The 56,683-nt window shown below is 69.1% G+C and carries 47 protein-coding genes and 6 pseudogenes (1 of these 53 cut by a window edge); 23 read left to right on the plus strand and 30 right to left on the minus strand.

The genetic code is table 11. The features are described 5' to 3' along the window. Positions 1-438: 438 nt before the first annotated feature. Complete coding sequence (locus tag AC3WLN_RS05955; RefSeq protein ID WP_492480209.1) at positions 439-1,887, minus strand: diguanylate cyclase domain-containing protein; 1,449 nt, start codon at positions 1,885-1,887, stop codon at positions 439-441. A 100-nt stretch (positions 1,888-1,987) separates the two neighbouring features. Between AC3WLN_RS05955 and AC3WLN_RS05960 the strand changes: the two are divergent. Then, positions 1,988-2,350 (plus strand): annotated as a pseudogene (locus tag AC3WLN_RS05960) (IS3 family transposase); the annotation flags it as partial. Positions 2,351-2,531: 181 nt separating this feature from the next. Here the strand turns inward: AC3WLN_RS05960 and AC3WLN_RS05965 are convergent. From AC3WLN_RS05965 to soxC, 6 genes are all read right to left on the minus strand, one after another. Then, entirely contained in the window at positions 2,532-4,622 is a 2,091-nt protein-coding gene (locus AC3WLN_RS05965; RefSeq protein WP_492480142.1) for a family 2A encapsulin nanocompartment cargo protein cysteine desulfurase, read from the minus strand. Beyond that, positions 4,609-6,000, minus strand: coding sequence for a family 2B encapsulin nanocompartment shell protein (locus AC3WLN_RS05970; RefSeq protein ID WP_492480143.1), 1,392 nt, complete (start codon positions 5,998-6,000; stop codon positions 4,609-4,611). The genes AC3WLN_RS05965 and AC3WLN_RS05970 overlap by 14 nt, the downstream gene beginning before the upstream one ends. 454 nt (positions 6,001-6,454) lie before the next feature. Beyond that, a complete protein-coding gene (gene cysE / locus AC3WLN_RS05975) occupies positions 6,455-7,318 on the minus strand; it encodes a serine O-acetyltransferase (RefSeq protein ID WP_492480144.1) in 864 nt (287 codons plus the stop codon). 54 nt (positions 7,319-7,372) lie between these two features. Then, a complete protein-coding gene (locus AC3WLN_RS05980; protein WP_056180629.1) occupies positions 7,373-7,564 on the minus strand; it encodes a hypothetical protein in 192 nt (63 codons plus the stop codon). Between the two features lie 245 nt (positions 7,565-7,809). Next, on the minus strand, positions 7,810-8,385 hold the full coding sequence (locus AC3WLN_RS05985) for a c-type cytochrome (protein WP_492480145.1): 576 nt from the start codon (positions 8,383-8,385) through the stop codon (positions 7,810-7,812). Then, positions 8,375-9,625 carry a sulfite dehydrogenase gene (gene soxC / locus AC3WLN_RS05990; protein ID WP_492480146.1) on the minus strand — a complete coding sequence of 417 codons (1,251 nt, stop codon included), beginning with the start codon at positions 9,623-9,625 and terminating at the stop codon, positions 8,375-8,377. The genes AC3WLN_RS05985 and soxC overlap by 11 nt, the downstream gene beginning before the upstream one ends. Positions 9,626-10,239: 614 nt before the next feature. On the opposite strand from soxC, the gene AC3WLN_RS05995 reads away from it, so the two are divergent. The 5 genes from AC3WLN_RS05995 to AC3WLN_RS06015 all read left to right on the plus strand — a co-directional run bounded on the left by AC3WLN_RS05995 (position 10,240) and on the right by AC3WLN_RS06015 (position 14,035). Continuing rightward, positions 10,240-11,274 (plus strand): ABC transporter substrate-binding protein, encoded by a 1,035-nt coding sequence (locus AC3WLN_RS05995; protein ID WP_492480147.1) that lies wholly within the window; start codon positions 10,240-10,242, stop codon positions 11,272-11,274. A gap of 10 nt (positions 11,275-11,284) precedes the next feature. Beyond that, positions 11,285-12,199 (plus strand): ABC transporter ATP-binding protein, encoded by a 915-nt coding sequence (locus AC3WLN_RS06000; protein WP_492480148.1) that lies wholly within the window; start codon positions 11,285-11,287, stop codon positions 12,197-12,199. Further along, positions 12,196-13,113: an ABC transporter permease gene (locus AC3WLN_RS06005; RefSeq protein ID WP_492480149.1), complete on the plus strand. Its 918-nt coding sequence runs from the start codon at positions 12,196-12,198 to the stop codon at positions 13,111-13,113. The genes AC3WLN_RS06000 and AC3WLN_RS06005 overlap by 4 nt, the downstream gene beginning before the upstream one ends. Before the next feature lie 68 nt (positions 13,114-13,181). After that, positions 13,182-13,595: a YeeE/YedE family protein gene (locus AC3WLN_RS06010; protein ID WP_492480150.1), complete on the plus strand. Its 414-nt coding sequence runs from the start codon at positions 13,182-13,184 to the stop codon at positions 13,593-13,595. Then, the gene (locus AC3WLN_RS06015; RefSeq protein WP_492480151.1) at positions 13,592-14,035 is read left to right on the plus strand and encodes a DUF6691 family protein; all 444 of its coding nucleotides are present in this window, start codon (positions 13,592-13,594) and stop codon (positions 14,033-14,035) included. Before AC3WLN_RS06010 ends, AC3WLN_RS06015 begins: the two co-directional genes overlap by 4 nt. 3 nt (positions 14,036-14,038) lie before the next feature. On the opposite strand, the gene AC3WLN_RS06020 is transcribed toward AC3WLN_RS06015, so the two are convergent. Further along, positions 14,039-15,082, minus strand: coding sequence for an LLM class flavin-dependent oxidoreductase (locus AC3WLN_RS06020; protein WP_492480152.1), 1,044 nt, complete (start codon positions 15,080-15,082; stop codon positions 14,039-14,041). A gap of 4 nt (positions 15,083-15,086) precedes the next feature. Then, positions 15,087-16,076 (minus strand): aliphatic sulfonate ABC transporter substrate-binding protein, encoded by a 990-nt coding sequence (locus AC3WLN_RS06025; RefSeq protein WP_492480153.1) that lies wholly within the window; start codon positions 16,074-16,076, stop codon positions 15,087-15,089. Between the two features lie 566 nt (positions 16,077-16,642). Between AC3WLN_RS06025 and AC3WLN_RS06030 the strand changes: the two genes are divergently transcribed. From AC3WLN_RS06030 to AC3WLN_RS06040, 3 genes are read left to right on the plus strand one after another with little or no spacing between them, the layout of a single operon-like run. Further along, positions 16,643-17,740, plus strand: coding sequence for a methionine ABC transporter ATP-binding protein (locus tag AC3WLN_RS06030; protein WP_492480154.1), 1,098 nt, complete (start codon positions 16,643-16,645; stop codon positions 17,738-17,740). Then, on the plus strand, positions 17,730-18,395 hold the full coding sequence (locus tag AC3WLN_RS06035) for a methionine ABC transporter permease (protein ID WP_492480155.1): 666 nt from the start codon (positions 17,730-17,732) through the stop codon (positions 18,393-18,395). The genes AC3WLN_RS06030 and AC3WLN_RS06035 overlap by 11 nt, the downstream gene beginning before the upstream one ends. Positions 18,396-18,440: 45 nt before the next feature. Next, positions 18,441-19,235: a MetQ/NlpA family ABC transporter substrate-binding protein gene (locus AC3WLN_RS06040; protein ID WP_492480156.1), complete on the plus strand. Its 795-nt coding sequence runs from the start codon at positions 18,441-18,443 to the stop codon at positions 19,233-19,235. 10 nt (positions 19,236-19,245) lie between these two features. On the opposite strand, the gene AC3WLN_RS06045 is transcribed toward AC3WLN_RS06040, so the two are convergent. From AC3WLN_RS06045 to AC3WLN_RS06065, 5 genes are all read right to left on the minus strand, one after another. After that, positions 19,246-20,001, minus strand: coding sequence for an ABC transporter ATP-binding protein (locus AC3WLN_RS06045; RefSeq protein WP_492480157.1), 756 nt, complete (start codon positions 19,999-20,001; stop codon positions 19,246-19,248). Positions 20,002-20,023: 22 nt separating this feature from the next. Beyond that, the gene (locus AC3WLN_RS06050) at positions 20,024-20,821 is read right to left on the minus strand and encodes an ABC transporter permease (RefSeq protein WP_492480210.1); all 798 of its coding nucleotides are present in this window, start codon (positions 20,819-20,821) and stop codon (positions 20,024-20,026) included. A 71-nt stretch (positions 20,822-20,892) separates the two neighbouring features. Continuing rightward, positions 20,893-21,897: an aliphatic sulfonate ABC transporter substrate-binding protein gene (locus AC3WLN_RS06055; protein WP_492480158.1), complete on the minus strand. Its 1,005-nt coding sequence runs from the start codon at positions 21,895-21,897 to the stop codon at positions 20,893-20,895. A gap of 35 nt (positions 21,898-21,932) precedes the next feature. Continuing rightward, positions 21,933-23,297, minus strand: a complete 1,365-nt coding sequence (locus AC3WLN_RS06060; protein ID WP_492480159.1) for an LLM class flavin-dependent oxidoreductase — start codon at positions 23,295-23,297, stop codon at positions 21,933-21,935. Positions 23,298-23,309: 12 nt separating this feature from the next. Further along, positions 23,310-24,527 (minus strand): acyl-CoA dehydrogenase family protein, encoded by a 1,218-nt coding sequence (locus AC3WLN_RS06065; RefSeq protein WP_492480160.1) that lies wholly within the window; start codon positions 24,525-24,527, stop codon positions 23,310-23,312. Positions 24,528-24,792: 265 nt separating this feature from the next. Between AC3WLN_RS06065 and AC3WLN_RS06070 the strand changes: the two genes are divergently transcribed. Together AC3WLN_RS06070 and AC3WLN_RS06075 are read left to right on the plus strand one after the other, a co-directional pair. After that, complete coding sequence (locus tag AC3WLN_RS06070) at positions 24,793-26,190, plus strand: LLM class flavin-dependent oxidoreductase (protein WP_492480161.1); 1,398 nt, start codon at positions 24,793-24,795, stop codon at positions 26,188-26,190. 243 nt (positions 26,191-26,433) lie between these two features. After that, positions 26,434-27,462: pseudogene (locus AC3WLN_RS06075) on the plus strand (IS110 family RNA-guided transposase). Positions 27,463-28,005: 543 nt separating this feature from the next. Here the strand turns inward: AC3WLN_RS06075 and AC3WLN_RS06080 are convergent. The 5 genes from AC3WLN_RS06080 to AC3WLN_RS06100 form a co-directional block, all read right to left on the minus strand. Continuing rightward, complete coding sequence (locus AC3WLN_RS06080; protein ID WP_492480162.1) at positions 28,006-28,896, minus strand: cyclase family protein; 891 nt, start codon at positions 28,894-28,896, stop codon at positions 28,006-28,008. 114 nt (positions 28,897-29,010) lie between these two features. After that, the gene (locus AC3WLN_RS06085; RefSeq protein WP_492480163.1) at positions 29,011-29,628 is read right to left on the minus strand and encodes an SRPBCC family protein; all 618 of its coding nucleotides are present in this window, start codon (positions 29,626-29,628) and stop codon (positions 29,011-29,013) included. A 71-nt stretch (positions 29,629-29,699) separates the two neighbouring features. Continuing rightward, positions 29,700-30,542, minus strand: coding sequence for a nitrilase-related carbon-nitrogen hydrolase (locus tag AC3WLN_RS06090; RefSeq protein ID WP_492480164.1), 843 nt, complete (start codon positions 30,540-30,542; stop codon positions 29,700-29,702). Between the two features lie 3 nt (positions 30,543-30,545). Next, the gene (locus tag AC3WLN_RS06095) at positions 30,546-30,944 is read right to left on the minus strand and encodes a cupin domain-containing protein (protein ID WP_492480165.1); all 399 of its coding nucleotides are present in this window, start codon (positions 30,942-30,944) and stop codon (positions 30,546-30,548) included. A 3-nt stretch (positions 30,945-30,947) separates the two neighbouring features. Beyond that, positions 30,948-31,346 carry a cupin domain-containing protein gene (locus tag AC3WLN_RS06100; protein ID WP_492480166.1) on the minus strand — a complete coding sequence of 133 codons (399 nt, stop codon included), beginning with the start codon at positions 31,344-31,346 and terminating at the stop codon, positions 30,948-30,950. A gap of 107 nt (positions 31,347-31,453) precedes the next feature. Here AC3WLN_RS06100 and AC3WLN_RS06105 point away from each other — a divergent pair, with 107 nt between their 5' ends. Further along, on the plus strand, positions 31,454-32,086 hold the full coding sequence (locus tag AC3WLN_RS06105) for a cupin domain-containing protein (RefSeq protein ID WP_492480167.1): 633 nt from the start codon (positions 31,454-31,456) through the stop codon (positions 32,084-32,086). Positions 32,087-32,139: 53 nt separating this feature from the next. Here the strand turns inward: AC3WLN_RS06105 and AC3WLN_RS06110 are convergent, their stop codons facing one another. Genes AC3WLN_RS06110 through AC3WLN_RS06125 form a run of 4 tightly spaced genes read right to left on the minus strand, consistent with a single transcriptional unit; the run spans position 32,140 to position 38,055 of the window. Further along, complete coding sequence (locus tag AC3WLN_RS06110; RefSeq protein ID WP_492480168.1) at positions 32,140-34,410, minus strand: xanthine dehydrogenase family protein molybdopterin-binding subunit; 2,271 nt, start codon at positions 34,408-34,410, stop codon at positions 32,140-32,142. A gap of 2 nt (positions 34,411-34,412) precedes the next feature. Further along, entirely contained in the window at positions 34,413-34,895 is a 483-nt protein-coding gene (locus tag AC3WLN_RS06115) for a (2Fe-2S)-binding protein (protein WP_492480169.1), read from the minus strand. Then, the gene (locus AC3WLN_RS06120; RefSeq protein ID WP_492480170.1) at positions 34,892-37,204 is read right to left on the minus strand and encodes a xanthine dehydrogenase family protein molybdopterin-binding subunit; all 2,313 of its coding nucleotides are present in this window, start codon (positions 37,202-37,204) and stop codon (positions 34,892-34,894) included. The genes AC3WLN_RS06115 and AC3WLN_RS06120 overlap by 4 nt, the downstream gene beginning before the upstream one ends. Then, positions 37,201-38,055, minus strand: a complete 855-nt coding sequence (locus tag AC3WLN_RS06125; RefSeq protein ID WP_492480171.1) for an FAD binding domain-containing protein — start codon at positions 38,053-38,055, stop codon at positions 37,201-37,203. The genes AC3WLN_RS06120 and AC3WLN_RS06125 overlap by 4 nt, the downstream gene beginning before the upstream one ends. Positions 38,056-38,445: 390 nt before the next feature. Between AC3WLN_RS06125 and AC3WLN_RS06130 the strand changes: the two genes are divergently transcribed. From AC3WLN_RS06130 to AC3WLN_RS06160, 7 genes and pseudogenes are all read left to right on the plus strand, one after another. Beyond that, entirely contained in the window at positions 38,446-39,513 is a 1,068-nt protein-coding gene (locus tag AC3WLN_RS06130) for a BMP family ABC transporter substrate-binding protein (protein WP_492480172.1), read from the plus strand. Then, the gene (locus tag AC3WLN_RS06135) at positions 39,510-41,021 is read left to right on the plus strand and encodes an ABC transporter ATP-binding protein (RefSeq protein ID WP_492480173.1); all 1,512 of its coding nucleotides are present in this window, start codon (positions 39,510-39,512) and stop codon (positions 41,019-41,021) included. The genes AC3WLN_RS06130 and AC3WLN_RS06135 overlap by 4 nt, the downstream gene beginning before the upstream one ends. Continuing rightward, positions 41,021-42,088 carry an ABC transporter permease gene (locus tag AC3WLN_RS06140; protein ID WP_492480174.1) on the plus strand — a complete coding sequence of 356 codons (1,068 nt, stop codon included), beginning with the start codon at positions 41,021-41,023 and terminating at the stop codon, positions 42,086-42,088. Before AC3WLN_RS06135 ends, AC3WLN_RS06140 begins: the two co-directional genes overlap by 1 nt. Further along, entirely contained in the window at positions 42,085-42,978 is an 894-nt protein-coding gene (locus AC3WLN_RS06145; protein ID WP_492480175.1) for an ABC transporter permease, read from the plus strand. Before AC3WLN_RS06140 ends, AC3WLN_RS06145 begins: the two co-directional genes overlap by 4 nt. A 12-nt stretch (positions 42,979-42,990) precedes the next feature. Next, positions 42,991-43,659, plus strand: coding sequence for a cysteine hydrolase family protein (locus AC3WLN_RS06150; RefSeq protein ID WP_492480176.1), 669 nt, complete (start codon positions 42,991-42,993; stop codon positions 43,657-43,659). A gap of 250 nt (positions 43,660-43,909) precedes the next feature. Next, positions 43,910-44,131 (plus strand): hypothetical protein, encoded by a 222-nt coding sequence (locus AC3WLN_RS06155; RefSeq protein ID WP_492480177.1) that lies wholly within the window; start codon positions 43,910-43,912, stop codon positions 44,129-44,131. A gap of 48 nt (positions 44,132-44,179) precedes the next feature. After that, positions 44,180-44,515, plus strand: a pseudogene (locus AC3WLN_RS06160) (transposase); the annotation flags it as partial. Between the two features lie 249 nt (positions 44,516-44,764). Here the strand turns inward: AC3WLN_RS06160 and AC3WLN_RS06165 are convergent. Next, positions 44,765-45,799 (minus strand): annotated as a pseudogene (locus tag AC3WLN_RS06165) (IS110 family RNA-guided transposase). Positions 45,800-45,875: 76 nt separating this feature from the next. Between AC3WLN_RS06165 and AC3WLN_RS06170 the strand changes: the two are divergent. Continuing rightward, positions 45,876-46,347 (plus strand): annotated as a pseudogene (locus tag AC3WLN_RS06170) (IS5 family transposase); the annotation flags it as partial. Positions 46,348-46,449: 102 nt separating this feature from the next. On the opposite strand, the gene AC3WLN_RS06175 reads toward AC3WLN_RS06170, so the two are convergent. After that, a protein-coding gene (locus AC3WLN_RS06175) for an IS5 family transposase (protein ID WP_492480211.1) occupies positions 46,450-47,287 on the minus strand; the annotation gives its coding sequence in 2 pieces (ribosomal slippage) (positions 46,450-46,929 and positions 46,931-47,287; 837 coding nt in all). Between the two features lie 554 nt (positions 47,288-47,841). Between AC3WLN_RS06175 and AC3WLN_RS06180 the strand changes: the two genes are divergently transcribed. From AC3WLN_RS06180 to AC3WLN_RS06190, 3 genes and pseudogenes are all read left to right on the plus strand, one after another. Next, positions 47,842-48,540 (plus strand): GAF domain-containing protein, encoded by a 699-nt coding sequence (locus AC3WLN_RS06180; protein WP_492480178.1) that lies wholly within the window; start codon positions 47,842-47,844, stop codon positions 48,538-48,540. Positions 48,541-48,545: 5 nt separating this feature from the next. Continuing rightward, the gene (locus tag AC3WLN_RS06185; RefSeq protein WP_492480179.1) at positions 48,546-52,130 is read left to right on the plus strand and encodes a sensor domain-containing protein; all 3,585 of its coding nucleotides are present in this window, start codon (positions 48,546-48,548) and stop codon (positions 52,128-52,130) included. Positions 52,131-52,580: 450 nt separating this feature from the next. Then, a pseudogene (locus AC3WLN_RS06190) lies at positions 52,581-52,808 on the plus strand (LLM class flavin-dependent oxidoreductase); the annotation flags it as partial. Positions 52,809-53,105: 297 nt separating this feature from the next. Here the strand turns inward: AC3WLN_RS06190 and AC3WLN_RS06195 are convergent. The 5 genes in view from AC3WLN_RS06195 to AC3WLN_RS06215 are tightly spaced (at most 3 nt apart) and all read right to left on the minus strand, a layout consistent with a single transcriptional unit that may run on beyond the window. Next, positions 53,106-53,744, minus strand: a complete 639-nt coding sequence (locus AC3WLN_RS06195; protein ID WP_492480180.1) for a response regulator transcription factor — start codon at positions 53,742-53,744, stop codon at positions 53,106-53,108. Then, the gene (locus tag AC3WLN_RS06200; RefSeq protein WP_492480181.1) at positions 53,741-54,271 is read right to left on the minus strand and encodes a hypothetical protein; all 531 of its coding nucleotides are present in this window, start codon (positions 54,269-54,271) and stop codon (positions 53,741-53,743) included. The genes AC3WLN_RS06195 and AC3WLN_RS06200 overlap by 4 nt, the downstream gene beginning before the upstream one ends. Next, entirely contained in the window at positions 54,268-55,224 is a 957-nt protein-coding gene (locus AC3WLN_RS06205) for a YncE family protein (protein ID WP_492480182.1), read from the minus strand. Before AC3WLN_RS06205 ends, AC3WLN_RS06200 begins: the two co-directional genes overlap by 4 nt. Further along, the gene (locus AC3WLN_RS06210) at positions 55,221-55,754 is read right to left on the minus strand and encodes an SRPBCC family protein (protein WP_492480183.1); all 534 of its coding nucleotides are present in this window, start codon (positions 55,752-55,754) and stop codon (positions 55,221-55,223) included. Before AC3WLN_RS06210 ends, AC3WLN_RS06205 begins: the two co-directional genes overlap by 4 nt. A 3-nt stretch (positions 55,755-55,757) precedes the next feature. After that, positions 55,758-56,683: the 3' portion of a vWA domain-containing protein gene (locus AC3WLN_RS06215; protein ID WP_492480184.1), read on the minus strand. Its footprint extends 64 nt past the window's final position; 926 of the gene's 990 nt are visible here — the last part of the coding sequence; its start codon lies beyond the right edge, outside the window; its stop codon occupies positions 55,758-55,760.

Genomic DNA, 56,683 nt, shown 5'->3' on the forward strand with positions numbered 1-56,683 from the left:
AGCCCCGGCGCCCGCCCCACACCGACCCGCCCGGCCTCCGCCGCGGCGGGTCGCGTCGTGCCGCGGGCGCTTCCTGCAGCGATCAGTCGAAGCGAGGTCTCGGTGATGCGCGGAAGGGGAGGGGCAGGCCCCCGATGACCCGGAACTCCGGAGTGACCTGCCCGACGAGGCTGAGGCCGTCGAACAGGTCGACCTTGTCGCCGACCGCGTAGGCGAACCCGGTCTCAAGGGCGAAGGGCCGGGACGCGCTGTCGAAACCGGTGTTGGGCCGGCCCGGGCGCGCCGAGGGCGTCCGGGCACGCCCGTCAGACCGCGAGGGCCGCCCGCCGCACGGGTGGGGCGAGGGCCTCGTTCGGCAGCCTCACGCGACAGCGGACGGCCCCTGGTCGGACTGCGGTCAGTGCGCGATGCGGCCCGATCGCCGCCGCAAGGGTACGATCACCCCGCTTGCCGGTGGTCTTCCCAGGCCGGGTAGGTCTGCGCCGTTCCCTTCCGACAGCGCTTGGCGGCGTAAAGTGCCGCATCGGCTTGGCGCAGCACGACGTCCCGGTCGTGCGCGGCCGCGCGTGACCAGGCGATGCCGATCGTTCCGGTCACACGAATGATCTGACCCGGTCCGTCCGCAACGATCTCGAGGGTGTGCAGGAGGCACCGGACCTGTCGATCCAGTCCTGCGCGATCGAGATCGGCCGGCATGACGACCGCGAACTCGTCGCCCCCCAGCCGCGCCGGAAAACACCCGTCGTGGCAGGCAGCGCGCAACCGATCGGCGACCCGGCGCAGGACCGTGTCGCCCGCGGCATGGCCGAGGACGTCGTTGACGCCCTTGAAGCCGTCGAGGTCTATCAGGAGCACCGCCATGTCGCCGTCCGCCTCGCGCGCCTCCTGCAAGCGGAGATCGAGAACGCGGTGAAACTCGGCCCTGTTGGCCAGCTGGGTCAGGTCGTCAGTGCGCGCCTTGTGGCGCAGCCGCTGCTCGAGGTCGTGCCGTTCGCTGATGTCCTGGATCAAGCCAATGAGGGCGACGGGCTTGCCCCTGGCCAGCTCGATCTCGCAGGAGCACCGCACGCGCCGGGCGTTGCCCTTGGCGGTCACGAAGTCGGCGTCCATTTCGAAGGGCTCGCCCGTATCCAGGGTCCGCATCACCGCGGCGACGAACGTGGTGCGGTCGGGTTCGGGGAAGTGGTCCATGATCTCGCCGTTCGGTACGCCGCCGAGGGGACGCTCATGGATGGCGAAGACGCCGTCCGACCAGGCGGTGGACCGCTTCTCGATGTCGTACCGGTACGAACCCATGTTGGCCATGCGCTCGGCCTGCTTGAACTGACGGCGTTCGCGCTCGAGCCACTCGTTGGCCAGACGGTGCTCTTCGGCGGCCTCGGTGGCGCGCAGCGCGACGGCCCGGGCCGCGATCAGGGCCTCGGCGACGCAGGCCAATTCTTCGAGCACCCTCACGTCGGTCGGCGCCGGCTCGCGGGGCTCCTCGTCGAGGACGCAGAGCGTGCCGATCGCCACCCGATCCCCGTCGGGGCGCCGGACGCGGACCGGGACGCCGGCATAGTAGCGGATGTTCGGGGCACCCGTGACGAACGGACTCTCGGCGAAGCGCGGGTCGAGGCGGGCATCCGCGACGGCGAGCGGCGCCTCGGTCTCGACGACGACGGGGCAGAATGCCTGCGCCCGCGTCGTCTCGGGGGCCAGAGGCCCGCAGCGCGCCTTGAACCACTGGCGCTCCGGCGCGATCAGGGTGATCGAAGACATACTGGTGCCGAGCATGCGCCGTGCAAGCTCCGCCAGCGCGTCGAATTCGCGCTCGGGCGGCGTGTCGAGCAAGGCGATCTCGGCCAAGGCCTGTTGGCGAATTGTCTCGCGTTGACCGTCCGACATCCGCCGCTCCACCTCCCCACGGCCTCGCCAAGGCCGGAATACCGGGCGGGTGATACGATGGAGGGGCTTAACCGCGGATGACGATGCCCTGGTTCGATCGCTGCAGGCCCTGCCTGAACGCCGTCCCGTTCAGGGCAGCGGGCTCGTGCACCAGAGCGACAGGGCGAGCCAACATCTTGCTCTGCGTGACACGGAGCGACCGGCGGAGGCGGGCGTCGAGCCCTCGGTCGGCCGCGTCGGAGACCGCTGCGACAACGCCTTGGCCGCGACGATCGACGGTCTGTTCGAGGCCGAGCCGATCCATCGCCGTGGATCATGGCGATCCGTCGAGGCAGTCGAGTTCGCCACCCTCGAATGGGGGGATGGGTTCCATCACCGTCGGCTGCTCGAACCGATCGGCAGCGCACCTCCCGCGGAAGCACGCGACTGTCATCCGGCGAAGGACCAACCCTTGGCCGCTTGACCCAAACCAAATCGCCTCCGGGAAACCCGGAGCGGTTCATTCGCTTTGAGCCTGAGGGATCTGCGTTCTCACAAGGCCTCGACCCGACCCGGTCATACATGCGGCCGTCATGGCCGCCGGATTGCGGACCACAACGACCGGTCCCTTCGGAATGCGGACCAAGGCGAGACCGCCTTTCCTATCACCGTGGAAGACTGTGCAGCGCCTTCAGGAAGACGTCCACGTCCGCGCGGGTGTTGTAGAAGGCGAGCGAGGCCCGCACCGACTGGTCGACGCCGAAACGGCGCAGGGCCGGAAGGGCGCAATGGTGACCCGAGCGCACCGCGATGCCCCGTGCGTCGAGATGGTGGGCCACCGCCTCGTTCTCGTGCCCGTCGATGACGAAGGACATCACGCTCGCCTTCTGGCGGGCGGTACCAATCAGACGCAGACCCTTCACGTCGGCGAGGCCGGCCTGCGCGTAGTCCAGCAGGTCGTGCTCGTAGGCGGCGATGCCGGGCAGGCCGACCCCTTCCAGGTAGTCGAGGGCGGCGCCGAGGCCGACCGCGCCGGCGATATCGGGCGTGCCGGCCTCGAACTTCTCCGGCGCGCCCTTGTAGACGGTCTTCGCGAAGGTGACATCCTCGATCATGTGGCCGCCGCCCTGCCAGGGCGGCATCGACTCCAGGAGGTGTTTCTTGCCGTAGAGGGCGCCGATGCCCGTCGGCCCGAACACCTTGTGGCCGGAGAAGACGAGGAAGTCGGCATCGAGCGCCTGCACGTCGAGGGGGATGTGGGGCGAGGACTGCGCCGCATCCACCAACACCGGCACGCCGTAGGCGTGGGACAGAGCGATGATCTCACGGACCGGGTTGATGGTGCCGAGGGCGTTCGCGACGTGGGTCACCGAGACGATCTTGGTGCGGCCCGAGAGCAGGGCCGCGAACTGCTCGAAGATGATCTCGCCGCGGTCGTCCACCGGGATCACCCGCAGGGTCGCGCCCGTGGCCTGGGTCAGGAGCTGCCAGGGCACGATGTTGGCGTGGTGCTCGATCTGAGAGACGATGATCTCGTCGCCCGGACCGATGTTGGCGCGGCCATACGCGTTGGCCACGAGGTTGATCGCCTCCGTGGTGCCGCGCAGGAAGACGATGTCGTCCTTGGAGGGCGCGTTGAGGAAACGCCGGACCTTCTCGCGCCCGCCCTCGAACAGGTCGGTGGAGCGCGCCGCCAGGGTGTGGGCGGCCCGGTGGATGTTCGAGTTGTGGCGCGCGTAGAACTCGGACGTGGCGTCGATGACGCTCTGCGGCTTGTGGGTGGTGGCCGCGTTGTCGAGCCAGACCAGGGGGTGCCCGTTGACGCTCTGGTGGAGGGCCGGGAAGTCCTTGCGGACACGCTCGACGTCGAAGGGCGCCGCCACCGGGCTCGACCCGTGGGAGGTCACGCGCGGGGCCGGCCCGCTGTGCCGCGAGGGCTCGGCGCGCGGGGAGGCGTGCGGCTTCGAGGCGCGCCGGGACTGCACCGGGAAAGAATCGGACAGGAAATAATAGTCGCCCGACGCGAATGCCGGATTGCCGCCCGGCTGCGCCAGATAGACGGGCTCGCCCGCGAGGCGCCCCGTGCGCCGGAAGTTTTCCTGGGCGAGGTCTTCCTGGGCGATGCCGCCGCCCCGCTTCGACGGATCGGCCGGCACGAGGCTCGGAGCGATCGCGTGCGCGAAGGCGTTCGCGCGCGGATGGTCCTGAGCGATCGTCCGGTGCAGGTCGGGGCCGCCGGGCAGGAAGGCGGCCACTTCCGGTACGGTGGGCACGAAGAATTCCGGCAAGCCGTGCCGGGCCGATAACGGGTCGGCGAGGGGATGGACCGAGGGGATCGTCGCCGTGTCGAGGAAGCCGGCGCCCACCGGCGCGGGCGTGGCACCGAACGGGTTGGCGGCCGACGGCCCGGTCAGACCCGGCAGCCCGACGCTCGGGCCACCGACGTTGCGCGCCCCGAGGACCGCGGCGTCGGGCTGGAGGCCCGACGACAGGGCGCCCGAGGGCACCGAAGGCACGCCGATGGCAACACCCGGAAGCGATGGCTGCCCGGGGGCCTGGGGAAGGCTCTCCAGACCCTGGGGACCCTGCGGCGCGGCCGGCAGCGCGGGGGCCAGCGGCGCGGACGCCGCCTGGCCCTGGCCGTAGATCTCGCGGGCGAGGCGTCCGACGAGGTCGGCATGCGCCGTATCGCCGGCCGCGCCCGTGGGGAGGCCGAAGCCGGACGAGCCCAAGACGCCGGCCTCAGGCGTAGTCATGGTAGTTACCCAGCAGGACGTTATCGAGGCGTGCGATGGCGTCCTCCACCAGCACGGCGGCGGAGAAGTAGCGGGTCACGAGGTGCGAGGCGATGGAATGGTCGTTGGTGCCCATGTAGCGCACCGACAGGCCGGGCTCGATCTCGCCGGTGACGCCGGATTTCTGCAGGCCGACCACGCCCTGCTCGCCCTCGCCGACGCGCAGCAGCAGGATCGAGGTGGTCTGGGCTCCGGTGACCGGATCGGTGTCGATCGGCAGCTTGTCGCTCGGCACGAGCGGCACGCCGCGCCAGGTGATGAACGGTGCGCCGAACAGGTGGATCACCACCGGGGGCACGCCGCGGCGGGTGGCTTCCCGGCCAAAGGCCGCGATGGCGCGGGGATGCGCCACGAAGAACGCAGGCTTCTTCCACACCAGCGTCAGCAGTTCGTCGAGGTCGTCCGGCGTGGGCGGGCCGCCGCGGGTGGGGATACGCTGGCGTCCGCCGACCTCGTTCAGGAGCCCGAACTCGGAGTTGTTGAGCAGTTCCCACTCCTCCCGCTCCTTCACGGCATCGACCGTGAGGCGGATCTGCTCGCGCAGCTGGTCGATCTCGTTGGAGTAGAGGTCGGTGACGCGGGTGTGGGTGTTGAGGATCGTCTGGATCGTGGAGAGGTGGTACTCGCGCGGATCGATCTCGTAATCCACGAAGGTGGTCGGCAGGCGCGGCGCGCCGGTCTGCACCGCGAGCAGCTCGATGCCCTGCTCGCCGTGGCTGTTGGTGTGGCCCTTCAGGCGGTCGCGCTCCTCGACATATTGCGCGATGCGGTTCTTGACGGTGTCGTCGTCCAGGGCCGTCCGGTCGAGGGTCAGCAGCGTGACGGCCGAGAGCGCCTTGACGGCGGGAGCGGGCTGGCCGTCACCCGTGATCGTCTCGTCGCCGAAGAAGTCGCCGCGGGTGGCGAGGCCCGAGCGCAGGCGGTTCTGGTAGGGGCCGGACAGGGACAGCTCGACGGTGCCGTCGGCGACGATGGTCAGGCTGCGGTCGCCCGCGCCGCCTTCCGAGATCGTCTCGCCGGCTTTGTGCTTGCTCTCGGTGAACCGGTCGGCGAGGGCCGCGAGCTCGGCATCGCCCAGCCGGCTGAACGGCGGCACGGCGCGTAAGGAAGCGGGGCTGATCGTGCGCGCCTTGTCGGCGCTGGCGAACGCGATGCGGCCGGGCTTGGCCAGCACGACGGCGCGCCGGTTCACGCGGTAGACGCCGCCATCCACGTTGACGAAGGGCAGGAGCCGCAGGAGCCAGCGCGGGGTGTTGGCGAGATTCTGAACCGACGTGACGGTCGCCGTCGATAGATTGCGTGCTGCGGATGCGCCCACGCTTTGCCCCTGTCCGCTCATGGTTGGTCGTCTCCGTCTGGATTGTCGGGTGGTGTCGTGCGCATCCGGCCATGGATCGGCGCGAGCGCAGTCGAGCGACTACGATGCAAGAATAGCGCTGCGGCGACCACGGCTAAGTATTGTCATATCCGGCGCGATTATTTGTACAGCGCCGGACGTGATGCGGTACTAGCCGTGGCTGTGGACCATCGTCAATGGAATAATTTTCCAAAGTTCATGCCTTACTAGACGAACGTGCCCCAAAGCGGTTCGTATGCAAAATAAACTGCTTATAAGCCGGACAACTAGAGAATACCGTTCTCCAAAGAGGTCGATCCGGAGAAACGGTTGGGACAATCTGGTCCGAGATCCACCCGCCCAGCAGGGGCCACCCGTGCACGCGGCAGGTCGCGAGGTTCGCCCGAGGATCGGAAGCCGGCTTCGCCGTAGCCCTCTGGGCCGGGGTCCCGAACCCTCAGATCCCGTCGCCGAAGAACTGGTCCATGGTCTGGGCGGGGTCCTCGGCGGCAGTGATTCGCGATACGACGCGCGCCGGCACGCCCGCTACGGTGGTGTGGGCCGGCACGTCGTGCAGGACCACGGCCGCGGCGGCCACCTTCGCGCCCTCGCCGACCCGGATGTTGCCGAGCACCTTGGCACCGACGCTGAGGAGGACGCCGCGCTCGATCTTCGGGTGCCGGTCGCCGCTCTCCTTGCCGTTGCCCCCGAGCGTCACCGATTGCAGGATCGAGACGTCGTCGGCGATCACCGTGGTCTCGCCGATCACGACGCCGGTGGCGTGGTCGATGAAGACGCCGGACCCGATCTGAGCCGCCGGATGGATGTCGGCTCCGAACACCTCGGAGATCCGGCTCTGGATGTGCAGCGCCAGGGTAGCCCGGCCCTGGTGCCAGAGCCAGTGCGCCACCCGGTAGCCCTCCAGAGCGGCGAGCCCCTTGTAGAACAGGAAGGGGTCGAGGTAGCGCCGGCATGTCGGGTCGCGCTCGCGGATGGCCACGAGGTCGCGCACGGCGTGCTCGCCCGCATGCGGGTCGGCCTCGAAAGCCGAGAGGCAGAGGTCGCGGGTTGAGAGCCGCGCGAGGTCGCCGTCGCCGAGGCGATGGGCGAGGCGGTAGGCGAAGGCGTGGATCAGGCTCGGCTGGTCGAGCACCGTCGCCTGGATGATGCCGGCATAGAGCGGTTCCTCGATGAGGGCCGCCTCCGCCTCGGCGCGCATGGCCCGCCAGACGTCGGGAGCGGCGGTGGTCTGGCTCACGCTGCGCAGGGGCGGGCGCAGGAGGCTGCTGGGACCGCGCGAGGCCTGGCTGCCGGCGGTCATGCGGATCGGCTCATGCGGATCGCGAGGTCCGGGTAATGCGCGGCGGCATCGCCCTCAGCCGACGCGCTGAAAGAGGGCGGCGATGTAGCCCACGAGGAGGCCGTGTCCCTCGAACTGCACGTCCACGACCTGCGCCCCGTCCCGGGCCGGCAGGACGTCGACGATGCGCCCGGTGGCATGCCGCCAGATGCCGAGGGCATCGGCCACGTCGAGCCGGGCGAACACAACCTGATCTCCGAGAACCATCGTTTACTCCGATCTGCACGTCTTCACTCGAGGGGGCGACGGGGGCGTCGGCGGCACGGTCCGAGGCTCTGGGACGGGCCGTCGCGGGGCGCGGACGGGGGCGCCGCGCCTTTGAGAAGTGTGCCGATCCGGGGCCTCCGGGGTCAATGACAGCGGTTTCCAAAGATCGACCGCCTGCGGGCACAGCCTTCCTCCCAGACGGGTCCCGGGAGCAGGCTTGTCCTGTGCGGCCAATTCCGGCGGCCTCAGCGGGCCGTCACCGGGATGTCGGGACGTGCGTCCCCGGTGAAGCCGTGTCGGTTCGGCATCACCACCGCCGGGAGCGCGCCGGCATCCAACACGGCGTCCTGCGGCAGGAGGCCGTTGAGGTGGAGGACGTAGGCGCTCAGAGCGTAGGTCTCGTCTGCGCTGAGGGTTTGCGGCGCGTCGAAGGGCATGGCGCGGCGGATGTAGTCGAACAGGGTAGTGGCGTAGGGCCAGTAGCTGCCCACGGTCCGGACCGGCTTCGGCGTGGCGAGAGAGCCCTGGCCGCCGGCCAGCGCGTCGGCGCTGCCGCCTTCGCCCTTCGCCCCGTGGCAGGCCGCACAGCGCGCCTCGAACAGGGCGGCACCGTCGCGGACGCTGCCGTGGCCAGGGGGCAGGCCCTGGCCATCGGCGCGGACGTCGATGTCCCAGGCGGCCAGGAGCTCCGGTGTGGCCGCACGGCCGATCCCGAGGCGGTCTGACGGGCCGCGCAGGCCGGCGGCGGGTCCGCCGGGATCGGCCAGGGCCGCACCGGTCAGGACGAGGCAGGCGAGGGACCCGAGAAGGCTAACCCGCATGGCTGACGCCTCCATCGGCGGCGATCCGCCAGCCGAACGTCGCGTTGTTGTGGTAGAAGGACTGGGTGCCCCGCACCGCCACCAGGGCGGCGCGATCGGGCTGGACGTAGCCGGTCTCGTCGGTGGCGCGGCTGAGGAGCTGGGCCGAGCCGCCGTCCCAGCGCCAGGGCAGCCGGAACCGGGTGAGGCAGCGCGGCAGGACCGGGCCTTCGAGGGTCGCCGCCTGCCAGCGGGCGCCCCCGTCCGTGGAGACCTCGACCCGGGCGATCCGGCCCCGCCCGGTCCAGGCGAGACCCCGGATCTCCCGGAAGCCCGGCTCGCCCAGGCGCTCGCCGCCCGAAGGCGTGGTGATGACGGATTTGGCCTCCATCACGAAGGTGAACTGCCGGGCCGTGCCGTCCGGCATCAGGTCGGTGTACTTCGCAGTCTCCTCGCGGGTCTGGAACGGCTGGTCGCCGACCTTGAGGCGGCGCAGCCACTTGACGCTGAGGTTGCCCTCCACACCGGGCACGAACAGCCGCAGCGGATAGCCCTGCTCCGGGCGCAGGCGCTCGCCGTTCTGGGCATAGGCCAGGATCGCCCCGTCGCGGGCGAGGTCGAGGGGAAGGCTGCGGCTCATTCCCGAGGCGTCGGCCCCCTCGGCGAGGATCCAGGCGGCCCCCGGCTTCACGCCGACCTCGTCGAGCAGGGTGGCGAGCTCGACCCCGGTCCACTCGGAGCAGGAGAGCAGGCCGTGGCTCTCCTGCAGGGTCCAGGACGGCTTGGCCCCGAGCCAGGGCGTGTTGCCCGAGCATTCCAGGAAGTGGATGCGCGACACGGCGGGCATCCGCAGGAGGTCGTTCAGGGTCAGAACGAGGGGGCGCTCCACCAGGCCGTGGATCGCCAGCCGGTGCCGGTCCGGGTCGATCGCCGGGACGCCGGCATGGTGACGCTCGAAATGGAGGCCGTTCGGGGTGATGATCCCGTGCAGGTGCTGGAGCGGCGTGCCCGTCGAGGCCGCTCCCGGAAAGGGCGGCGGCGTGCGCGGCCGTCGTCCCAGCCGCTCGAAGGGAGATGGCTGACCATAGGCCGGCGAGGCCACCGGCGCCCCGGGGGTGCGGCTCCACGGGGGAACCTCCAGGGGCTCGACGGCGCCCGCGGCGCGGGCCGTTGCGGTGAGCCCGACCCCACCGGCGGCGGCGCCGGCGAGGCGGAGGAAACTGCGTCGATGCGCGAGCCGGCGCAGGGCGTCAGGGGGCATGGGACGAAATCCGCACGAGGGTGGGGAGGATCGGGGCACGGAGGCCGTACGCGACGGAGCGCGGGCCGGCCGCATCAACGGCGCCCCGAAGACCGGCATTCAACCGTATTCAGGCGGGGCGAGCAACGAAAGGGTCTTTTGTTTTTCTGTCCGGGGCGAGAGGAATAGCCTCCGCATCGGCCAAAACTGGCAGCATTCCTCGTCCGGAAGCACGAGCGGGTTCCGCCCCCGCTGCCGGCGGGGTCACCGGAGCGGCCGTTCGTCCAAGTAGCTGCTGAGCGGGCCGACCGCCAGGCCAGGCCAAGAAGAAGCGGCGTTTCCCAGCATCTGAGCCTGAGTTTCGGCGATAAAGTGCGCCTCGCGAGAAATGCTCTCCGGAACCCGAGGCCGGGAACACGAACCATCTCCGCCACCACTCGAATAAAGACTTCGCTTTTATTGACGCGCCTCGGGCCCAGGATAACATCTTCGTCATCGATCCGGAGCGCGCTGTCGACCCGGATCGCCGGATATCTCCTCGGACGAGGCAGCTTCTCCGGGCAGGATCGCCTCCTCGGAACAAGATTACTGCCCCGAGCGAGACAGTGTCTCCCAACAAGTCAGCGGCGGGCCAGATGACGACCAGACGACACACCTTCCTCTCGCGGCGGCTCGCCGGGGCCCTGCTCGGTGGACTGGCGCTCTGCGCGACGCTCTCCGGCGCCGCGGTGGCGGCCGAGGGCCAGTTGCGGATCGCCAAGCAGTTCGGCGTCGTCTACCTGCTCCTCAACGTGGTCGAGGACCAGAAGCTCATCGAGAAGCATGGGAAGGCGGGCGGCCTCGACATCAAGGTCGACTACGTCCAGCTTTCGGGCGGGTCGGCGGTCAACGACGCGCTGCTGTCGGGCAACATCGAGGTCGCGGGGGCCGGTGTCGGGCCGCTCTTCACCCTCTGGGACCGCACCCGGGGCCGGCAGAACGTGAAGGGCATCGCCTCGCTCGGCAACTTTCCCTACTACCTCGTCACCAACAATCCCGACGTGAAGAGCATCGCTGACTTCGGTGAGAAGGACCGGATCGCGGTGCCGGCGGTGGGCGTCTCGGTGCAGTCGCGCATCCTGCAATGGGCCTCGGCCAAGCTCTGGGGCGACAAGGACTTCGCCAGGCTCGACCGGATCAGCGTCGCGGTCCCGCACCCGGAGGCGGCCGCCGCGATCATCAAGGGCGGCACCGAGATCACCGGCCATTTCGGCAACCCGCCCTTCCAGGACCAGGAACTGGCCGAGAACCCCAAGGCCCGCATCGTCCTGAACTCCTACGACGTCCAGGGCGGCCCGTCCTCCTCGACGGTGCTCTACGGGACGGAGGCGTTCTACAAATCCAGCCCGAAGACCTACAAGGCTTTCCTGGACGCGCTCGACGAGGCGGCGAAGTTCATCACCGAGAACCCCGACAGGGCGGCCGAGATCTACGTCCGGACGACCAGCAGCAAACTCGATCCGGCGCTGCTGAAGGCGATCATCACCAACCCGGCCGTGACCTTCAAGGTGACGCCGGAGAACACCCTCGGGCTTGGCCAGTTCATGCATCGGGTCGGGGCGATCAAGTCCGCACCCCAGGCCATCGGCGATTACTTCTTCGCCGATCCGCGCATCAGCACCGGCAGCTGAGCGGCCCGCGATGATCTGCGCCGCCACCCTGTCCGACCTCTCCGTCCTCGAACTGGCCGAGCCGCGCCCGCGCGGCGGCGCTCGGCGCGAGGCCGCCCCCACCGCCCGGCCGGCACCGGAGCCGGCGCCGCTCCCCGCGCCCGACCCGTCGCCCCTGCTGCAGATCCGGGGCGTCACCCTGGAATACCGCACGCCGCAGCGGGTGGTGCGGGCCACGCACCGGATCGACCTCGACATCCATGCGGGCGACCGCTTCGTCCTGCTCGGGCCCTCGGGTTGCGGCAAGTCCACCCTGCTGAAAGCAGCGGCCGGCTTCATCACGCCGGTGGAGGGCTCGATCACCCTGGCGGGTGCTCCGGTGCGGGCGCCCGGGCCCGATCGCATCGTGGTGTTCCAGGAATTCGATCAGCTGCCGCCCTGGAAAACGGTGGCGCAGAACGTCGCCTTCCCGCTGCGCGCCGCCAAGGCGCTCGGCCGGCGGGAGGCGCAGGAGCGCGCGCGCCACTACATCGACAAGGTCGGGCTCACCCCCTTCGCCGACAGCTACCCGCACCAGCTCTCGGGCGGCATGAAGCAGCGGGTCGCCATCGCCCGCGCCCTGGCGATGCAGCCCCGGGTGCTGATGATGGACGAGCCCTTCGCGGCGCTCGACGCCCTGACCCGGCGGCGGATGCAGGAAGAGCTGCTCGCCCTCTGGGACGAGGCCCGCTTCACCCTGCTCTTCGTCACGCATTCGATCGAGGAGGCGCTCGTGGTCGGCAACCGGGTGGCCCTGCTCTCGCCCCATCCCGGCCGGGTGCGGGCCGAGTTCAACAGCCACGCCTTTGATCTCTCCAGCATCGGCAGCGAGGCCTTCCAGGGAGCGGTACACCGGCTGCACGCGCGCCTGTTCGAGACCGGCGCCCCGGCGGAGGCGAACCGATGAGCGCGTCCGCGACCCGCGCCGATCTCTTCACCCGGAACCGAGTCTCGCGCGATCTGGTGCCGCCGGTCCGCCCGGAATACGACCGGGTGCTCGCGCCCTTCGTGGAGGCACCGGTGGAACGCACGCTGCCGCTCGGAGCGCGGCTATGGCAGCGGGACTGGCTGCGCAAGGGCCTGATCATCGCCGCCCTGGCGCTGCTCTGGGAGGGGCTGGCACGCTGGCAGGACAACGACCTGCTGCTGCCCGGATTCCTCGCCACGATGTCGGCCCTCTTCGACGGCCTCGCCAACGGCGAGCTCATCGACCGGGTGCGGATCTCGCTCACCGTGCTGGTGCAGGGCTACCTCGCCGGCATCGTGCTGGCCTTCGGGCTGACGACGCTCGCGGTCTCGACGCAGTTCGGCCGAGACCTGCTCTCGACCCTGACGGCGATGTTCAACCCGCTGCCGGCCATCGCCCTGCTGCCGCTCGCCCTGCTCTGGTTCGGCCTCGGCTCTGGCAGCCTGATCTTCGTGCTGATCCATTCGGTGCTGTGGCCGATGGCGCTCAACACCTATGCGGGCTTCCAGGGCGTGCCCGAGACCCTGCGGATGGCGGGGCGCAACTATGGCCTGCGCGGGCCGTCCTACGTCCTGCAGATCCTGATCCCGGCCGCCCTGCCCGCGATCCTGTCGGGCCTGAAGATCGGCTGGGCCTTCGCCTGGCGCACCCTGATCGCGGCCGAGCTGGTGTTCGGGGCTTCCTCGGGGCGGGGTGGCCTCGGCTGGTACATCTTCCAGAACCGCAACGAACTCTACACCGACCGGGTCTTCGCCGGCCTCGTCCTGGTCATCGTCATCGGCCTCGTGGTCGAGAACCTCGTGTTCGCGGCCTTCGAGCGGATCACCGTGCGGCGCTGGGGCATGGCCCGCTAGGATAGGGCCCGGGTAGAGCCCGGGTAGAGTATGAGGCGACACGCAGTGGCGGAGCAGGGCCGATTCCGATGAACACCTATGCGTCCGGGTTCGCCGGCGGCGCGCTGATCGGCCTGTCGGTGGCGCTGCTGATGCTCCTGAACGGGCGCATCGCCGGAATCAGCGGACTCGTGGCCGGCCTCGGCCGGGATCGGGGCCTGCGCTGGTGGGTCGATGCCGCCTTCGTCGCCGGCCTGATCGCCGGGCCGCCGGTCTTCGCCCTTGCCACCGGGGCCTGGCCGGCGATGCGGTTCGTCGCCCCGCTGCCGGTGCTCGCTGTCGCCGGCCTCCTCGTCGGGTTCGGCACCCGGCTCGGCTCGGGCTGCACCAGCGGCCACGGTGTCGCCGGCCTCGCCCGGCTCTCGGCCCGCTCGCTGGCGGCGGTCCTGACTTTCCTGGGGACCGGCATGCTCACCGTCACCCTGTTGCGGGCGCTGGCGTGAGCGCGGCGCTCCGCCTCCTCGCGGCCCTCGCCGCCGGACTGATCTTCGGGCTCGGCCTGTCGCTTTCGGGGATGCTCGACCCGGCCCGTGTCCAGGGCTTCCTCGACGTGACCGGCGCCTTCGACGGGCGTCAGGCCTGGGACCCGACCCTGGCCTTCGTGCTCGGCGGCGCGGTGAGCGTCGCCGGCCTCGGATACGCCCTGGCCCGGCGCCTGCCGCGCCCGGCCCTGGCAGCCGCCTTCGAGTTGCCGAAGAACCGCCGGATCGACAAACCGCTGATCGGCGGCGCGGCCCTGTTCGGGATCGGCTGGGGCCTGTCGGGCCTCTGTCCCGGCCCCGCCGTGGCGGCCCTGTCGACGGGGGCGCTGCCCGTGGCAGTCTTCGTCGCCGCCATGCTGGTGGGTATGGCCGTCCACCAGCGGTTCGTCGCCCGCGCCTGAGCCTCAGCGCACCCGGGGCAGGACCTGCTCGGCGAAGCGACGCATCTCGGCCTCGAAGGGCTGGAACTGCAGCATGAACAGCTCGATTCCGGCGGCATGGAAGGCGCGGATGCGGGACGCGACGGTGTCGTAACTGCCGACGAGGCCGGCGGCGGTGCCGCCATTGGTCCCGACATGGCGGGAGGCCGCCGCATCGGTCTTGGCGAACATCACGCTCGCCGTGTCCGTACGCGCCCGGGTGTCCGCCCGCAGCGCCGCGTCGCGGTCGGCCAGGGCCAGGAGACGCGCGTGCTCGTCCTGCGCCGCCGCATCGGTCTCGCGGGCGATGACGAAGGCCGAGAGCCCGTAGCGCAGCGGGCCGTTAGCCGCGGGCCGGCGGGCGACGTCGGCGATCAGCGCCTCGACCTCCGCGAGGGGCTGGCCGTTGATGAACCAGACGTCGGCTTGGCTTGCCGCCAGCGCCCGGGCCGGTTCGGATTCGCCGCCGAGATAGATCGCCGGGCGCGACCGGAAGCTGCCGGCCGGGCGCAGCTGATAATCCGTCACCTGGAAGTGCGGCCCGGCATGGGTGACGCGCTCGCCCCGCATCAGCCGGTCAACGAGGCCGATCCACTCGGCGCCGTAGGCGTAGCGCGCGTCGTGGGCGGGAAAGGGCAGTCCCGCCCGCTCGAATTCGGCCCGGTTCCAGGCATTCACGAGGTTGAGGGCGAACCGTCCCCGGGCGATGTGCTCGATCTGCAGGGCCATCTTGGCCAGCACCACGGGGTGGTAGAGCCCGGGCTTGATCGCCGCGATGATCTCGATGCGCCGGGTCAGGGCGGCCAGCGCGGCCGAGGCGGTCCAGGCTTCGAGCTGATCGCGCCCGTCGTCGTAGGGATTGGCGGTATGCTGGGCGACGAGAACGGCGTCGAACCCGAGGGCTTCGGCGTCCAGCACCAGGGCGCGGTTGCGGTCCCAGCTGGCGTCGTCGGGCTCGTCCGGATCATGGTGGGAGGCGCGGGAGCCGTGGACGGCCGCCCAGATTCCGAAGCGGAGCGGATGGGTCATGCGCTCAGCCCCGCTCCGCCGGCGGCTGCCAAGTATTCACCGCGGTCGCGTCGAGGTCACGCGGAATCAGCCTGGCCTCGCGGAACGTGTCGGCGATGGCCTGCTGCTCGCCGAGTTCGGACCGCACCACCGGCGTGACCGCGTAGGTCCGGCGCCGGTTCACCGTGGCGACCACCTCGGGCGAGAGGTCGCCCCAGATCGGCGCGAGGAGCGCCACCGCCGCATCGGGCTCGGCCTTGACCCAGCGGCCCGCCTCCCGGAGCGCCTGGTAGACGACCGCGACCACCTGCGGGTTCTCGGCCACGAACCGGTCGTTGGCGAGGTAGTAGCGGTGATAGCTCGACAGGCCGGTGGCGTCGGCCAGCACCCGCACCGGCCGCTTGGCCTGGGCGATGGCGAGGAACGGGTCCCAGATCACCCAGGCGTCGAGGCTGCCCTGGCCGAAGGCCGCCAGCCCCTCCGGCGCCTGGAGATAGGCCGGCTTGATGTCGGAGAAGGCGAGGCCCGCCCGCTTGAGGGCCGCCGCCAGGATGAAGTGGCAGCCCGACCCGCGCGAGACGCCGACCGTGCGCCCCTTCAGGTCGGCGATGGAGCGGATCGGCGAGTCCTCGGGGACGATGATGGCTTCTGCCGAGGGCGAGCCGACCTCGCGGGCGTAGAAGGTGAGCGGCGCGCCAGCGGCCTGGGTGAAGATCGGCACTGCGTCGGCGACGTCCGCGTGCAGATCGACGGCCCCGGCGTTCATCGGCTCGATCACGCTGGTGAAGAGGTGCCAGGAGGGTGCGAAGCCCAGGGGCTTCAGGCGCGCGTCCAGGGTGCCGTTGGCCTTCAGGATGGTGAGCAGGGTCGAGGAGCGCTGGTAGCTCAGGCGGACGGTCCGCTCGGCCGCGTGGAGCGCCGGCATCCCGAGGGGGCCCAGCGCGGCGGCCCCGAGGCCGGCGCGCAGGATCGTCCGGCGCGACAGGGCGGTCCCGCGCGGCGTGTCGTCGGTCATGAAGGGTCTCCGGATGGCAAGTCCCGCAGGGGGCAAATCCCGCGGTGGAAAGTCTCGTTGGACAATGTCGCGCACCGCGCAGCCGACGGTCTTCGCGGGACCGTTCGCGGATCACTTAAGCCGTTGCTGTGAGATCACGATCCCGTGCCGAAGATTTACCGGCGCGCGCCAAGATTTCGCAAGAAAATGGTTTTTCGAATTTGCGCGCTTTCGCGGAGGAATGCGTCTGCGGATCGACCGAGATCGAGAGGGGTGGCGGTCCAGGACGACATCGCGAGGTGACGCAGCGCGCCGCTTCTCTCAACGGGAAGGCGATCACCGCGGTCAAGGGCTCTTCAGGCCTCCGCCGCGCGGATCGCGGGCCGGGGGAAGAACCTTCTCGCGCGGCCGTCCGGCCCCACAGCCTTCATCCGCGATGCGGTTGCAATTTGGTCTCTGCTTTCATTGACGTGAGACGGATCGGTCGTGAATAAATGAAGCGCATTCCTGTGCTTCAAGAGACCTGCTCTCGTCTTCCGGCTCCCGAGATCGGCAAGCGCGGGACCGGGCCGCGGATCATCCCGTCCATGCCGTCGACCAGCCACCCCGCCGAGGCGGTGATCCGCTTCGAATCCGTCTCGAAGACCTACGCGCCCCGGCGCAAGGGGCCGTCGGTCGCTGCCCTGGAGGGGATCGACCTCGCGGTTCCGGCCGGGTCGATCCTCGGCGTCATCGGGCGCTCCGGCGCCGGCAAGTCGACCCTGATCCGCCTGATCAACGGCCTGGAGCGGCCGAGTGCGGGCCGTGTCTGGGTCGGGAATGCCGAGGTGTCGGCCCTGCGCGCGCGGGAGCTGCGCGCCCTGCGGGCCCGGGTCGGCATGATCTTCCAGCACTTCAACCTGCTCGCGTCGCGGGACGCCGCCGGCAACGTCGCGCTGCCCCTGGAGATCGCCGGCTGGGCGCCGGCCGCGATCCGGGCGCGGGTCGCGGAGCTTCTCGCCCTCGTGGGGCTCACGGACCAGGCCGGGCGCTATCCCGCCGAGCTGTCGGGCGGCCAGAAGCAGCGCGTCGGCATCGCCCGGGCCCTGGCGACCCGGCCGGAGGTGCTGCTCTCCGACGAGGCGACCTCGGCCCTGGACCCCGAGACCACCCGTTCGATCCTGGCGCTCCTCGCGCGCATCAACCGGGAGCTCGGCCTCACCATCGTGCTCATCACCCACGAGATGTCGGTGGTGCGCGCCGTGGCCGACCGGGTCGCGGTGATCGAGCACGGCATGATCGTCGAAGAGGGCTCGGCCTTCGACGTCTTCACCCGGCCGCGGGCCGAGATCACGCGCTCCCTCCTCGCCGGGGAGATGGGCCACGGGCTGCCCCCGATCCTGGCGGCGCGGATCGGCCCCGGCGCACGGCCGGGCGCGACCGTGGTGCTGCGCATCGCCTTCGAGGATGCCCCGGACGGCAGCGCGATCCTGGCGCGGCTCGCCCGCGACACCGGCATCGAGGCCGCGATCCTGGCCGGCACCGTGGACGAGATCGGCGGACGTCCGTTCGGCTCCCTGGCGGTCGGGCTGCCGCCGGCGCCCGACGTGGCGGCCCGGGCGCGGGCCTACCTCGCGCAGCACGGCATCGCGAGTCAGGTCCTGGGATATCTGCCGCCGGCCCAGGAGGCGTCCCGTGTCGCCTGAGCTGATCCGCCTCCTCGTCCAGGCCACCGGCGACACCCTCACGATGGTGGCGCTCGCCGCCTCCCTCGGAACCCTGTTCGGCCTGCCGCTGGGGATCTTCCTGGCGACGAGCCGGCGGGGCGAACTCCTCGCCGCGCCGATCGCCAACGCGGTGCTGGGCTTCGTCGTCAACGCGACCCGCTCGACGCCCTTCATCATCCTGGTGGTGGCGATCATCCCCTTCACCCGGCTCATCGCCGGCACCTCCATTGGGACCCTGGCCGCCACGGTCCCGCTCACGGTGGCGGCGACGCCCTTCCTGGCGCGCCTGATCGAGGCGGCGATCCGGGAGGTCGATCCGGGCCTCGTGGAGGCGGCCCGCGCCTTCGGGGCGAGCCCGGGCCAGATCATCGCCAAGGTGCTGGTCCCCGAGGCGCTGCCCGGCATCGTGTCGGGCCTGACCCTGGCGGTGGTCTCCCTCCTCGGCTTCTCGGCCATGGTCGGCGCCGTCGGCGGCGGGGGCCTCGGCGACCTCGGCATCCGCTACGGCTACCAGCGCTTCCGGCCCGAGATGATGCTGGCCGTGGTCGTCGTCCTCGTGGTCCTCGTCCAGGCGGTGCAGACCGTCGGCGAGGGCCTGGCCCGGCGTCTGAACCGGCGCATCCGGCCGGCCTGACGCGCCCCTTCGCACACCTCCCGCCGCCAACCCGGACGATCCGCCATGCTGCGCGCCCTGACCCTCGCCGCCCTCCTCGCCGCCTCCGCCCCGCTCCTGTCGGGTCCGGCCACGGCCGAGGCCCTGACGCGGGTGCGCATCGGGGCGACGCCGGGGCCGCACGCGCAGATCCTCGAGGCGGTGAAGCCGCTCGCGGCCAAGCGGGGGCTCGACCTCCAGATCATCGAGTTCTCCGACTACGTGGTGCCGAACGAGGCCCTCGCGGCCGGCGAGATCGAGGCGAACTCGTTCCAGAACCAGCCCTTCCTCGACAACCAGAAGGCCGACCGAGGCTACCGGATCACCGGCGTCGGCCTCACGGTGAACTTCCCCCTCGGGATCTATTCGAAGCGCCACAGGAGCTTCGACGCGGTGCCGAACGGCGGCACCGTGGCGATCCAGAACGACCCGACCAATGGCGGGCGCTCACTGCTCCTCCTGCAGGACAAGGGCGTGATCAAGCTGGGCCCCGGCACCGGGTTCACGCCGACGGTGGCCGACATCGTCGAGAATCCGCGCAGGCTCCGCTTCATCGAGGTGGATGCGGCCCAGACGCCCCGCGCCCTCGACGACGTGGACGCCGCGGCGGTCAACACCAACTACGCGACGCCCGCCGGCCTCAAGCCCTCCGACGCGCTCCTGAAGGAGGAGCCGAAGGGGCCTTACGTGAACATGCTGGCGGTGCGCGAGGCCGACAAGGACAAGCCCTGGGTCAAGGCCCTGGTGGAGAGCTACCGCACGCCCGAGACCAAGGCCTTCGTGGAGACGACCTTCGGCGGGGCGGTGCTCACGAGCTGGTAGGCCGCGCCGGTCAGGCGGTCTGCGCCACCGGACGCGGGGGCGCGGCGAGGGACTGGTCCAGCAGGGCCCGTAGGGTGCGTGCGGTCCGATCCTGGGCCGCCGCGTCCCCGGAGCGAGGCGCATCGAGCGCGACCGTCTCGTGAATGCGGCCGGGATGGGGGCGCATGACCACGACCCGGTCCGCCAGGGCGGCGGCCTCGGCGACGTCGTGGGTGACGAGGAGGATGGTCGGGCGGGTCTCGGCCCAGAGGGCCAGCAGGTGGCGGTGCAGGTCCTCGCGCGTGACGGCGTCGAGGGCCGAGAAGGGCTCGTCCAGCAGCAGGACCCGGGGGTCGGCCACGAAGGCCCGGGCGATGGCGACGCGCTGCTGCTGGCCGCCGGAGAGCTCGCGCGGCCAGCGCCCCGCATGGTCGGCGAGACCGACGCGGGCGAGGGCGCGGGCCACCCGGGCCCGGCGCTCGGCCGCCGGCCGGTCGGCGAGGCCGAACCCGACATTCTCGGCGATGCTGAGCCAGGGCAGCAGGCGCGGCTCCTGGAAGACGAGGCCGAGGCCGGGATGCGGGCCGTCGATGGTGGCGCCGTCGAGTCGGATGGAACCCGCCGTCGCGGTGTCGAGGCCCGCCACGAGGCGCAGGAGGGTGGTCTTGCCGCAGCCCGAGCCGCCCAACACGGCGACGATCTCGCCCGGCGCGAGGGAGAGGGTCAGGCCGGAGAGCGCCCGCGTCCCGTCCGCGTAGGTCTTCGAGAGGTCCTGGATCGTCAGCATGTGGTCGGTCCGGAAGAACACTCTAGAGGACGCCGCGGCCGACATCCTGCCAGCGCAGCAGCGGGCGGGTCGCCAGGACGAGGAGGCCGTCGGCGAGCTTGCCCAGCACGGCGAAGGCCAGGATGGCGGCCAGGATCTGGTCCGGCTTGCCGAATTGCTGGCCGTCCACCAGGAGGTAGCCGAGCCCCTCCGAGGCCCCCATCAGCTCGGCCGCGACCACGAACAGGAAGCCGAGCCCGAGGCCGGTGCGGAGCGCCACCAGGGTGCCGGGCAAGACCGCCGGCAGGAGGATGCGGCGGGCGAGCGCGAGGCGCGACAGGCGGAAGATGCGCCCGACCTCCACGAGCTTGCGATCCACCGACGCGATCGCGCCGGAGACCCCGACATAGACCGGGAAGAACACCCCGACGGCGATCAGCACCACCTTCGGCGTCTCGAGGATGCCGAGCCACAGGATGAAGAGCGGCACCCAGGCGAGCGAGGGCACCGCCCGCAGGGCCTGCAGGCTGGGGTCGAGGAGGTGCCGGGCCAGCGGCAGCGTGCCGGTGAGGGCGCCCACGAGGATGCCCGCCCCGGCGCCGGCCACGAAGCCGAGGGCGACGCGCAGCAGCGTCGCCTGGACGTGCAGGCGGAGGTCGCCGGTCTGGGCCAGCGCCAGCAGCGTGCCGAGGACCCGGCTCGGCGGCGGTAGCAGCCGCCCCTGGGCGAGGCCCGACCGGATGGCGAGCTCCCAGCCCAGGGCGAGGGCCAGGGGGATCAGGATTCCGAGGACGAGCCGGCCGCCCGCGCGCCCGGCACCCCGTCGCCAGGACCGGTTCAGCCCGGCCGTTGCCCGAGCGGCGCCGTCGCCTCCCGTGCCGGACGCGAGGAGCGGCGACGCGGCGCCCGCGCTCACCGCTCGGACCCGGCGGTGAAGCGGGGATCGATCAGCCCGTCGACGGCCGCCGCCACGTCGGTCTGCGCCGGGATCACGCCGGCCTGCTGGAGCGCGACACCCGCCGCCCGGATGCTCTCGGCCTGGACCCGGCCGATCTCGGGCCGGCTCAGGTCGGTGCGGGCGAGCTGGCGAGCGATCACGGCCTCGGGCAGCTTGGTCGCGGCCACGAGGGCGCGCGTGACGGCCTCCGGGTTGGCGATCGCGTAGGTGCGCGCCTGCTCGTAGGCGGCGATGACGATGCGGACGAGGTCCGGATGGGCCTTGGCGAAATCCTCGCGCACGTCGAGGACGCCCCAGGTGTTGGCGGCCGGGTCCCGGAAGAACAGGCGGGTGCCGCCCTCGATCTCGGAGGCCGCCATCATCGGGTCGAGGCCGGCCCAGGCGTCGACGTCGCCGCGCTCCAGGGCGGTGCGGCCGTCGGCGTGCTGGAGCAGGACGAGCTTGGCGTCCTTCTCGGTGAGCCCGGCGCCCTGCAGGGCGCGGATGAGGAAGATGTGCGGATCGGTGCCCCGGGTCACCGCGATCCGCTTGCCCTTGAGGTCCGCGGGCGTCCGGATGCCGCTGTCCTTCGTGGTCACCAGGGCGGTCCATTCCGGCTGCGAGTAGGCGTAGATCGCCTTGACCGGATTGCCGTTGAGGCGCGCCAGCAGCGCAGCGGCGCCGGCCGAGGAACCGACGTCGATGGCCCCGCCGTTCAGGAATTCCAGCGCCTTGTTCGAGCCGAGCGACTGCGTCCAGCGCACGGCGATGCCCCGCTCCTTCAGGGCGGATTCGAGGAAGCCCTTCTCCTTCAGGACGAGGCTGACCGGGTTGTAGGTCGCCCAGTCGAGGCGAACCTCCGTCACCTCGGCGGCCTCGCTCCGCCGGGCCGCGCCCAGCGGCAGCAGGGCCGCGCAGGCGAGGGCGAGGAGGATGCGGCGGGTGGGAGAGGCGTGGCGGCGGCGCAGTCGGATCGTCATGGGCTTAAGGTCCTGGTGCGGGAAGGAGGAAGGGATCACGGGGCGGTCGGCGCCCGGATCGCGCTGGCGGGATGGCGATGGGGCGGCCGCGGCAAGCCGAGGTTTTCGCGCAGGGTGCGGCCCTCGTAGTCCGTGCGGAACAGGCCGCGGCGCTGGAGCTCGGGGATCACCAGGGTGGCGAAGTCGTCGAGGCCGCCGGGCAGCGTCGGCGGCATGATGTTGAAGCCATCCGCGCCGTGGGCCTCGAAGCGCTCCTGCAGCGCGTCGGCGATCCGGTCCGGGGTGCCGACCAGGGTCCAGTGCCCGCGGGCGCCGGCGATGCGCAGATAAAGCTCGCGGATGGTCAGACCCTCGCGCCGGGCCAGCGTCAGCATCAGGGCCTGCCGGCTCTTGCCGCCCTCGGTCTCGGGCAGGTCCGGCACCGGGGCCTCGTCCGGATAGGCCGACAGGTCGGCGCCGGCGAGCTGTTCGAGGAGCGATCTGCCGACCACGGGGTGGATCAGATCCTGCAATTCCCCGTAGCGGTCCTGGGCCTCGCCCTCCGTGCGCCCCACGACCGGGAAGGCGCCGGGCATGATCTTGAGGTGATCCGGGTCGCGCCCGAAGCCGGCCATGCGGCCCTTCACGTCGGCGTAGAAGGCGGTCGCGTCCGCCAGGGTCACTTGCGCTGTGAAGACGATCTCGGCGGTGCGGGCGGCCAGCGCCTTGCCGGCCTCGGAGGAGCCGGCCTGCACCACGACCGGGTGGCCCTGCGGCGGGCGCGGCACGTTGAGGGGCCCGCGCACCGAGAAGTGCGCGCCCTCGTGGGCGAGGAGATGCAGCCGGTCCGGGTCGAAGAACCGGCCCGAGTCCCGGTCGCGCACGAAGGCGTCGTCCGCGTAGGAATCCCACAGGCCCCGGACCACGTCGACGAACTCCTCCGCCCGGGCGTAGCGGTGGGCATGGGCGAGGTGGCTCTCGCGGCTGAAGTTCCAGGCCTCGCGCGGATCGGCGGAGGTCACGAGGTTCCAGCCGGCCCGGCCCTCGCTGAGGTGATCGAGGGAGGCGAACTTGCGGGCGACGTGGAAGGGCTCGTTGTAGGTGGTGGAGGCGGTGGCCACGAGGCCGATCCGCTCGGTGACCGCCGCGAGGTGGGAGAGCAGGGTCAGGGGCTCGAACTGCCCGACGTAGCGGATCGCCGTGCGGCTGAGGGCGTCGATGTCCTCGCCCCGGACCGCGACGCCGTCGGCGAGGAAGATCAGGTCGAACTTCGCCGCCTCCGCCGTCCTGGCGATCCGCCGGTAATGGGCGGCGTTGACCCCGGCATCGGCCTGGGCGGACGGGTGGCGCCACGCCGCGACGTGGTGCCCGCCGGGATACAGGAAGGCGCCGAGGCGCATGCGGTCGGAGCGGGCCGGCATCGCGGGCCGCCCTCAGGCCGAACCGACGCGGTACTCGCGCGGCGGCGCGGTCCCGTTGACCGCGAAGGCCCCGACGATGCGGTCGCGGTAGATCCGCGGATTGTGCGAGGCGATGGTGCGCGCGTTGCGCCAGTAGCGGTCAAGGCCGAGACCCTCCTTCACCGCCGATGCGCCCAGCGCGTCGAACAGGCCGGTGGTCGCCTCCAGCACGAGGTTCGTCACCACCGTGACCGCCTGGTTGACCTCGACATCCGCGAGCGCCGCCGGGCCCGTCGCATCGGCCCCGGCGCGGCGGGCCTCGAACACCCGCTGCAGCGCCTCGGCCGCCTTCAGCACGATGGCGCCGGCCGCGTAGGCGTTGCCCCGGACACGGCCGACCACGGCCTGGACCTGCGGGTCGTCCGCCGTGCGCCCGGCATTGCCGTGGCTGTAGACGCGCCGGCGCTCGGCCACCAGCCGGGCGACGTCCTCGGCCGCGGCCCGGCCGATGCCGGCCAGCGTCGCCAGATGCACGAGCTGGAAGAACGCCATGGCGTAGGGGAAGCGCGCCGGGTCCGGCTTGATCCAGTCGGGCTCGACCACGACCCCGGTGAAATGCGCGGTGCCGCTCGCCGTCAGCGCCTGCCCGAATCCGTCCCAGTCGTCGACGATCTCCACGCCCGGGGCCCGGGTCGAGACCGCCGCGACCACGGGGGCGCCGTCCTCGTCCTGGGCCGAGAGGTGGATCCAGTCGGCGAAGAGCGAGCCGGTGGTGTAGAACTTCCGGCCGTCGACGACCCGCTCGGCCCCGCGCCGGCGCAGGATGGTGTCGAACCGGCCGACCTTGGCCTCCCCGGTCTCGGAGACGCCGCTGCCGATGGTCTCGCCGGCGGCGATCCGCGCGGTCCAGCGCGCCTGCCATTCGGGCGAGCTCGAGCACAACACGTCCTCGGTGAAGCCGAAATGGGCGCGCAGCGCGTTGGTGACGTTCGAATCCCCCTGCGACAGCTCGATCAGCAGGTTGAACAGCTCGGGCAGGCTCGCCCCGTGCCCGCCCGCCGCCTCCGGCAGGCGGAGGGTGGTGAAGCCCGCCTCCTTGAGCCAGCCGATCTCGGCATGCGGCAGGCGACGCGCGCCGTCCCGCGCCACGGCGGTGGCGCGGATCTCGGCGAAGGCCGGTCGAAAGCGCGCGGCGAGGTCTTCGTAGCGGGCGCTCGGGCCGGCACCCCAGCCCGCATCCGTCTGCGACATGATCCTGCAATCCCGTCCTGGGCCGCGCTCGAACCGGCGGAACAGGCGCGACAGCAGCCGTTGGAATCCGGCATTATCGCTCGAAACTCAAGTCTTCATGCCAGAATGACCGCGATATCACGCGAGTTTGGGACGTCTATCTCTGAGATCATCTATGGATGAACGATCCTACTCCTGCGAAGGCCAGGAGAAAAAGAAGGTTCTTGTTGACCGGAAGACCCGGGCCAATACCCTGACCTTCGCCCCCTCCAGGACGGATCCTTCGATGACGACGCGCCGAGAACTGCGGCTGAACGCCTTCCAGATGGCCTCGCCGGGCCACACCTGGGCCGGCCTGTGGCGGCACCCGCGCGACACGGGCAGCGCCTACAACAGCCTCAACTACTGGGTGGACCTCGCGCGGACCGCCGAGCGCGGCCTCTTCGACGGAATCTTCCTCGCCGACGTGCTCGGGCAGTACGACGTCTACGGCGGCACCGCCGACGCGGCCCTGGCACGGGCCGCCCAGGCGCCGAACCTCGATCCGTTCCTGGTGGTGCCCGCCATGGCGCAGGCGACCCGCCATCTCGGCTTCGGCGTCACCGCCAACCTGACCTACGAGCACCCCTATCCCTTCGCCCGGCGGATCACGACCCTCGATCACCTCACCGGCGGCCGGGTCGGCTGGAACATCGTCACCGGCTACCTCGAGAGCGGCGCCCGCGGCATGGGCCAGGACACGGCCCGGGCGCACGACACCCGCTACGAGGCGGGGGACGACTTCCTGGAGGCCGCCTACAAGCTGTGGGAGGGCAGCTGGGAGGTGGGCGCCGTGCGGCGCGACCGGGCCGGCGGCGTCTTCACCGACCCGGCCCGGGTCCACCGCATCCGGCACGACGGGCCGTACTACCGCGTCGACGGCCGCCACCTCGCCGAGCCCTCGCCCCAGCGCACGCCGGTGCTCTATCAGGCGGGCACCTCCCGGCGGGGCAAGCGTTTCGCGGGGCGCCACGCCGAGGCCGTCTTCCTCAACGGCCAGACGAAGCCCCTGGCCGCCAAGGCCGTGCGCGACCTGCGCGAGGCGGCCCGCGCCGCCGGGCGCGACCCTTACGACATCCGCATGTTCCTCGGCGCCACGGTGATCGTGGCGCCGACCCGCGCCGAGGCCCTGTCCTTGCGCGACGAATATGCGCGCTACATCGACGTCGAGGGTCAGCTCGCCCTGGTCTCGGGCTGGACCGGCATCGACCTGTCGGCCCTGGGTCCCGACGAGGCCCTGGCCTACGTCAAGACCAACGCCATGCAGTCCCTGGTGGAGAACTTGACGCAAGGCGGCGAGCGGCCCTTCACCCGAGCCGACTTCGCGGAGTTCGGCCCGCGCGGCGCCCGCGCGCCCTTCATCGTCGGCGCGCCCTCCGAGGTCGCCGACGAACTCGTCGCCTGGGCCGAGGCCACCGACGCCGACGGCTTCAACCTGACCCGCGCGGTGGCGCCCGAAACCCTGGAAGCCTTCGTCGACCTCGTCGTCCCGGAACTCCAGACGCGCGGCGCCTTCAAGACCCGCTACGCGGAGGGCACGCTGCGCGAGAAGCTGTTCCCGGGCACCGGGCCGCTCCTCAAGGCGAGCCATCCCGGCGCGGGCTTCCGCCGAGGGAAGCCGGAGGCCTTGCTGGCCGCGTCATGAGAAGGGCGGAGGCGTCTCGCGTGCTGCGAGCCACCGCGCGGTGTCTCCGGAGCACGTCCCCTTCCCACTTCGCTACCCGAAAGCCGACAATCCGAAGACCCCCCGACTCAGCCGGAGGTCATCGCCGGCCAAGCGGCCGCGAAGCAGATGAAGTGGATGGCTCCCGCTCCAACTGACGGCATCTCGGTGCCAAGATGTGATTGCTGTCGAAGTCGCAGCGACGCAGATGTAGGAGCCATCCCCATGGAGATCACTACCGTCGGCATCGATCTGGCCAAAAGCATCTTCCAGGTTCATGCCGTTGGCGCAGCTGGGCACGTCGTCGTTCGCAGGGCGCTGAGGCGGCCGCAGGTCGTGCCGTTCTTCGCCAAGCTGCCGCGATGCCTCGTCGGCATGGAGGCGTGCGGAACGTCCCACCATTGGGCCCGGGAATTGATGAGGCTCGGCCATGACGTGCGGCTGATGCCGCCGGCTTACGTGAAGCCATACGTCAAGCGCGGTTAGACCGATGCGAACGATGCCGCCGCCATCTGCGAGGCGGTGACGCGCCCCAGCATGCGCTTCGTGCCGGTGAAGTCGACCGAGCAGCAGGCGGCGCTGGCGCTGCACCGGACGCGCGATCTGCTGGTCAAGCAACGCACGCAGTTGGTGAACATGATCCGCGGCCTGCTTGCCGAGTTCGGAATCGAGATGGCGCGTGGTCTACGCCATGCGCTCGCACTGGCAGCCCGGTTCTCGGCCGGAGACGCGGCCGAGGTACCGTCCCTGGCCCAGCGCGTGGTGACCGGACTGGCCGATCAGATCGGCGCCTTGCAGCTCCAACTCACCCGGCTGGAGAAGGAGTTGTTGGCCTGGCATCGGGACAGCGACCTGTCGCAGCGCCTGGCGACGATCCCCGGTGTCGGCATCGTCTCGGCAACGGCGCTGGCAGCCTCAGTGAGCGAGCCCGAGCGCTTCCGCTCCGGTCGGCAGTTCGCAGCCTCGTTGGGGCTGACACCGCTGCAGAACTGCAATGGCGGCAAGGAACGCCTGGGTCGGATCTCGCGCAGGGGCGACCGCTATCTGCGCCGCCTGCTCGTGGTCGGCATGACCTCTCTGGTCCGCCGCGCGAAGGCGACGCCGAAATCGGTCGACCCACGGTTGCCGGCGCTGCTCCAGCGCAAGCCGGTCCGCGTGGTGACCGTTGCGGCAGCCAACCGCACCGCACGGGTCGCCTGGGCGATCATGACCCGCGGCGGCACCTACCGCGCACCCGTGGCTACGGCCGCCTGACAGCACGACGCGGAGGTTTTTCCAGGTTGCGAGGACGATGCGAGTTGATGGCGAACCGGTCAGACCGGGAGCTGGGACACCCCGCTGAATGTCTAGGGCGTCAGAGCCCGCAAAGCAGAGTGGGACCCAGCTCGCGGATACCATCAGGGCAAGCGGTCACCCTGTACGACTGCATCAACAGGCCGGACACAAGACTGCACCCGACCAACGCGTCAGAACCTCAATTCACCACTTGCAATGCGGGAACCATCCACACAAGACGTTGTCGAGCAGATCGCTGCAATCGTTTGCGCCCGGAATATTTTGCTATTAAGAGCCGTATCATAGAAACGAAAATGTCACAATTTTACATTATGTAGACGCCTAATATGAAAATTAATCTATAGTATCGTCGTGCAGTCTTCATCAAATATAGAATTTGAAGCTGCAGATCGCCGGAAAAGTGCGAATGAGCGAGCAGCTAGTCTGATGAATGAATGCATGGCAGCCTCCGGCGCTCTTGCCCGGCTCTGCGCGACGCACGAGCCGGGCACCCGTCGAGTCTCAGCGGCCGTCCGGCCCTCCGCTCATGAGCCCAGCGGCGATGCTGCGCGGACCGAGCACTGCCTTCGCCGCGTCGCCGACAGCCTCTACCGCTTCATCCATGCCCTCGAAGCAGACGATCCGGCAGGGGCAGGCTTCCAGTCCGTCATAGCGCCAGGGGAAGGCGCCGATGATGGAGCGCTTATTCAGCATCAGTTCGATATCGCCGCCGACGTTCTCGGCGTGAATCAAACCCTCCTGGAAAGCGTAGGCGTGGAAGGGGAAGATTTCCTCGGTGACGGCGCGCCCCGACCGCTTGTGGGTGTAGCTGTAATCGCCGAAGAACTGGTCGCAGGTCATGCCGACCTTTTGCTCGAAGCGCTTGGCCAGGTCGGGACGCATGTGCCGGATCGACGTGTTCATGGCGTGGTCGCCCGAGCCGCAATCGATGCCGAACCACTTGATCTTCTTCTTCAACATCCATTCGAGCAGCTCGATCTTGCCGCCGGGGTGCATGCAGAAGTAGCGAACGAGATCCTGCTGCGGCTTGCCCTCCCAGTAGCGGTGCCAGCCGGTGTGAAGGATCAGGATGTCGCCCTCCTTCACCTCGACAGGAGCGCTCTCGATCATCTCGGGGGTGATGACGGCCCAGTCGTCCATGTGCTGGGACACATCGACCACGGCACCCGGCCCCACGAGGAAGTCGAGCGGATAGGAGGCCATGTCGCCCATGCCGTCGGTGCCGTGCATGGCGCCGTCGATGTGCGTGCCGACATGAAGGGCCGTGTCGATGCGCTGCGCGACGATCTGCTTGGTCTGCAAATTCTGCGCATAGTACATCTTGTTGCCGGCGTAACCGACCCATCCAGGCGTGTGAACATTCATAAGATGCGACAGGTCAACGAGCTTCATGGAAAATGACTCCTTCGGTACAACACTCGGGCAAAGCTTCGCTGGCGCGATCCCGGGGGGATCGACGCTCGGATCGGGCGAAGGGGATTAGGCTGAAAATTAAACCGAGCTGGATCAGGCGTTCCGGCCTGTCTCCTTCCCACGGAATAGGGAGCCGAGCCACGCCTTGAGGGCAGCCAGAAGCAGGGAGAGGCCGCTTACGGGCTTGGGGGCAGCCGGGATGGCTGTGGCGGACGATGCGGTTGCCATGGGCTCCGATGCACCCGACGCAGGCGATGCGGGGGCGGGCTGGGTCAGTTGCGCCTCCGCATTCTGGACGAAGCTCTGGATGAGGACGCCGGCCACTTCGTTAAAGAGACTGGTCCGCCCGAACTGCGCGATCGGCCCCGAAAGCTGGATATCGGCGTCGACGGTGACCTTCGTCGCGTCGCCGGCCGCCTCGCAGGTGCAGGTCATGGCCAGCTTGCCGCGGCTCGCACCCTTGCGGTCGACACCCTTGCCGTTGGCCGTGACGGAATGGGCGGCGGCGTCGTAGGCAACATCGGCCTCGCCCTCGAAGCTCGCCTGGAACGGCCCGACCTTGGTCGTGACCCGGCCCGCGTGCCGTCCTTCCTCCTTCGGCTCTATATATTCCGCTCCCGGCACACAGGAGGCCACACGGGGAATGTCGTGGAAGAAGTCCCACACGACCGGGAGCGGGCGTCCGACAGTGAATACCTGCGTGATCTTCACGACTCATCCCCATCCTATGACCCGATCGACCCGGAGGGCGCCCTCTGCGTCCCGGGATCCTGCGGGACGGTTCAGTAAAATTCCGAGCCGACGCGAAGTCCGTAGACATCGGTCCGCCGGTCGGCGCGCGGCCTGATCCGCTCCGACCGCTCCTGAGCGGAGCGAACCCGAGCCACGTCCACCTCGGCGACGATCAGCGATGGCCGATCCTCGTCGAGAGGTCCGGCCAAGATCGTCCCGAACGGATCGGCGATGAGGGACGATCCCAGGAACTGTGTCCCCGCCTCGCTGCCCGCCTGCGAGGCGCAGGCCACGAAGATCTGGTCGAGGTTGGCCTGGAGCACGGCGCCCTGAGCTTGGCCAATCATCGCACCGGGCGGACGCGGGATGCGATCGAACCCCCCGACCCACGCGGTCGGGACCGCCGCGATCTCGGCGCCCGCCAGGGCCAGACCGCGCAGCACCTCGACGAACCGGAGGTCGTAGCAGACACACAGCCCGATGCGGCCGACCTGCGTGTCCGCGACCGGCAACCCCTTGTCGCCGGGCGTGAAGACGTCCTTCTCGCGGTCGAACAGGTGGAGCTTGCGGTAATGGATCCGCAGTCCGTCGGGACCGACGAGGATCGCGCTGTTGAAGAGGCGGTCGCCGTCGCGTTCGCAGTAGCCGCCCGCGATGTGGATGCCGTGTCGTCGTGCGAGGCCCGACCACAATTCCAGTGTGCCGCCCTGGAGCGGCTCGGCCGCCCCGCAGAGTACGTCCGGGTCGACCGTATACCCAGAGACGATGAGTTCCGGCAGGACGACGAGCCCGGCACCGGCCGCGGCCGCATCCTCGATGGCCACGCGACTGGCGGCCCGATTGGCCTCGACGTGCCCGATACGGCCCGTGATCTGCGCAACGGCGACCTTCATGGCTCAGCCCGGCCCCCGCGCGTCCGGCGGTAGGGCCCCAACCTTCCGAAGGAGCGCTACGTCGGCCGGACTGGGGCCGCCGACGCTCACAATGCCGACCCCCTTGTCCGCCTTCACCGCGTGCTTCACACCCACGGGGACATGGACTGCGCATCCGGCATGGAAGGGAAGACTGATATCGTTCGTGTAGTCCTGGATCGTGCCTTCGCCTTCGAGGATGAAGATCGTATCCTCCGACTCGACGTGGACGTGCGGAACGTTCTCCTCGCCTGGTTCCAGCCGCACGTAGTTCATGTTCGCGACCCACGCCCCACTACCAGGCCAGACGATGAAGCGGGCATCCTTCGAGATGAGGGGAAGGCGCAGCGAAGGCGTGTCGCGGTGGAAGACTCGGATGGCCATGACCTACCTCGAAGCCCGAAGGGACGCGTAGAGTTCGGGATCCGCCGGGCACGGGCCGCCGAGGATACGCATCTCACTGGCATCGCCCGCTTCAAAACAGTAAGTATCCCCGCGGTCGATATGGACCATCGCGCCCTCGGTCAGCGCTGAGGTCGTGCCTGCCGCAACATCTGTGACGGCTCCGCTGCCTGCTATGATATAGTATACGCTGTCAGACTGGTGCTTAAGTCGAATAGTCTTACCGGAGGGATCGAGGGAAATCAGGTGGAAGGTCCTGTAGACCGCACCATTTCCCGGCCACATCACCACTCGCGCATTGCCGCCGCTCGCAACGATCGGTATCTCATGACAATCACTTGCGCTGTCTATGACGCGGATCGCTTCCGCCGGCGTCGACATCATGTCCGCTATTCCAATTTTTAATTTCACTCAATATGTTTTGCATATATATAAAAATCGTGCAAGCGAAAACGCCTGCTCGCGGTGGTTGATCCCAAGGGGCCAGACGAATGAGAACAGACACCTCGCAGTTGGAAAGCCCGCTGGACGAGCCTACCGTTACGACGGCGGCGGAGATCGCCGAAAGCACTGCGGCGACCCTCGCTACGATCGGCCTGCGGATCCGGGAGGCCCGGAACGCGCACAATATGACGTTGCAGTCGCTGGCCGCAGCGTCCGGCCTGAGTACGTCGATGCTGAGCCTCGTGGAGCGAGGCCGGGCCTCGCCGTCGATCGGTTCCCTGGTCGTCATCGCGAGCGCGCTCGGCATCACGATGTCGGATCTCGTCGCGAGCGAGCCGACGCCGGACGAGAAGCTCGTCGTGCGCGCGGGCGAGCCGCCCGCCATCGAGACGGCGCAGCATGTCATCCGCCGCCTGATGCGCGACGACCGCGCCCGTGGCGTCACCGTGGCCGTGAATGAGTACCAGCCGCGCACCGGCAGCAACGACCGCCCGGTCACGCATTCCGGTTTCGAATACGGCTACGTGCTGGAGGGGCGCCTTACGGTGGAGGTCGACGGTGCGGTCTACATCCTCACCCCGGGCGACCTGATCTCCTACCTGTCGCAACGGCCGCATCGCATCTGGAATCACGGAACGACGGTCGTGCGCACCCTGTGGTTCAACATCGACAAGCAGTAAGGGGCCGATCTGGGCCTGCGGCCCGCCATCGGCTCGGATGTCTTCCGGCGGTCTCATCGGCCGGCCGAAGCTCCCAAGGCGCCATGGAGAAGGCTCGGCGCGATCGGCAGGCGGGACACGAGGCCGGGGCGCCCGAGGGCATCGTCGACGGCCGAGGCGATGGCGGCGCCCGCGGCGGTGAGCCCTCCCTCGCCCGCCCCCTTCACGCCGAGGGGATTGAGAGGGCTCGGCGCATCCTCGCGCAGAAGCACTTCGACGGGCGGCGCCTCGCGGATCGTCGGCATCAGATAGTCCGCGAAGCTGGTCGCTAGGGGCTGGCCGTCCGCGTCGTAGACGAACTCCTCCAGGAGCGCGCCGCCGATGCCCTGCACGGCGGCGCCGACGATCTGTCCCTCGACGAGCATCGGGTTGATGGCCCGCCCGATGTCGTAGGCGACCAGATAGCGCTCGACCGTCACGCCGTAGGTCTCGCGGTCGATGCGGAGCTGGGCCACGTGCACCCCATAGGGGTAGTTCATATGGCTGGTCTCGAAGAGCCCTTCGCCTGTCAGCCGCTCGGCCGATTGGGCGGCGATGGCGCCGAGATTGACCGAAGCGCCGGTCTCGGGATGGATGAAGGCGCCGTCGCGGTAGGCGAGGAGCGCCGGGTCGGCCTGGAGAAGGCGCCCGGCAATGCCGCGGGCCTGGCCGAGCAGGTCCTCCGCGGCGAGCTTGACGGCCGAGCCGGTCATCACCGTCACCCGCGACGCGAAGGCGCCGAAGCCTATCGGGATCTCGCGGGTCTGGCCGTGGATCACCGTCATCCGGTCGATCGGCACCTCCAGCGTCTCGGCGCAGATTTGCGCCATCGCGGTCTCGACGCCCTGACCGATGGAACAGGCACCCGTCACGATCCGGACCGTGCCATCCGCCGCGATCCCGACCCGCGCGAGGTCGCGGGGCCCGAGGCCGCTCTTCTCCACAAAGAACGCAAGGCCGAGGCCGACCGCCTCGCCGTCGGCGCGCCGTGCCGCGACGGCCTCCTTCAGGGCCGGATAGCCAAGATGGTCGAGGGTGCGGTCCAGGAGGTCGTGATACTTGCCGGAATCGTAGACGACGTGCGTGCCGAGCGCATCGATCCCCCGGTCGAAGGGCATCGCCGCCTCGGGGATCAGGTTCGCCCGTCGCACGGCGACCGGATCGAGGCCGAGGCGGTGGGCAATGGCGTCGATCAAGCGCTCGCGGGCGAAGGTTGTCTCGTAGCGGCCGGGCGCCCGGTAGGTGCCGCTCGGCGTCTTGTTGGTGAGGCGGATATGCCCCTCTACCTGATAGGCCGGGACGATGTAGGGCCCCGGCAGGAGGGCGGCGGCGAGGTCCGAGACCGTCGCGCCGTGGGTGCGGATGTAGGCACCCTGATCGGTGAAGAAGCAGACGTCGAGGCCGAGGATGAAGCCCCGCGCGTCCACAGCCGCCCGCAACCTGTGGCGCTGGTCGCGGGAATGGTTGGCGGCCATCATGTGCTCGCGCCGGTCCTCGATCCAGCGGACGGGCCGCCGCAAGCGCAGCGCCGCCGCGCAGACAAGAACGTCCTCCGGGTAGATCTCGCCCCGGATACCGAAACCGCCGCCGACATGGCCCTCGCTGAGCTGGAGCTTGGCGGGATCCCGTCCGAGCATCCGCGCGATAGCGTCCCGGTTGTAATGTACGACTTTGGCGGCGCCGTGCAGGGTGAGCACGTCATCCTCGTCGAGGATCGCCACCGCCCCGCGGGTCTCAAGCGGGATGCCGGAATGACGGCCGATGGCGACATCAAGGTCGATTACCGCATGGGCCCGCGCGAAGGCGGCCTCGATGTCCCCGTACCCTTTGCGTAGAACCGCCGGCTCCGTGAGCAGCGCGGAGGCGCCCGGAGCGAATTCGCCCGGTTCCCCGAGGGCGTCGAGGCGGGGTGTAATGTCGTCGATCTCGCAGAAGACGAGGTCGGCCGCGTCCTCGGCTGCATAGGCGTCCTCAGCGAAGACCACCGCCACCGGCTCGCCGACGTAGCGTACGAAGTCGCGGGCGAGGACCGGCTGGCGGTAGGGTTCGAGGCCGTCGACCTTGGTCATGCGGAAGTCGATCGGCGGTAGGCCGGCCACGTCGGCGGCGGTCCAGACGGCGATCACGCCGGGGCAATCGAGGGCCGCGCTCGCATCGATGTCGAGGATGCGGCCGAAGGCGACGGGGGAGCGCACGACCCGCATCGTTACCTGACCCGGCAAGGCGATATCCGCGGCGAACCGACCCGCGCCGGTCAGCAGGGGGCGGTCTTCCAGGCGCTTGAGGGGGCGGCCGATGCTGTGCATGGTCAGCTGCCCGCCCGCATGTCCTTGAGGGCCAGGGACACCGCCTTGGCGATGTTCTGGTATCCGGTGCAGCGGCACAGGTTGGACGACAGGACGTCCATCATCTCCGTTTCGTTGATCGTCGGATCGGCTTCGAACGCCCCGGCGGCGAGCATCAGGAAGCCGGGCGTGCAGAAGCCGCACTGCAGGCCGTGCTGCTCCCAGAAATGCCGCTGGAGCGGATGGAGCGCCTCGCCCTCGGCCAGACCTTCCACCGTGCGGACGGCTAGGCCCTCCGCCTGGACCGCGAACATCAGGCAGGCGCGGACGGGCTTGCCGTCCACAATGACGGTGCAGGCGCCGCAGACCCCGTGCTCGCAGCCGAGATGCGTGCCCGTCAGCCCACAATCCTCGCGCAAGGCGTCAGCCAGGGATTTCCGGGCCTCGACCGTGACGGGATAGCTCCGCCCGTTCACGTCGAGGGTGATCGCGAGCCTGTCGGTCATGTCCGGCTATCCCTGGCGGAGCGGATGGCGGCGCGGATGCGCTCGGGTGTGGCGGGGATCTCGTTGATCTCGACGCCGAATGGGCTGAGCGCATCGACGATGGCGTTCACGATGGCCGCAGGCGCGCCGATCGTCCCGCCCTCGCCGACGCCCTTGGCGCCGGTCAGGGAAGCGTCAGAGATCGTCTCCATGTGGATGATCTCGATCTCCGGAATCTCGTGGATCGTCGGCGGCAGGTAGTCGGCGAGGGAGGTCGTCAGCAGGTTGCCATCGGGATCGTAGATCATCTCCTCGTAGAGGGCATTGGCGATGCCCTGCGCGACGCCCCCGTGGATCTGGCCGTCGACGATCATCGGGTTGATCAGCCGTCCGGCATCCTCGACCACGAGGAACCGCTCGATCCGCACGCCGCCGGTCTCGATATCCACCTCGACTTGGGCGACGTGGCAGGCATTCGAGAACGTGCCGAACGGGTCGTAGAAGGCGTTCTGGCGCAGGCCGCCCTCCAGATCCGAGAAGAGATGGCTGCGGTGGTACGCGGCGCGGGCGACCTCCCGGATCGGTGTCGCGCGGTTCGTGCCTCGGACCCGGGCGAAGCCGCCCTCAAGTTCGATCTCGGTGTCCGTCGCCTCCATCATGCGGGCGGCGACACTGCGCAGTTTGGCGGCGACCTTCGCGGAGGCGAGCCGCGAGGCGCCCCCGGCGATGACCATGGAGCGGCTGGCGAACGTGCCCCAACCATAGGGCGTGCGGTCGGTGTCGCCCGAGACGACCCGGACCTGACCGGGCTCGACGCCGAGTTCGTCGGCCACAAGTTGCGCCAGGGCGGTGCCGAGCCCCTGGCCGTGCGGTGAGGCGCCGATGCGCAACTCGACATGGCCGGACGGGTCGAGGGAGCATTCGACCTGTTCGTAGCCCGGCACGATCGCCATTCCGCGCGCCGCGTAAGCGGGGGTACCGTAGCCGGTGCGTTCGCTGAAGACTGAAAGGCCGAGGCCGAGATGGCGTCCCTGCGCGCGGGCCTCCACCTGGCGACGCCGGAACGCTGGGACGTTCACGGCCGCGACGGCGGCCTCCAACGCGGCGATGTAGGAGCCCTCGTCGTAGACGAGCCCAGTGGGCGAGCGGTGGGGGAACGTATCGATGAGATTACGGCGGCGGATCTCGACCGAGTCTAGGCCGAGACGCCGGGCGGCGCTCTCCATCAGCCGCTCCATGGTCAGGGTGAGCATGGGTCGGGCGACGCCCCGGTAGGGCGCCATGGTGCAGGTGTTGGTGGTGACGCCGCGCGAGCGGGCGCCGTATTCCGGCACCTTGTAGGGGCCCGGCAGCTCGGCGAAGGCCATCAGCGGCTCGACCCCGCAGGTGACGGGGTAGCAGGAGAAGGCGCCGACATTGCTGCGAAGGTTCGCCTCCAGGCCGAGGAGATGCCCCGCCGCGTCGAAGGCGCCCCGCACCGTGAAGGCCTGATCGCGGCTATGGGCCGAGGCGAGGAAGTTCTCCCGCCGATCCTCGATCCAGGCGACGTCGCGCTTCAGATGCCGGGCGAGCCAAACGAGGGCGACGTATTCCGGAAACAGGGACATCTTCTGCCCGAAGCCGCCCCCGACATCGGGCGCGATCACCCGCAGGTCCGCCTCGGGACAGTCGAGAAGGTCGGCGAGGCCGGTGCGCAGCATGTGCGGCATCTGGACGGAGGCGTGCAGCGTCGTGCGCCCGTCCCGTGCGTCGTACCGGGCGACGCCGCCGCGCGTCTCCATCGGCATGGCCGATTGCCGACGGGAGCGCAGATCGAGCTCGATCACGGCCGCCGCGGCGGCGAAGGCTGCATCGAGGCCCTGCGTCCGCATCCGCCCCTCGACCAGCACGTTGCCCGGTGCCTCGGGATGGGTCGCGGCCGCCTCCGGGAGCAGGGCGGCGTCGAGATCGATCACCGCATCCTCCGGCTCGATATCGAGGAACACCTGCTCGGCGAGGTCCTCGGCGGCGGCGGCATCGTCCGCGACGACGAACGCCACCGCCTGCCCGGAGAAGCAGACCCGATCCACCGGGAGGATCGGCTGGCCCACGGCGACGTAGTCCGGTCGCTCCAGGACCGGTCGGATCTCGCCGACACCGGCGAGATCCGCCGCCGTGTAGACGCGCGCGCCGTCCGGCGCCTCGATGCCGAGGATGCGCCCGCGGCCCACCGGGCTGCGGACGAAGCGGACATGCGCCGCGCCCTGGGCAAGGTCCGCCACGTAACGCCCCCGCCCGCGCAGGAGCGTCGGGTCTTCGAGGCGGGGGAGCGAGCGGCCGATCCAGCTCACGCGGCCGCCTCCGCGAGGGCGCATGCAACCATGACGGCGATCAGGTCGCGGCGATAGTCCGACGAGGCATGGATATCGGCCCCGGGCTCCACGGCGCGGCTCGCCTCGGCCCCGGCCGCCCGGAATGTTGATTCTGTCGCCTCCCGTCCGACGAGCGACGCCTCGATGCCGGAGAGGCGGATCGCCCGGTCGGCGACGCCGCCGATCCCGAGCTTCGCAGCGCGGATGACACCCCCTTCGATTTTCAGGGTCGCCAACGCCATCGCCAGGGCGAAGTCCCCGGCCCGCCGGGAAAATTCGGAGAATCCGCCCCGCCACCCCGCATCGAGAAGGGGCAACCGGACCTCGGTGATCAGCTCGTTGGGTTCGAGGGCCGTCGTGAATGTGCCCTTGAAGAAGGTGGCCGCCGGGATGCTCCGCGCGCCGCGCAGGCTACTCACGGCGATCTCCGCATCGAGTACCGTGGCAGTCAGGCACCATTCGGATGCCGGGTCGGCATGAGCGAGGCTTCCGGCGAAGGTCCCGCGCTGCCGGATCGGATAATGCGCTACATGGTTGACGATCCGACTCAGCAGGCTCCCCAGGGGCCCATCGACCACCGGCCGGTGGAAGGCCGCGTGGCGGGTGAGCCCACCAATGCACAGATGCCCTTTCTCGACCCGCAAGTAGCTGAGTTCGGCAAGACGGTTCACGTCGATCAGCACGCCTGGGCGTGCGAGGCGAAAATTCATCGCCGCCACGAGGCTCTGCCCCCCGGCGAGGATCTTTCCATCGACCCCATGCGCATCGAGCAGGGCCAGCGCAGCGGCCACGTTGGTCGGGCGGTGATAGTCGAATGCTGCCGGCTTCATTTTGATACCGTTAAAACTTAAAGGAGGGTTATGCGCGTTCCCTGCACGTGTCTAGTGGCATACCCGCCACCTATTGTTTCGCCGTCCAAAAGAAAAATTCCTACCTGCACAATCTATCATCACGGCTTGGTCGCAGCAGACTTTCACCAAGTCGTGAGGGCGTGACGGGGGGCGATTCAGCGCATCAAAGAGGGATGGCGCCCATTTTTGAGACGACTGAGCGCTCTTTTGCTTCGAAACTGTCTTTTTGCCGAAATGCTCAATCTGCATTCCGAGGAGGCGAATTGCCTATGTTGAGGGCATATCTGTCGTACTATTGTGCATAGAAACTCTTTGAAAATTTCGAGGCTTGTTTTAACATGATGAAAATCAGCGAGCGAGGGTTTTTTGATGCGGGCTCAAATTTTAACGGCGACGATCCTGTCCCTGTCTGCCTCCCTCACCCTGGCCCGCGCGGATGAGCCCTTGAAGGCCGGCTTCATCTATGTCGGCCCGCGGGCGGACGCGGGTTGGACCTCGCGGCACGATGAGGCCCGCCGCTGCCTCGAAGCCGCCGGCATCCGGACGACCTTCGTGGAATCCGTGCCTGAGGGGCCCGACGCGGCGCGGATTGAACAGGATCTGCTCGGCCAAGGCTACAAGACGATCTTTGCTACGGCCTTCGGCTATCAACCCTTCACCCAGAAGGTCGCCAAACAGAATCCCGATGCGCATTTCTTCGGCATCGCCCCGACCATCGCGCCGGCTGCCAACATCGAGAACGTCTACGGGAAGCTCTGGGACGGCCGCTACCTCAACGGCATCGTCGCCGGCCGGATGACCAAGACGAACAAGATCGGCTTCGTCGCCGCGCAACCGATCCCACCGGTGATCGCCGGAATCAACGCATTCATGCTCGGCGTGCGTTCGGTCAATCCGAAGGCCACTGTGAGCGTGGTGTGGACCCTCTCGTGGTTCGATCCCCCGGCCGAGAAGCAGGCTGCCGTGGCCCTCGTCGAGGGCGGCAACGACGTGATCGCCCAGCATCAAGACACGGCCTCCGCCTTGCAGGGTGCGATCGAGAAGGGGGCCTTCGCCATCGGCTCAGAATCCGACATGTCCGGCATCGGAGGTGACAAGGTGCTGACGGGAACGGTCTGGAACTGGTGCGAGCTCGACAAGCGGCTCATCAAGTCCGTACAGGACAAGACCTTCAAGCCCGGCGACTATTACGGCGGGCTCGATGACGGCGTCGTCGGTCTCGCGAAGATGTCGCCGCTGGTGCCGGCGGAGACGGTCAAGCTGGTCGAGGAGAAGCGTGCGGCGATCGCTGGAGGCACCTTCGACTACTGGAAGGGGCCGCTCAAGGACAACAAGGGCAACGTCGTCGTGCCGGAAGGCAAGACCCTCGGCCTCTCCGACATCCAGAAGATGCGCTGGCTTGTCGAGGGCGTCTCGGGCTCGGTCCCGCAGAAATGAACGCTCGCTTCCCCGTCCTGCTGCAGGTGAACGCGATCACGGCGCCGCTTTGCCGGCTTCATGGCGTGACCAAGAGCTTCGGGAAGCTCGTCGCCAACGACGACGTGTCGTTCTCTGTCATGCCGGGCGAAGTGGTGGCTCTGCTCGGCGAGAACGGGGCGGGTAAGTCGACGGCCATGAACGTTCTTTGCGGCCTCTACCTCCCGGATGCCGGGACGGTGGAGGTCGACGAGCAACCGGTGGCTCTCGGATCACCCGCAGCCTCCGTCGCCCGGGGGATCGGGATGGTGCATCAGCAGTTCAAGCTGGTTCCGTCGCTCACCGCTTACGAGAACGTCTCCCTCGCGGTGGACCGGGGCCGCTTCTGGCAACGCCGGCGCCCCTCGGAGGAGATCGGGCGCCTCATGGCCGAGGTCGGCTTCGAGCTCGACATGGGTAAGCCCGTCTGGCGGATGAGCCTCGCCGAGCGGCAGCAACTGGAAATCCTGCGCGTCCTTGCACAGGGCGGGCGGGTCCTGATCCTCGACGAGCCGACATCGGTGCTCTCTCCGCTGGAATCAGAACGCCTGTTCACGCTGGTTCGCCGCATCGTCGCCGGTAACCGCTCCGTGATCCTGATCTCCCACAAGCTGTCCGAGATCCGCCAAGTGGCAAGCCGCCTGGTGGTGATGCGCGGCGGCCGCGTCGTGTTCGAGGGCTCCGCCGCCGGCCGAAGCTCCGAGGAGATCGCGGGGCTGATCGTGGGGACGCGCAGCGTCTCCCTCGCCCCGCGACCCGGTTCGGCGAAGGGGCCGGAACGGCTTTCGGTGGAGAGCCTGCGCGTACCCGGTCACTCCGGGTCGGACAGCGTCCGGGACGTCAGCTTCAGGATCCGGGGCGGCGAACTTGTCGCCGTCGTCGGCGTCGCGGGCAATGGACAGGCAGAGCTTCTCGATGCGATCGGCGGGCAGAAATCCCCGTCCGGCGGCCGCATCGCGACGGCCAGCGGCCGGAAGGGCCGTTGCTTCGCCTTCATCCCCGCCCAGCATCTCGGCGTGGCCCTGGCACCCGGCCTCAGCATCGAGGACAACGCGCTCCTCGGCCTCCACCGCCGCAAGCCCTTCTCCGCGTGGCTCGCTCGACGGGATGTCCGCCGTCACTGCCGCACCGTCCAGGACACGTTCGGCGTCGCCGCCGAGCCGGATTCAGCGATCCGTCGCCTCTCGGGCGGCAATCTCCAGCGCATCGTCCTCGGCCGCGAACTGGTCGGCGATCCGGATCTGATCGTGGCGAGCTATCCCACCCGCGGCCTCGACATCGCCGCTGCAGCCCAGATCCGCAATGCCCTCATCGCTCGGGCGGCGGCCGGGGCCGCGGTGCTGATGGCGAGCGAGGAGCTCGAAGAATGCCTGGCGATCGCCACGCGCATCCTAGTGATGAGCGGGGGACGGATCGTCCTCGACCGGGAAACCGCGCAGACGAGCCTCGAAGAAATCGGGCGCTTCATGACGGCGGCGGAGGCGTCGTGATGCGTGTGCGCCTCGAACCACGGCTGACGGATCCGAGCCTGCCCGCCTATGCCCTGCGCGTGGCCGTGGGGATCGGCCTCGCCCTCGGGCTCTCGGCCGTTCTCCTCGTCCTGTCCGATCACCCGCCGGCCTCCGTGCTCGATGCCCTGGTCCGGGGTGCTTTCGGCTCCTGGCCGGCCGTGCAATCCACCTTGAGCAAAGCCGTGCCCATCGGCCTCTGCGCGGTCGGGATCGCCCTCGCGTCGCGGGCGAGCCTGACGAATATCGGCGCCGAAGGACAATTCTTCTTCGGGGCCTTCGCGGCAACCGGCATCGGCCTTTACCTCCCCGAGGAGACGTCCCACCCCGTCGCCGTGGCGCTCGTGCTCGGGGCCGGCGTGCTCGGCGGCGCGGCCTGGGCAGCGGTGGCGGCAATCCCGCGGGCGCTGCTCGGCATGAGCGAGATCCTGACGACGCTGATGCTGAACTACATCTGCCTGCTGTGGATCAACTTCCTCGTGCGCGGGCCGTGGGCCGACCCGCTGACGTTCTCCTTTCCTTATTCGCCGCCGATCCTGGATGCCGGGCAGCTCGGGCCCGTCTACGGCGCGATCCAAGGGGGCTTTCCCCTTCTCCTGGCGGCCGTCGCCCTGCTCGCCGTGGTCGACTCCGGCACCCGCTGGGGCTACGAGTTGCGCGTCGCGGGCGATGCGCCCGAGGCGGCCCGCTACGGCGGCATCAACGCGGCGTGGATCGTCATCTCGGGGCTGTGCGCGTCCGGGGCGCTCGCCGGTCTCGCGGGGGCGATCGAGATCTCGGCGACCACCGGCCGGCTCCAGACCGGTCTGTCTCCGGGCTACGGCTTCATGGGCGTGCTGGTCGCGTGGCTCGCAGGCGGGCGGCCCCTGGCGATCCTCCTCGTTTCGATCCTCTATGCCGGCCTCCTGAACGGCGGCTTCAGCCTGCAGATAGCCCACATTCCCGGCGCGATCAGCACCATCCTCCAAGCGACGATACTCGTCTGCATCCTGGCATCCGGCTCGCTGGCCCGCTACCGCATCCGCCTCGTGAGGAGTGCCGCAGCATGACCCTAGGCGATCCCACGTTACTCCTGCTCGGGGCGGCCCTCGTCTCGGCCACGCCCATCCTCTACGCAGCGCTCGGGGAGCTTCTGATCGAGCGGGCCGGCGTCCTGAACCTCGGGATCGAGGGGACGATGCTGGTGGGCGGCGTGACCGCCTTCATGGTGGCCCACGGGACCGGCTCCGGCCTCGCCGGGATGGTCTGCGCCGTCCTGGCGGCCAGCGCCTTCGGCGGCCTGTTCGCCGTCCTCGTGGTCGGCCTGCGGCTCAATCAGGTGGTCACGGGGCTGGCCATGACGATCCTCGGGTCGGGCCTCTCCGCCTTCCTGGGACAATCCTATGTCGGGCTGACCCTCGGCGCGGCCGGGGCCGCCTCGGCGGCGGCCAGCGGCTTCTACGTCGCCGCTGCGCTGGCCTGCGCAGGGCTCGCCGCCCTGTTCCTGCGCCACACCCGCCCCGGGCTGCTCCTGCGGACCCTCGGCGAGAACCCAGCGGCGCTCGATGCCCTCGGCCTGCCGGTCGTTCTACTGCGCGGCCTCTACGTGATCCTGGGCTCGGGCCTGATTGGGCTCGGCGGGGCGTTCATCTCCGTGGTGCTGACGCCTTCTTGGATCGAGAACATGACGGCGGGCCGGGGTTGGATCGCCCTCGCCCTCGTGATCTTCGCCCGCTGGCGCCCGCTCTGGATCGTGGTGGGGGCCGTCCTGTTCGGCCTGATCGACGCCTATCGCTTCCGTGCGCAGGTCGGAGGGGCGAGTTGGATCGACCCGCACTTCCTCAACATGCTGCCCTACGTCGCGACCCTCGTCGTCCTCGGTCTTCAGAGCCGCCGGTCGGCTCAAGGAGCCGGGACACCCACCCTCCTCGGCGTCGCCTACGACCGCGAGCGCAGATAAGGAGCCAGCGCCATGAAGAGCTACATCGACGGTGCGTTGCGGGACCTTGGTCCGGAATTCAGCGAGTTCTTCGACCGGAGCTGCACGGCCATCGTCTCCATCGACCTTCACCGCGGGCATCTCGAGGACGATCCTCTCTGCCCTTGTCCGGCGCCGCGGGCCAGGGACGTCGTCGCCCCGGTCGATGCCTTCCATGCAGGCGCCCGCGATCTCGGCGTCCCGGTGATCCATGTACGCAGCACCCTCCGGGCCGACGGCGTCGACGACGTCGGCGGCCGCAAGTCGGCATGGCGTCTCGTCTTCCCCCTCCATGTCGGGGCCATAGGCAATGCGGACGCCCACGCCATCGAAGGCACACGCTGGACCGAATTCGTCACGCAGATCGATGAGCGCGACCTCGTCGTGTCCGGCAAGAAGCGCCTGTCCGCCTTCTACCCGACCGACCTCGACTTCCTCCTGCGCAACATGGGCGTGGGCACCCTCGTCCTAGACGGGTGCCTAGCCGATTGCTGCGTGCTTAACACCGCCTTCGAGGCCTCGAACCTCGGCTATCGGGTGGTGGTCCCGCGCGACCTCGTGGCCGGCACCAATCCGCATCTCGAAGATGCCGCGATGCGGATCATCGCCATGCATGTCGGCCTCGTCACGGACGGAGCCGTCCTGCTGGACGCTTGGCGATGATAAGCCGACCCAACGGCCGCCAGATCGTCTGACACTCGCAATGGGGTTCACCATGACCGATATCGCGCGCAAATACTAGGAATATTTTCATAATACTACTCGCCGGCACAGCTCTTCTCGGGATCGTCTCGCAGGCGAGGGCTCAGAATGTCATGTCCCTGCAGGCCGCCCCGCAACCGGACGTCGCCGCGCCGGCCCTCGAGCACGGAGCGCCAGCCTTGTCCGGAGCGGCCACATCCGGCACACCTCCGTGCGCTGGCCGAAGGGACCGCCCGGGCGGATCCTCCGCAATATCAATCCGCAGATCCAGCCAGCGGTGACACAGCCGGGTCCGGCGCGTCCCGTCCCGGTCGGACCGCTCGCACCGATCGGTGCCGCCGCCGAGGCCGCGGATATCAATCTACACCTGCTGTCCATTGACGCCTACTACAACAACTTCGACATGGGCGTGATCAAGGGAATCAGCGCTTAGAGCGCCTAACGGAACGGCACTGAGCGTTGTTTTCAGCGTTGTTTTGGCATGGCCAGACCGCTTCTCCCCGATGATCTCTGGGACGAGATCGCTCCGCTGCTCCCGCCGCCTCGGCCCCATCCGAAGGGCGGGCGTCGTCCGATCGAGAACCGGGCCGCCTTGACGGGCATCCTGTTCGTGCTGCGCTCGGGGCTGCCGTGGGAGATGCTGCCGGCCGAGATGGGCTGCGGCTCCGGCATGAGTTGCTGGCGGCGGCTGCGGGATTGGCAGGCGGCGGGCGTGTGGAGCCGCCTGCCTCACGTGCTCTTGGAGCGCTTGCACGCAGCGGGTGAGATCGACTGGAACCGGGCTTGCATGGACAGCGCGTCTGTCCCAGCTAAACGTATGGCCGGCCCCGTCCGCAAGTGGCTCTGGATTCCTTGATCTGAGCAGTCTGCATAAACGTATCCGGCCTTCCGGCGCTGCCGTTGGCCAAGATGGAGATCCGCGCGTTCTGATCCTCATGAAGGGGTCGGCGTCGAGCGCCATTTTAGCGGAGAGGCTTTCAGAGCACCGGTCGACTGTCAGGCCATCTTCCTTTCACCGCCCGCAGACTTCGGAAGGCCGTCGCACGTTGCGTCAGCCGAACTTGGATCATGCAGCCATAGGCGCCGCGTCGTAGCCCCGCCCGTGACGCAGGAGCGCCCAGACCATCCGGGCCAGCTTGGCTGCCAAGGCCACGACCGCCGTGTTGACGTGCGACTGCGCCAGTAGGCTGCGCAGCCATTGCCCGAGATGGGTGTCACTCCGCCGCAACGAGGGCAGCGCCGCGCGTGCCCCCTGGACCAGCGTCTTGCGCAGATACCGGCTGCCGCGCTTGGTGATGCCAACGAGCCTGGGCTTCCCGCCTGTCGTGACCTAACGCGGTACAAGGCCGAGGCAGGCAGCCAGATCCAGATCGCGGCCGCGCGCGAAGGCGGTCACGTCGCCGATGGCCGCCACCAGGGCGGTGGCATTGAGTGCGCCGATCCCCGGGATCGTCGTCAACCGACGTGTGTTCTCGTCCGAGCGCGCTTGCTCGGCGAACTCCGCGTCGAGCGCGGCGATGCGGCGGTCGAGGTCCTACCAGCGCTCGCGCACCTCGGCCACGAGAGCCCGCATGCGCGGCGTCAACGATGCACCCAGCTCCGTGTCGAGTAACTCGGCCAGGCAGGCAGCGAGCTTGGCGCGACCTTGCGCTGCGACGGTGCCGCGCTCCAGCAGGATGGAGCGGATCTGGTTGGTGAGCGCCGTGCGTTCGCCGACGAGTTGGTCACGGACCCGGTGCAGGGTCTGCACGTCCAGCTGCGCTTCCGACTTGAGCGCAACGAACCGCATCGTTGAGCGCGTGGCCGCTTCGGCGATGGCTTCAGCGTCGCGATCGTCGTTCTTATGCGCCTTGACGTAGGGGCGCACGTACTCGGGTGACATCAGCCGGACGGTATGGCCTTGCGCGGCGAGCATCCGCCCCATGTGATGCGCGCCACAGCATGCCTCCATGGCGACAATGCAGGCCGGAAGCATCGCGGAAAAGGTCAGCACCGTCACGCGCCGCATCCGACGCCGCAGGACGACCCGACCGGTCGCATCCTGCCCGACCACACTGCACCTGTTCTTGCCCAGATCGATCCCGAGTATCGCGATGGCCATCGGTTTGCTCCATCTCTCGTGTGAGCCACACTGCAAACCTAGCGGCGCAGCCCGGTGAGGGGCGGACCATCCATAAAGGCGGCCTGCCACCGTCCCGAACCCGGCGGACCGGGGCAAGCCGGGCACGAAGCGCTGCTTCGTCACCGACGCGCGCGGCACGCCGCTCGGCTTCCACCTATGCGGGGCCAAACGGCACGACAGCGTCATGGTGGCGGAGGCGCTCGATGCCATCCCGCCCCTGCGCAACGGTCGGCGCAGGCGACCGCGACGCCGTCCGGACAAGCTGCACGCCGACAAGGCCTACGATGCCAGATTCCGCCGCCAGGAGTGCCAGGCACGGGGGATCGTCCCGCGGCATCGCGCGTCGGGGCATCGAGAGCAGCGAGACACTCGGTCGTCACCGTTGGGTCGTGGAGCGCACCCACGCCTGGTTCAACCAAGTCCGGCGATTGCCCATCCGCTACGAGCGACGTGCAGACATCTACGAGGCCTTCACCAGACTTGCAGCCAGCCTTATCACCCTCAACCAGCGCAAACGGTTTTGTTAGGCGCTTTAAGCTGCCGCCGGATACGGTGGAGAGGTGCGTCACCCGCTCCATTGCACCTTCAGCAGCTAGCCGCCGAAAGACGCCTAGGGCGTCTCTGCAAAGTCATGTGAGCCAGAGCATGGTCATGCCGAGGGTGACCATGGCGAGGTAGTTGGCTGCTCGTTTTTCATAGCGGGTGGCGATGCGGCGATATTGCTTGAGCCGGCCGATCAGCCGCTCGACCTTGTTGCGCTCCCGGTAAGCGGCCTTGTCGAAGTCGGGCTGACGCGGCTGATCCTTGCGGGTCGGGATGACCGGCTCGATCCGGCGCCGCCTGAGGCGGCGACGGGCCGGCGGGCTGGAGTAGCCTCGGTCCCCGGCCGTTCGGCGTGGCCGCAGACGCGGGCGGCCTCGGCCGGAGCGTGGCACCGCCCCCTTGTCCATCAGCGCGTCCAAGGCGAATTGCTCGTGGCGCTCGCCGGCCGTCAGCACCGCCGCGATCGGCTTGCCGCCGCCTTCGGCGCGCAGATGCAGCTTGGTCGAGAACCCGCCCTGGCTGCGCCCGAGTGCTTCCCCGACGCCTTCGACCGTCGCCTCACCCCCCGATGGCGCCGGACCGGCGCGCACCGGCGGCGTGCTGGTGGGCGCGCACCACTGTGGCGTCCACGAAGTGCAGGTCCCAGTCGAGGTCGCCCCGGGCATCCACCTGCGCCTGCAAGCGCCGCAGCACCCGGTCGAACACGCCGGCCTGCCGCCAGCGGTAGAACCGGCTCGACACGGTCCCGACAGGACCATAGCGGGCCGGCAGATCCGCCCACGGCGCACCTGTGCGCAGGATCCAGAGCATCCCATTCAGGACCTTGCGGTGATCCTCCGCTGGTCGGCCCGTGCGCGGCTTCTGCGGAGGCAGCAGCGGGGCGATCTGCTCCCACGGCGCATCGGTCAATTCGTAGCGTCGCATCCCGCCCAGATGGGGGCGGTCACCCAACCTGTGAACCCTTTGCAGAGCCGCCCTAGACGATCAACGCAAGGCCGATACGCGCGGCAGCCGGTGACTGTGGGTTTCTGAAGCCGCTGGAGGTGCGTGTCAGCGGATCCGCGTCTTTGGGAGAGGCTGGCAGTTTTGGCACTCGGCCCGGATCTTCCGGATTTCAGCGGGTGCGAGAGGCACGCTGGTTGCCGTTGGCACTGCCGCTAAGTTTGTCCAAACCGCATCGTGGAGATGAGCGGTCGTCTCAATTAGCTATTCAGGATAATAGGCTGAAAACTTTGCCCAATCGCTACCGCCTGCGGCGGTCTTGGAAATACATCCATTCAGGGCAGAGCAAGAAATTTGCGCTCTTATTCGCATGACGGTCGGATGACGGTTTCGGCTGCGCACACCTGTGACCCCGCAGGGCCTGTTATGTAGCATTAAAACAGTCCGACTATTGAAAATGTGCTTTAATGGCTCAGTCCTCGGGTGGAGCTGGGCGGGGCACCCCGGGGGTGCCATCGGACCCCGTTGGATCGCATATGTACCCGGTTCATCCGAATGAGGTCAGGCGTCTTGAGGCTTTGCATGATCTCAGCGTCTTCGGCTCATCCGCTGAGCCGCAGTTCGATGCGCTCTGCCAGACGGCGCAAGCGATGTTCGGAGTTCCGATCGCTCTCGTCAGCATAATCGGCGACCGGGAGCAGTGGTTCAAGGGTCGATGCGGCCTGGACACGCCCAGCACCCCGCGCGAGGTCTCCTTCTGTAACTATACGATCCTTTCCGACGCGGTGATGGTGGTCGGGGACGCCACGCGTGATGAGCGGTTTGCCGCAAATCCGCTGGTCACAGGCGAACCACACATCCGCTTCTATGCCGGCGCGCCGCTCGTGCTCGCCCCAGGCATCCACCTCGGCGCCTTGTGCATCATTGACCGGGTGCCGCGTACGTTCTCGGCCGAGCAACAGGGGCAGCTTCGGACCTTGGCGCAGATCGCCGTCACCTTGCTGCGCATGAGCAGGGCCGAGCGCGAGGCTCATGAGAGCGCCGCCCTGTACCGGCTGCTGGCTGACAATGCCACTGATGTGATCGTCCGCTGCGACCTCGACGGTACGCGTCGCTACGTGTCGCCTGCAGCAAAACGGCTGCTCGGCTTCGAGCCGGAGGAACTCGTCGACACGAAGCCGATCGACTCCGTCCATCCGCAGGACGCCAGAGCCTTCGCACGCCTGCTTAAATAGGTGGGATGCGGTACACGCTCAAGCAAGCCGTCAGCCAGCAACGGTACCGCTGCAAGGATGGCGCGTGGGTCTGGGTCGAGGTCTCGTTCAATCTCACCACCGACCCGGCGACGGGGGCGTCGGACGGCTACGTCGCCGTGATCCGAGACATCTCTCGGCGCAAGGAGGCCGAGCGGCAGGTGGCGCATATGGCGCGTCACGACCCGCTCACGGGCCTCCCGAACCGGCTCCTCTTCCGCGAGCAGCTTTCGCAGGAGATCGCGCGGGCCAAGCGCGGCGGTGGCTTCGCGCTGTTCTGCCTCGATCTGGGCCCGTTCAAGCTGATCAACGACACCCTCGGCCATCAGACCGGCGACAGCGTGCTGTGCGCGGTGGCGCAGCGGCTGAAAGGCGTCGTGCGCGCCGAGGATATGGTGGCACGCCTTGGGGGCGACGAGTTCGTCATCATCCAGACCGGGAAGGGCTGCGTCGAGGAAGCGGGCGCACTGGCCGAGCGGCTCCTTGCGGCGGTCGCAGCGCCGGTCGATCTCGGCGGCTATCCGGCGCGCATCGGCCTCAGCATCGGAATCGCGCGCGCGCCGGACGATGGGCTCGACCCCGATCGCCTGTTCTGGCTCGCGGATCAGGCGCTCTATCGCGCCAAGGCCGCCGGGCGGGGCGGCTACCACCTCTACGGAACCGAGGAGGTTGGGCCTTCCAGACCCGCGGAAGAGAAAGCCCTCGATCCGACGACGGACCTCCCACGCCCGGATCCGACCGATCACGGGCTGTTCGATGCGCTCTTCTGCGGCCTTCTCCAGAGTAGCACGGACTGTGTGACCCTCGTCGATCCAGGGGGCGACCTCCTGTTCATGAGCGCCGGCGGTCAGGCATTGATGGAGATCGACGACATCCAGCCGCTCTTCGGACAATCGTGGCTCGCGTTCTGGCACGGGGCGGATCACGAAGCGGCTCAGGCCGCGCTCGCGAACGCAAGGGCCGGGCGCAGCGCCAGTTTCCGCGGCTTCTGCCCGACGCCCTCGGGGCAGCCGAAATGGTGGGCGGTCAATCTCAGCCCGCTCGCGGGCGGCCGACACGGCCCCGAGCGCATTCTGGCCGTGTCCCGCGACATCACCGAACAGGTCGCGCTGGACGCCGATCTGCAAACGACGGTGCGGCGCTATCAGGCCCTGATCGAAGCCACCGGGACCATGGTCTGGCGCGCGGACGCCGCTGGCAGCATCATCGAGATCCGTGGCTGGGCGTCATACACGGGTCAGGCCACGGACGCCTATCTCGGCGATGGCTGGCTGAAGGTTGTACACCCGGAGGACCGGAAGACGATCACCGCAACCTGGCAGGCGACCATGGCGACCGGGCAGGCGGGCAGTGCTACCTACCGAATCCGCCATACACAGGACCGGTATCGGTGGGTTCTGGGACGGACCGTGCCGCTGAAGGATGAGACGGGTCGGGTCCGGGAGTGGGTCGGCACGATCACCGACATCCACGAGCGTCACGAGGCCGCTGAGACCATCCGGATTCAGGAGGAGCGGTATCGCCTAGCGGTGCGCGCCACGCAGGACGGCATCTGGGACTGGGACGTGGCGTCGGATGATGTCGCCTGGATCAAGGCGACCGGCGAGGTGCGCACCTACACGGATGATGAGAGCAAGCCGTCCTGGTCGCGCTGGGCGGCTCGGATTCATCCCGAAGACCGCGCGCGCGTGACCGCCAGCTTCGCCGCTTCCGTCGACGGCACGGACGATCGGTGGCAGGCCGAGTACCGCTACCGCAGCGATGTCGAGGGCTACAAGGAGGTGATCGACCAGGCCTTCGTCGTCCGCGACACGCGGGGGCGGCCCGTCCGCATGGTCGGTGCGGTGCGCGACGTGACAGAGCAGCGACGGGCGATCGTCGCGCTGCGCACAAGCGAGGAGCGCCTGCGTCTGGCCCTGCGCGCCGGCCGGATGGTGGCGTGGGAGCGCAACCTCAAGACGGGTCGGATCACCCAAACCGAGAATGCCCTCCACATCCTTGGCCTGGCGGCGGAATTGCGATCGGAGTTCCTGGATCTCGTACACCCGGACGATCGCGCGCAGATGGCGGACTTCATTCGAACCTGCGGCGCACGCGATGAGCGCGAGTTCCGGTACGTCTCACCCGCCGGACGAATGCAATGGCTGCGTTCGTCGGTCGAGCGGGTCGATGCGGATCGGATCGTGGGGATCACCTTCCACATCACGGACCGCAAGCTGGCGCAGGAGAAGCTGTGGCAGACGGCCAATCTCGACGCGCTCACGGGTCTGCCGAACCGGCAACTGTTCCGTGGGCGCGCGGAGGCAGCGCTTACGGCGGCGGAGCGGGACGGCACATGCGTGAGCCTGCTTCTGATCGACCTCGATTATCTCAGGGACGTGAACGACACCCTCGGCCACGACGTCGGCGATGCCGTGATCTGCGAGGTCGCCGATCGCCTGCGGGACGGGCTGCGGCCCTGCGATACGCTCGCAAGGCTCACGGGCGACGAGTTCGCCCTCATTCTCGTCGACCCGCTGCGCCTGCCCAACGCCGTCCAGCATGCGGAAGCGCTGATCGAGCGCCTGCGCCAGCCGTTGCAGATCCGGGACCAGACGCTGACCTGCAAAGCCAGCATCGGCGTGGCGGCCTGCCCGGATCACCACACCGACCTGCGCGAACTTCTCAAGGACGCCGACATCGCGCTGTCCCAGGCCAAGGCGCGGGGCCGGGACCGCGTCGTCGTGTTCTCGGCCGCGATGCGGATCGACGCCCTGCGCCGGCTAAGGATCGCCGCCGAAATGCGCGCCGCCCTCCTAGCTGGGCAGATCGCTCCGTATTATCAGCCAAAGGTCTGCCTCACGACGGGCCGCATCGTCGGCTTCGAGGCGCTGGCCCGCTGGCGGCACCCCGAGAGGGGGCTGCTGACGCCGGGCTATTTCGGTTCGGCCTTTGAGGATCCGGAGCTGTCCACCGCGATCGGCGACAGGATTCTCGAAACGGCGGCGGCCGACATGCGCGTTTGGAACGCGCGCGGCATCGACTTCGGGAGCGTGGCGGTGAACTTCGCCGCGGCCGAGTTCCGCAAGCCCGATCTGGCCGGCATGATCCTTGATGTCCTGAGGCGCTTCGGGGTCCCCGCGACGCAGTTTGAGGTCGAGGTCACCGAGACGGTGTTTCTCGGTGCGGGGGCCGAGACCGTGCCCGCGACGCTGACACGGCTGCACGCCAGTGGGATGAGCATCGCGCTCGATGATTTCGGGACCGGCTTCGCCTCGCTCACGCACCTGAAGCAGTTCCCCGTCGACCACATCAAGGTCGACCAGAGCTTCGTACGCGATCTGGACCGGGACACGGACAACGCGGCGATTGTCGCGGCCGTGATCGGCCTCGGCCGGAACCTCGGGATGAAAGTCACGGCGGAAGGCGTCGAGACGGTGGAGCAGGCGTGGCAACTTGCGGCGATGGGCTGCGATTACGCGCAAGGCTACCTCTATGCCAAGCCCATGGCCGGCGTTCATGTGCCGTCGCTGCTCAAGACTTGGAATCCCGCCGCTTTCGTTGGTCAGCAGCTCTCGAAACGCTCAGCTTGAAGAAGCATCTACGCTACGAGCTACCAGCAGCTTGACCGTTTGAGCTGCTTTCGCAGTTAACATTCAGCCGATCCGCTCTTAAGCATGGAATAAACTGCCGAGTAAGACAGAACTGGATGCAAAGCGGTCAACTGGCTTAACTCGCGCGAAGCTCTGCTTTCTTTAGTCGCCCCTCGAAAGGGGACAGGCTGCAATGGGTGGATTTCCGCAAGTCTGCTTTCGGGTGCCGAGCTGAGAAAGCGGACGCTTGCTTCGGAGACATCGAGAGGTGGGTGGCCACGAGCCGGAAGCCTCTGCCTTCGTCATGACATGGCGACCGAGCTCTTCGCCACGTCTCGGCTGAAGCCCGCGCCGGGATGGCTTGCCTCGAGCATCGGGGCGCTGCCTGGGACAGCTTTTCGCGCAGCGCGCCCTCTGCGTCGCAAGCCTGCGAGGCGGAACGCGAGCACGCGCGCCGATGCGGCCAGCGTGATGTTCGCCAAGACCGACGCGGCGGCCTCCCGCCACGTCGGGATTAACGGCGGCACGGCGGCCGGCCTCGTCGGTAGCTACGACACTGTCGCAGCCCGCATCCTCGCCTTCCACGCGGTCGGCATCGAGCTCTTCATGCTGCAATTCCAGCCGTTCGAGGCCGAGATGCGGCGCTTCGCCGGGCAGGTCATGCCGCGGGTGCGCTGAGGTTCAGGCGCGGGCATGAGCCGATGGTGGGCGGCCATGCCACCAGCATCGGGGCTGCAAAGACTTCCATCGGCAGCGCCCCACTGACGGGACCGCCAAGAAAGGCTCGGGACGAAGGCCCGACAGGCCTTGCCGCTGCCGAATAGGCCTTCTCGATAGCAACTGGTCGACGGAGGGTCGAAGACAGCCGCGAGGGTCGGGCGGGGCAGGCGACGAGCCAGGGCGTCGTGTGAGCCGAGATGATGGCGTCTTATTTATTCGCGAACTTGCAGCGCGATTGTTCGAATAAATCTTGCTTTATCTAATGGCGCCTATCGAAAAGCTGATCAGCTCGGCGAAACTGTGTGTTCCAGATTTCCGGCGTATCGTCGAAATGACATTGACGACGGTCTTGTACTTCATCGACAGCTTGTCGGCGATTGTCTGGTAGGAGTTTCCCTCCTTGATCAGGGTGAGGACTTGCAATTCGCGCTCCGTGAGATTCACGGCGGTCGAGCGGTGGGCGGTGGCGTTGAGCATGGCCACTCGCAGGGCGAGGTCGTGATCGAGGTAGCTTCCGCCGCTGCGCACTTTGTCGAACGCCCTGAGGAATTCCGCAGCCGGCGCATCCTTGAGGACATAGCCGCTCGCCCCGCTTTCCAACGCGCGTGCCACGATGGTGGGATCGTCGTGCATGCTGAAGGCGAGGATCCGGGTCCGGCGCTCCAGATCGCGGATGCGCCGGATCAGGGACAGGCCCGAAACGCCTTGGTCGCCGAAGGTGAGGTCCGCAATCACCATGCCCGGACGTTGCCGATAGAAGGCCCGATAGGCCTCCACGATGGTGGTCGCCTCATGGATCGTGTCGATGCCGACATCCTCCATGAGGGTGCGAAAGCCCCTCAGGATCACTGGGTGATCGTCTGCGATGAGAATGCTCGTCGGCGGCGCCCTCATGGCGTGGTCGCCGGTGCGGCGGGTTGCGCGGCGTAGCGCTCGGTCAGGCGCGCGAGGGTCCGTGCCCTGTCCAATCCTTGCTGTCGGGTGTTGTAGTAGTGCTGGCACAGCTCGCCGTAGAGCTGCTTGCGGTGGGTCGGGGCCGCGGCCCCCTCGAGGCCGTCGAGAAGGTCGGCATAGGTCTCCGGTGCGCCGGCCTCGGCGAGCATCTGCCCGAGTTGCACCGTGCGGTTGGCGATCATGCGGGGATCTTCGATGAAGGTCTCGGCGGCCCGTGCCAGGCTGTGACGCAGGTGGTCGCTGCGCACATGTGCGCCGGCCGCCGGCTGTCCGGGCTCGCGCCGGGCAAGCCAGAGCGCCGGCTCCATGCCGTCGGTGGGCGATAGCCAAGCCGGTACCTCAGCGTCGGACTTCGTCGCCACCACCGTCGCCTCCTGCGCGGGCTCGCCGCCGTCGCAGGCGGCCACGCCCAGGGCCAGCGCAAGGAGCAGGGGCAGGGCCGGTGCAGGAACGGCAGCGTGCCTCATCGGCCGGCTCCGGGGGGAACCGCAAGGCTGCGTGGACCCTCGGGTACGGCGATCCGGTGGGTCTCGCGCAGCGTCGTGAGATCGATGACGGAGACGGAATCGGAGAACCAGTTGGCGACGTAGGCCCGTTGGCCGGCTACCGCCACGCCCTCCGGGTAGCGCCCGACCGGCACGGCGGCCACCGTCGCGCCGCTGACCGCATCGACGACGACCAGGGTTCCGGCCCGCTGGTCGGTGACGAGGATCCGAGCGCCGTCCGGGCTCACGGCCACCCCGTATGGCATGCCGCCCACCGCGAAGGTCGCGACGGTCCGGCGATTGGCGGTGTCGATGACGCTCACGGTGCCGCCACGCACGTTGGCCACGTAGAGCCTGTCGCCGGCCGGGCTCAGCGTCAGCGCGAACGGCGCCTCACCCACAGGAATCGTCGCGACGCGCGCCATCGCGGTGGTGTTGACGACGCTGACCTGCCGGCTTTCCCGGTCGGCTACATACAGCGTGCCTCGGCCGTCGAGGACGAGGGCGGCCGGTTCGCGGCCGACCGGCACCGTCCCCTCCAATTTGCCGCTTTCGGCGGAGAGCCGCATCACCCGGTTGCCGGCCCAGTCGCCGACATAGAGCTGCGCGCCATCGGCCGAGATCGCGATGCCGAAGGGCTGTCCGGGCACTGGATAGGTCCGCCGAATCGACCCGCTGGGTTCATCGACGAGCGTGACCCGGCCCGTATCCGGATGGGTGAGGTAGAGTTGCCCTCCGGGGCCGGCCGCCATCTGGGCCGGGCCGCGCCCGACCGCGAGGGGCGCGCCGCCCGACGTGGATCCAGGCGCCAGAGCGACCAGGGTTCCGGCGCCCTGGCTCGCGACGTAGACGGTCTGCGCTCCGGCCATACAGGGCGCGAGGCCGAGAATCAGGCCGGCCCAGGCGCGTCGTCCGATCACCGGGGCCCCCTTCATGGAGCGGCGTTCCCCTCGACCTTCGCCTTCAAACCCTTCAGACCATCTGCGAAGTAGCGGTTCATGGCAGTGCGGCCGGCCTCGTCGCTGAGGTCCTCCGGCGGCTCGTTGCCGGTATCACCCCGATAGAAGCGGCCGAGCCACTCGACCCGGGAGCCGTCGCCCTCGGGGGACACCGTGAGGGTGGCCGAGTAGGATGAGACCGGAAGCGCCTTCAGGTCGGGATCGGACAGGCGGTAGGAATAGCTCCGCCCGGCGGCATTCATCTCGTCGAGCCCTTCGTTCAGGATGCCACCCGCCCTGAGCGTGACCTTCCGCTGGCCGCCGGATCCGTTGCCGCCGCTGCCCTCGCTCCTGGCGACAGCCGGGTGCCAGGACCCAATGCCCGCGAACTCGCCGACCACCTTCCAGACGGCATCCGGCTTGGCAGCGATGACGATGCTCTGGTCGACTTTCTGCGGCGTCGGGCCGTGGGCGAGGGCCGCCCCGGAGATGAAGATCAGGACGAGGGCGGGAACTCCGAGACGCATCGATCAGGCCTTTTTCCAGGTCGGGAATCCGCGGGCGCGGAGCAGGGGTGTGAGGAAGGCGGCGAGCAGCAGCAGCAGGGCAGCCGCTCCCAGAACGGGGCGCGGGTCGAAGCGGCCCGGAACCGGGCGTGGCGTCGCGGCGCCCCTGAGCGCCGCGCTGAGGCCGTGCGGTCCATCGAGCGGCGCGTAAACGAGGCCGGTCTCACCGGCGAGGGTGCGCAGGTAGGATTCACGCACCGAGGACAGATGCTCGGTGCCGCTGGCAGCGGCCGCGCCGAAGGGGGCGTTGCGCGGATTGTAGCCCTCGCGCTGCGCGGCATCGGCCGGCGGCGGGCCGAAACGGTTCTCCTGCTGGACGTCGCCGGCACCGTAGAAGCCGGTCTCGCGGCCCCGGTCGTCGTAGCGCGGGATCGGCGACAGACCGGGTGCACCTGCCCCCACGATGAGGCCTCGCACGCCGCCGGGTCGGCCCTCAAAGGCTGGTCCACCCCGGCTCGGCAGGGGCGGAGCCTCCTGCCCGTCGGTGATGAAGACGAGGTCGGTGCCGAGTTCCTCTGCCATGGCGATGCTGCGGAACAGTCCCGCCGAGATCCGACTGTCGCCCTCCCAGGCCATGCGCCAGTCGATCCCTGCGACGGCCCCATCGATCGGCGCAAAACCGGCGCACGTCTCGATGGGCGTGAACAGGAGAAAGGGTCGGCGCTCGGTGAAGAGGCCGAGCGCGACCCGCGATCCGCAGGGCAGGCCGGCGACGAGGTCGCGCAGCGCCGCCTTCGCGGTGTCGAGCCGGCTCGTCGGAACTCCGTCGGCGCCGACGTAGTCGCGGACGTTCATGCTGCCGGTGATGTCGACGATCGCCAAGACCGAGACGCCGTCGCGGGCGAACGGAACCGGACGCGCGACAAGGGCCAGGGCCACCAGCACGAGGG

The sequence above is a fragment of the Methylobacterium sp. FW306-05-D genome, from assembly GCF_058782155.1.

Coding starts and splice junctions, on each gene's coding strand:
- AC3WLN_RS06205 (WP_492480182.1), bottom strand. CDS start 55,224: ATGAAGGGGGCCCCGGTGATCGGACGACGCGCCTGGGCCGGCCTGATT.
- AC3WLN_RS06005 (WP_492480149.1), top strand. CDS start 12,196: ATGAGCGCGTCCGCGACCCGCGCCGATCTCTTCACCCGGAACCGAGTC.
- AC3WLN_RS06055 (WP_492480158.1), bottom strand. CDS start 21,897: ATGACGATCCGACTGCGCCGCCGCCACGCCTCTCCCACCCGCCGCATC.
- AC3WLN_RS06040 (WP_492480156.1), top strand. CDS start 18,441: ATGCTGCGCGCCCTGACCCTCGCCGCCCTCCTCGCCGCCTCCGCCCCG.
- AC3WLN_RS06045 (WP_492480157.1), bottom strand. CDS start 20,001: ATGCTGACGATCCAGGACCTCTCGAAGACCTACGCGGACGGGACGCGG.
- AC3WLN_RS06200 (WP_492480181.1), bottom strand. CDS start 54,271: ATGAGGCACGCTGCCGTTCCTGCACCGGCCCTGCCCCTGCTCCTTGCG.
- AC3WLN_RS06065 (WP_492480160.1), bottom strand. CDS start 24,527: ATGTCGCAGACGGATGCGGGCTGGGGTGCCGGCCCGAGCGCCCGCTAC.
- AC3WLN_RS06130 (WP_492480172.1), top strand. CDS start 38,446: ATGCGGGCTCAAATTTTAACGGCGACGATCCTGTCCCTGTCTGCCTCC.
- AC3WLN_RS06090 (WP_492480164.1), bottom strand. CDS start 30,542: ATGAAGGTCGCCGTTGCGCAGATCACGGGCCGTATCGGGCACGTCGAG.
- AC3WLN_RS06030 (WP_492480154.1), top strand. CDS start 16,643: ATGCCGTCGACCAGCCACCCCGCCGAGGCGGTGATCCGCTTCGAATCC.
- AC3WLN_RS06000 (WP_492480148.1), top strand. CDS start 11,285: ATGATCTGCGCCGCCACCCTGTCCGACCTCTCCGTCCTCGAACTGGCC.
- AC3WLN_RS06195 (WP_492480180.1), bottom strand. CDS start 53,744: ATGAGGGCGCCGCCGACGAGCATTCTCATCGCAGACGATCACCCAGTG.
- AC3WLN_RS06180 (WP_492480178.1), top strand. CDS start 47,842: ATGTACCCGGTTCATCCGAATGAGGTCAGGCGTCTTGAGGCTTTGCAT.
- AC3WLN_RS06070 (WP_492480161.1), top strand. CDS start 24,793: ATGACGACGCGCCGAGAACTGCGGCTGAACGCCTTCCAGATGGCCTCG.
- AC3WLN_RS06150 (WP_492480176.1), top strand. CDS start 42,991: ATGAAGAGCTACATCGACGGTGCGTTGCGGGACCTTGGTCCGGAATTC.
- AC3WLN_RS05965 (WP_492480142.1), bottom strand. CDS start 4,622: ATGACTACGCCTGAGGCCGGCGTCTTGGGCTCGTCCGGCTTCGGCCTC.
- AC3WLN_RS06025 (WP_492480153.1), bottom strand. CDS start 16,076: ATGACCGACGACACGCCGCGCGGGACCGCCCTGTCGCGCCGGACGATC.
- AC3WLN_RS06210 (WP_492480183.1), bottom strand. CDS start 55,754: ATGCGTCTCGGAGTTCCCGCCCTCGTCCTGATCTTCATCTCCGGGGCG.
- AC3WLN_RS05980 (WP_056180629.1), bottom strand. CDS start 7,564: ATGGTTCTCGGAGATCAGGTTGTGTTCGCCCGGCTCGACGTGGCCGAT.
- AC3WLN_RS06145 (WP_492480175.1), top strand. CDS start 42,085: ATGACCCTAGGCGATCCCACGTTACTCCTGCTCGGGGCGGCCCTCGTC.
- AC3WLN_RS06135 (WP_492480173.1), top strand. CDS start 39,510: ATGAACGCTCGCTTCCCCGTCCTGCTGCAGGTGAACGCGATCACGGCG.
- AC3WLN_RS06060 (WP_492480159.1), bottom strand. CDS start 23,297: ATGCCGGCCCGCTCCGACCGCATGCGCCTCGGCGCCTTCCTGTATCCC.
- AC3WLN_RS06125 (WP_492480171.1), bottom strand. CDS start 38,055: ATGAAGCCGGCAGCATTCGACTATCACCGCCCGACCAACGTGGCCGCT.
- AC3WLN_RS06020 (WP_492480152.1), bottom strand. CDS start 15,082: ATGACCCATCCGCTCCGCTTCGGAATCTGGGCGGCCGTCCACGGCTCC.
- AC3WLN_RS05955 (WP_492480209.1), bottom strand. CDS start 1,887: ATGTCGGACGGTCAACGCGAGACAATTCGCCAACAGGCCTTGGCCGAG.
- AC3WLN_RS06115 (WP_492480169.1), bottom strand. CDS start 34,895: ATGACCGACAGGCTCGCGATCACCCTCGACGTGAACGGGCGGAGCTAT.
- AC3WLN_RS06140 (WP_492480174.1), top strand. CDS start 41,021: ATGCGTGTGCGCCTCGAACCACGGCTGACGGATCCGAGCCTGCCCGCC.
- AC3WLN_RS05970 (WP_492480143.1), bottom strand. CDS start 6,000: ATGAGCGGACAGGGGCAAAGCGTGGGCGCATCCGCAGCACGCAATCTA.
- cysE (WP_492480144.1), bottom strand. CDS start 7,318: ATGACCGCCGGCAGCCAGGCCTCGCGCGGTCCCAGCAGCCTCCTGCGC.
- AC3WLN_RS06095 (WP_492480165.1), bottom strand. CDS start 30,944: ATGGCCATCCGAGTCTTCCACCGCGACACGCCTTCGCTGCGCCTTCCC.
- AC3WLN_RS06010 (WP_492480150.1), top strand. CDS start 13,182: ATGAACACCTATGCGTCCGGGTTCGCCGGCGGCGCGCTGATCGGCCTG.
- AC3WLN_RS05985 (WP_492480145.1), bottom strand. CDS start 8,385: ATGCGGGTTAGCCTTCTCGGGTCCCTCGCCTGCCTCGTCCTGACCGGT.
- AC3WLN_RS06100 (WP_492480166.1), bottom strand. CDS start 31,346: ATGATGTCGACGCCGGCGGAAGCGATCCGCGTCATAGACAGCGCAAGT.
- AC3WLN_RS06105 (WP_492480167.1), top strand. CDS start 31,454: ATGAGAACAGACACCTCGCAGTTGGAAAGCCCGCTGGACGAGCCTACC.
- soxC (WP_492480146.1), bottom strand. CDS start 9,625: ATGCCCCCTGACGCCCTGCGCCGGCTCGCGCATCGACGCAGTTTCCTC.
- AC3WLN_RS06185 (WP_492480179.1), top strand. CDS start 48,546: ATGCGGTACACGCTCAAGCAAGCCGTCAGCCAGCAACGGTACCGCTGC.
- AC3WLN_RS05995 (WP_492480147.1), top strand. CDS start 10,240: ATGACGACCAGACGACACACCTTCCTCTCGCGGCGGCTCGCCGGGGCC.
- AC3WLN_RS06080 (WP_492480162.1), bottom strand. CDS start 28,896: ATGAAGCTCGTTGACCTGTCGCATCTTATGAATGTTCACACGCCTGGA.
- AC3WLN_RS06110 (WP_492480168.1), bottom strand. CDS start 34,410: ATGCACAGCATCGGCCGCCCCCTCAAGCGCCTGGAAGACCGCCCCCTG.